45 protein-coding genes and 1 pseudogene (1 of these 46 running past the window's edge) are annotated in these 57,671 nt (G+C 71.8%); 30 read left to right on the forward strand and 16 right to left on the reverse strand.

The window, feature by feature from the left end; genetic code table 11:
- Positions 1-218 precede the first annotated feature (218 nt).
- Positions 219-830 (reverse strand): DUF6801 domain-containing protein, encoded by a 612-nt coding sequence (locus tag ACZ7GX_RS12115; RefSeq protein ID WP_498775704.1) that lies wholly within the window; start codon positions 828-830, stop codon positions 219-221.
- 244 nt (positions 831-1,074) lie between these two features.
- Between ACZ7GX_RS12115 and ACZ7GX_RS12120 the strand changes: the two genes are divergently transcribed.
- Positions 1,075-1,701 (forward strand): hypothetical protein, encoded by a 627-nt coding sequence (locus ACZ7GX_RS12120; protein ID WP_498775706.1) that lies wholly within the window; start codon positions 1,075-1,077, stop codon positions 1,699-1,701.
- Here the strand turns inward: ACZ7GX_RS12120 and ACZ7GX_RS12125 are convergent.
- Positions 1,670-2,965 (reverse strand): PucR-like N-terminal domain-containing protein, encoded by a 1,296-nt coding sequence (locus tag ACZ7GX_RS12125; RefSeq protein ID WP_498775708.1) that lies wholly within the window; start codon positions 2,963-2,965, stop codon positions 1,670-1,672. The genes ACZ7GX_RS12120 and ACZ7GX_RS12125 overlap by 32 nt on opposite strands.
- Positions 2,966-3,098: 133 nt before the next feature.
- Complete coding sequence (locus tag ACZ7GX_RS12130) at positions 3,099-4,655, reverse strand: AMP-binding protein (protein ID WP_498775710.1); 1,557 nt, start codon at positions 4,653-4,655, stop codon at positions 3,099-3,101.
- 226 nt (positions 4,656-4,881) lie between these two features.
- On the opposite strand from ACZ7GX_RS12130, the gene ACZ7GX_RS12135 reads away from it, so the two are divergent.
- Genes ACZ7GX_RS12135 through ACZ7GX_RS12160 form a run of 6 tightly spaced genes read left to right on the forward strand, consistent with a single transcriptional unit; the run spans position 4,882 to position 11,029 of the window.
- Complete coding sequence (locus ACZ7GX_RS12135; protein WP_498775712.1) at positions 4,882-5,976, forward strand: MCE family protein; 1,095 nt, start codon at positions 4,882-4,884, stop codon at positions 5,974-5,976.
- Positions 5,973-6,989 carry an MCE family protein gene (locus ACZ7GX_RS12140; RefSeq protein ID WP_498775714.1) on the forward strand — a complete coding sequence of 339 codons (1,017 nt, stop codon included), beginning with the start codon at positions 5,973-5,975 and terminating at the stop codon, positions 6,987-6,989. Before ACZ7GX_RS12135 ends, ACZ7GX_RS12140 begins: the two co-directional genes overlap by 4 nt.
- Positions 6,986-7,966, forward strand: a complete 981-nt coding sequence (locus ACZ7GX_RS12145) for an MCE family protein (RefSeq protein ID WP_498775716.1) — start codon at positions 6,986-6,988, stop codon at positions 7,964-7,966. The genes ACZ7GX_RS12140 and ACZ7GX_RS12145 overlap by 4 nt, the downstream gene beginning before the upstream one ends.
- Positions 7,966-8,973 (forward strand): MCE family protein, encoded by a 1,008-nt coding sequence (locus ACZ7GX_RS12150; protein ID WP_498775718.1) that lies wholly within the window; start codon positions 7,966-7,968, stop codon positions 8,971-8,973. Before ACZ7GX_RS12145 ends, ACZ7GX_RS12150 begins: the two co-directional genes overlap by 1 nt.
- Positions 8,970-9,935: an MCE family protein gene (locus ACZ7GX_RS12155; protein ID WP_498775720.1), complete on the forward strand. Its 966-nt coding sequence runs from the start codon at positions 8,970-8,972 to the stop codon at positions 9,933-9,935. Before ACZ7GX_RS12150 ends, ACZ7GX_RS12155 begins: the two co-directional genes overlap by 4 nt.
- Positions 9,935-11,029 carry an MCE family protein gene (locus tag ACZ7GX_RS12160; RefSeq protein ID WP_498775722.1) on the forward strand — a complete coding sequence of 365 codons (1,095 nt, stop codon included), beginning with the start codon at positions 9,935-9,937 and terminating at the stop codon, positions 11,027-11,029. The genes ACZ7GX_RS12155 and ACZ7GX_RS12160 overlap by 1 nt, the downstream gene beginning before the upstream one ends.
- Here ACZ7GX_RS12160 and ACZ7GX_RS12165 read toward each other — a convergent pair.
- From ACZ7GX_RS12165 to ACZ7GX_RS12180, 4 genes are all read right to left on the reverse strand, one after another.
- Positions 11,026-12,309: a PIN-like domain-containing protein gene (locus ACZ7GX_RS12165; protein WP_498775724.1), complete on the reverse strand. Its 1,284-nt coding sequence runs from the start codon at positions 12,307-12,309 to the stop codon at positions 11,026-11,028. The two genes, ACZ7GX_RS12160 and ACZ7GX_RS12165, sit on opposite strands and share 4 nt — an antisense overlap.
- Positions 12,310-12,342: 33 nt before the next feature.
- A complete protein-coding gene (locus tag ACZ7GX_RS12170) occupies positions 12,343-12,717 on the reverse strand; it encodes a YchJ family protein (protein WP_498775726.1) in 375 nt (124 codons plus the stop codon).
- Positions 12,718-12,728: 11 nt separating this feature from the next.
- Positions 12,729-12,998, reverse strand: coding sequence for a hypothetical protein (locus ACZ7GX_RS12175; protein ID WP_498775728.1), 270 nt, complete (start codon positions 12,996-12,998; stop codon positions 12,729-12,731).
- Positions 12,999-13,082: 84 nt separating this feature from the next.
- A complete protein-coding gene (locus tag ACZ7GX_RS12180) occupies positions 13,083-14,513 on the reverse strand; it encodes a glycoside hydrolase family 6 protein (protein ID WP_498775730.1) in 1,431 nt (476 codons plus the stop codon).
- Positions 14,514-14,942: 429 nt separating this feature from the next.
- On the opposite strand from ACZ7GX_RS12180, the pseudogene ACZ7GX_RS12185 reads away from it, so the two are divergent.
- The 7 genes and pseudogenes from ACZ7GX_RS12185 to cutA all read left to right on the forward strand — a co-directional run.
- Positions 14,943-16,781, forward strand: a pseudogene (locus tag ACZ7GX_RS12185) (glycoside hydrolase family 3 protein); the annotation flags it as partial.
- A 105-nt stretch (positions 16,782-16,886) separates the two neighbouring features.
- Positions 16,887-17,174, forward strand: a complete 288-nt coding sequence (locus ACZ7GX_RS12190) for a cellulose binding domain-containing protein (RefSeq protein WP_498776122.1) — start codon at positions 16,887-16,889, stop codon at positions 17,172-17,174.
- Between the two features lie 215 nt (positions 17,175-17,389).
- On the forward strand, positions 17,390-20,332 hold the full coding sequence (locus ACZ7GX_RS12195) for a glycoside hydrolase family 9 protein (RefSeq protein ID WP_498775732.1): 2,943 nt from the start codon (positions 17,390-17,392) through the stop codon (positions 20,330-20,332).
- Positions 20,333-20,446: 114 nt separating this feature from the next.
- Positions 20,447-23,383 (forward strand): glycoside hydrolase family 48 protein, encoded by a 2,937-nt coding sequence (locus tag ACZ7GX_RS12200; protein ID WP_498775734.1) that lies wholly within the window; start codon positions 20,447-20,449, stop codon positions 23,381-23,383.
- A 271-nt stretch (positions 23,384-23,654) separates the two neighbouring features.
- A complete protein-coding gene (locus ACZ7GX_RS12205; RefSeq protein ID WP_498775736.1) occupies positions 23,655-26,249 on the forward strand; it encodes a beta-glucosidase family protein in 2,595 nt (864 codons plus the stop codon).
- A 1-nt stretch (position 26,250) separates the two neighbouring features.
- Complete coding sequence (locus tag ACZ7GX_RS12210) at positions 26,251-27,249, forward strand: LacI family DNA-binding transcriptional regulator (RefSeq protein WP_498775738.1); 999 nt, start codon at positions 26,251-26,253, stop codon at positions 27,247-27,249.
- Between the two features lie 81 nt (positions 27,250-27,330).
- Positions 27,331-27,660 (forward strand): divalent-cation tolerance protein CutA, encoded by a 330-nt coding sequence (gene cutA / locus ACZ7GX_RS12215; protein WP_498775740.1) that lies wholly within the window; start codon positions 27,331-27,333, stop codon positions 27,658-27,660.
- Positions 27,661-27,699: 39 nt separating this feature from the next.
- Here cutA and ACZ7GX_RS12220 read toward each other — a convergent pair whose 3' ends face one another.
- Entirely contained in the window at positions 27,700-29,277 is a 1,578-nt protein-coding gene (locus tag ACZ7GX_RS12220; RefSeq protein ID WP_498775742.1) for an alanine/glycine:cation symporter family protein, read from the reverse strand.
- A gap of 292 nt (positions 29,278-29,569) precedes the next feature.
- Between ACZ7GX_RS12220 and ACZ7GX_RS12225 the strand changes: the two genes are divergently transcribed.
- Positions 29,570-29,926 carry an ester cyclase gene (locus ACZ7GX_RS12225; RefSeq protein ID WP_498775744.1) on the forward strand — a complete coding sequence of 119 codons (357 nt, stop codon included), beginning with the start codon at positions 29,570-29,572 and terminating at the stop codon, positions 29,924-29,926.
- Between the two features lie 17 nt (positions 29,927-29,943).
- Here the strand turns inward: ACZ7GX_RS12225 and ACZ7GX_RS12230 are convergent, their stop codons facing one another.
- A complete protein-coding gene (locus ACZ7GX_RS12230) occupies positions 29,944-30,834 on the reverse strand; it encodes an NmrA family NAD(P)-binding protein (RefSeq protein ID WP_498775746.1) in 891 nt (296 codons plus the stop codon).
- Positions 30,835-30,932: 98 nt separating this feature from the next.
- On the opposite strand from ACZ7GX_RS12230, the gene ACZ7GX_RS12235 reads away from it, so the two are divergent.
- The gene (locus ACZ7GX_RS12235; protein ID WP_498775748.1) at positions 30,933-31,475 is read left to right on the forward strand and encodes a TetR/AcrR family transcriptional regulator; all 543 of its coding nucleotides are present in this window, start codon (positions 30,933-30,935) and stop codon (positions 31,473-31,475) included.
- 12 nt (positions 31,476-31,487) lie between these two features.
- Here the strand turns inward: ACZ7GX_RS12235 and ACZ7GX_RS12240 are convergent, their stop codons facing one another.
- Entirely contained in the window at positions 31,488-34,130 is a 2,643-nt protein-coding gene (locus ACZ7GX_RS12240) for an FAD-binding and (Fe-S)-binding domain-containing protein (protein ID WP_498775750.1), read from the reverse strand.
- A gap of 93 nt (positions 34,131-34,223) precedes the next feature.
- Between ACZ7GX_RS12240 and fabG the strand changes: the two genes are divergently transcribed.
- The 9 genes from fabG to ACZ7GX_RS12285 all read left to right on the forward strand — a co-directional run bounded on the left by fabG (position 34,224) and on the right by ACZ7GX_RS12285 (position 44,898).
- Positions 34,224-34,928 (forward strand): 3-oxoacyl-ACP reductase FabG, encoded by a 705-nt coding sequence (gene fabG, locus ACZ7GX_RS12245; RefSeq protein WP_498775752.1) that lies wholly within the window; start codon positions 34,224-34,226, stop codon positions 34,926-34,928.
- Positions 34,929-35,004: 76 nt separating this feature from the next.
- Complete coding sequence (fabI, locus tag ACZ7GX_RS12250) at positions 35,005-35,772, forward strand: enoyl-ACP reductase FabI (RefSeq protein WP_498775754.1); 768 nt, start codon at positions 35,005-35,007, stop codon at positions 35,770-35,772.
- 78 nt (positions 35,773-35,850) lie between these two features.
- Positions 35,851-36,879 (forward strand): ferrochelatase, encoded by a 1,029-nt coding sequence (locus ACZ7GX_RS12255; RefSeq protein ID WP_498775756.1) that lies wholly within the window; start codon positions 35,851-35,853, stop codon positions 36,877-36,879.
- Positions 36,876-37,349 carry a YcxB family protein gene (locus tag ACZ7GX_RS12260; protein WP_498775758.1) on the forward strand — a complete coding sequence of 158 codons (474 nt, stop codon included), beginning with the start codon at positions 36,876-36,878 and terminating at the stop codon, positions 37,347-37,349. Before ACZ7GX_RS12255 ends, ACZ7GX_RS12260 begins: the two co-directional genes overlap by 4 nt.
- 32 nt (positions 37,350-37,381) lie before the next feature.
- Complete coding sequence (locus ACZ7GX_RS12265; protein ID WP_498775760.1) at positions 37,382-38,179, forward strand: Rv1486c family protein; 798 nt, start codon at positions 37,382-37,384, stop codon at positions 38,177-38,179.
- 427 nt (positions 38,180-38,606) lie between these two features.
- The gene (locus ACZ7GX_RS12270; protein ID WP_498775762.1) at positions 38,607-40,433 is read left to right on the forward strand and encodes a glycoside hydrolase family 6 protein; all 1,827 of its coding nucleotides are present in this window, start codon (positions 38,607-38,609) and stop codon (positions 40,431-40,433) included.
- Between the two features lie 113 nt (positions 40,434-40,546).
- Positions 40,547-41,401: a phosphotransferase gene (locus ACZ7GX_RS12275; RefSeq protein WP_498775764.1), complete on the forward strand. Its 855-nt coding sequence runs from the start codon at positions 40,547-40,549 to the stop codon at positions 41,399-41,401.
- Between the two features lie 180 nt (positions 41,402-41,581).
- Complete coding sequence (locus ACZ7GX_RS12280) at positions 41,582-42,967, forward strand: sigma 54-interacting transcriptional regulator (RefSeq protein WP_498775766.1); 1,386 nt, start codon at positions 41,582-41,584, stop codon at positions 42,965-42,967.
- Positions 42,964-44,898 carry a vWA domain-containing protein gene (locus tag ACZ7GX_RS12285; RefSeq protein ID WP_498775768.1) on the forward strand — a complete coding sequence of 645 codons (1,935 nt, stop codon included), beginning with the start codon at positions 42,964-42,966 and terminating at the stop codon, positions 44,896-44,898. Before ACZ7GX_RS12280 ends, ACZ7GX_RS12285 begins: the two co-directional genes overlap by 4 nt.
- Before the next feature lie 46 nt (positions 44,899-44,944).
- Here the strand turns inward: ACZ7GX_RS12285 and ACZ7GX_RS12290 are convergent, their stop codons facing one another.
- From ACZ7GX_RS12290 to ACZ7GX_RS12300, 3 genes are all read right to left on the reverse strand, one after another.
- Positions 44,945-46,261, reverse strand: coding sequence for an FG-GAP-like repeat-containing protein (locus tag ACZ7GX_RS12290; protein ID WP_498775770.1), 1,317 nt, complete (start codon positions 46,259-46,261; stop codon positions 44,945-44,947).
- A gap of 112 nt (positions 46,262-46,373) precedes the next feature.
- Complete coding sequence (ctaD, locus tag ACZ7GX_RS12295) at positions 46,374-48,161, reverse strand: aa3-type cytochrome oxidase subunit I (protein WP_498775772.1); 1,788 nt, start codon at positions 48,159-48,161, stop codon at positions 46,374-46,376.
- Between the two features lie 70 nt (positions 48,162-48,231).
- Complete coding sequence (locus ACZ7GX_RS12300) at positions 48,232-49,020, reverse strand: SPFH domain-containing protein (RefSeq protein ID WP_498776124.1); 789 nt, start codon at positions 49,018-49,020, stop codon at positions 48,232-48,234.
- Between the two features lie 98 nt (positions 49,021-49,118).
- On the opposite strand from ACZ7GX_RS12300, the gene mshC reads away from it, so the two are divergent.
- Complete coding sequence (mshC, locus tag ACZ7GX_RS12305) at positions 49,119-50,357, forward strand: cysteine--1-D-myo-inosityl 2-amino-2-deoxy-alpha-D-glucopyranoside ligase (RefSeq protein WP_498775774.1); 1,239 nt, start codon at positions 49,119-49,121, stop codon at positions 50,355-50,357.
- A 111-nt stretch (positions 50,358-50,468) separates the two neighbouring features.
- Here mshC and ACZ7GX_RS12310 read toward each other — a convergent pair whose 3' ends face one another.
- On the reverse strand, positions 50,469-52,274 hold the full coding sequence (locus tag ACZ7GX_RS12310) for a S8 family peptidase (protein ID WP_498775776.1): 1,806 nt from the start codon (positions 52,272-52,274) through the stop codon (positions 50,469-50,471).
- 193 nt (positions 52,275-52,467) lie between these two features.
- A complete protein-coding gene (locus ACZ7GX_RS12315) occupies positions 52,468-52,989 on the reverse strand; it encodes a GbsR/MarR family transcriptional regulator (RefSeq protein WP_498775778.1) in 522 nt (173 codons plus the stop codon).
- A 94-nt stretch (positions 52,990-53,083) separates the two neighbouring features.
- Here ACZ7GX_RS12315 and ACZ7GX_RS12320 point away from each other — a divergent pair, with 94 nt between their 5' ends.
- The 4 genes from ACZ7GX_RS12320 to ACZ7GX_RS12335 are packed head-to-tail and all read left to right on the forward strand — an operon-like array spanning position 53,084 to position 57,396.
- Complete coding sequence (locus tag ACZ7GX_RS12320; protein ID WP_498775781.1) at positions 53,084-54,001, forward strand: ABC transporter ATP-binding protein; 918 nt, start codon at positions 53,084-53,086, stop codon at positions 53,999-54,001.
- Positions 53,998-55,590 carry an ABC transporter permease gene (locus ACZ7GX_RS12325; RefSeq protein ID WP_498775783.1) on the forward strand — a complete coding sequence of 531 codons (1,593 nt, stop codon included), beginning with the start codon at positions 53,998-54,000 and terminating at the stop codon, positions 55,588-55,590. The genes ACZ7GX_RS12320 and ACZ7GX_RS12325 overlap by 4 nt, the downstream gene beginning before the upstream one ends.
- Positions 55,591-55,642: 52 nt before the next feature.
- On the forward strand, positions 55,643-56,200 hold the full coding sequence (locus tag ACZ7GX_RS12330) for an ArsR/SmtB family transcription factor (RefSeq protein ID WP_498775785.1): 558 nt from the start codon (positions 55,643-55,645) through the stop codon (positions 56,198-56,200).
- Positions 56,197-57,396: an MFS transporter gene (locus tag ACZ7GX_RS12335; protein WP_498775787.1), complete on the forward strand. Its 1,200-nt coding sequence runs from the start codon at positions 56,197-56,199 to the stop codon at positions 57,394-57,396. Before ACZ7GX_RS12330 ends, ACZ7GX_RS12335 begins: the two co-directional genes overlap by 4 nt.
- On the opposite strand, the gene ACZ7GX_RS12340 is transcribed toward ACZ7GX_RS12335, so the two are convergent.
- Positions 57,350-57,671 carry the 3' end of an MFS transporter gene (locus ACZ7GX_RS12340; protein WP_498775789.1) on the reverse strand. It continues 842 nt past the right edge of the window, so the window shows 322 of its 1,164 coding nt (coding positions 843-1,164); its start codon lies beyond the right edge, outside the window; it ends in the stop codon at positions 57,350-57,352. The genes ACZ7GX_RS12335 and ACZ7GX_RS12340 overlap by 47 nt on opposite strands.

Below are 57,671 nucleotides of genomic sequence, written 5' to 3' on the forward strand. Positions count from 1 at the left end.
CGAAGTTATGCACCAATTCGGAAAGAGCCACCACGACCCTGTGACGGACGTGGGGGGGGGGGCGGCCCTCCCCTCCCCCCCCCCCCCCCCCCCCCCCCCCCCCCCCCCCCCCCCCCCCCCTCCTCCCCCCCCCCCCCCCCCCCTCCCGCGCCCCCCCCCCCCCCCCCCCCCCCCCCCCCCCCCGCGGTCGGATCACTGCCCGGTGCCGTCGACGACGGTCAGGCCGCCGACACGGTGAAGGTGTGGAGCAGTGTGTTCTGGTTCGCCTTGAGCGTGCAGGCGGAGGTGAACGTGCCGAGGCCGGTCAAGCTGCCGTCGGCCCGGCGCGGCGTCAACGTGGTGCTGAAGGCGCCGACCCGGACCGTGGTCGTGCCCGCCCTGGTGAAGGTGACCGGCGCCGTGCCGCCCGTGGCGATGGTGTTGAACGAGCCGGACGCCGGGATGTTCGTCTTGGCCACCACGAGGTTGGCCACCACGTCCTGCACCGCGCCCGCGTTGTCCACCGCGGTGCTCGCGACGGCGGTGCCCTCCACGGTCGTCGCGCCGACCAGCCTGAGCCCGAGGGTGGCGCTCGACGGCACCGTGGCGATGGCGGTCACCCTCGTCGGCGGGACGGGCTGGCCGACCACCGCGGAGTCGGCCAGGTCGGCCACGGTGATGCGGACGGTCACGTCCTGCGTGCCGATCAACGGGAACGGGCAGCTGTACGACAGGGTCAGGCTCTTGGTGGCGGCCATGCCGGTGCCCGCGCCGGCGAACGCCACCGATCCGACGACGGCGATGGCGGCCGCGAGCGCGCCGACGACCCTACGGCCAGTGAGTTTCAGCATGTGCGTCTCCTCGTCGAGAGCAGTGCGGAAAACAGGGGTGTGCGATGGGCGACGGAAGGCTACTCGTCAGTAAAGTAGCTTTGTCGCGCAGGCTCGGCAAGTATTTCTTTCACGTTTGCCCGGCTGTGTCAGAGGTGCGATAAAAGCGCTGTAAAGGTTTGTCACGCACATGACAAATCATTGATCGGCGCTTGTGCGGGCCGCGTCCGGGAAAGTAGTTTCGGAGAATGAGCGGAGCCGTGCGGTGAGGGTCGCGGTGGTGCTGGCCGCGGTCGCCGCGCTGCTGGGCGCGGCACTGACCCCGACGTGGGTGGTGCGCCACGCCGAGGTGCGCGCGCCGGTGTCGACGGCCGGTATCAAGGTCTTCTACGAGGTCGAGGGGGTGAGCCGGATCCACAAGCTCCAGTCCGACCTCGCCCTCGGCCCCGGCACCCTCGAAGCCGAGATCGACTTGGTCGACGGCACCATCACCGGCGACCTCTCGCTGCCGCCGAGCTTCGGCTACTTCATCGTGTTCGGCTTCGTGCCCAACACCGCGCGCACCGACCTGATCCCGGTCGCCAAGGTCGTCGGCACGATCAAGGACGGCTACGTCAAGGCGAACGCCAGGGTCGTCGTCAAGCTCGGCGAGGTCGCCGTCAACGAGCAGCCGCTGGACGTCGGGCAGGCGTGCCAGACCGTCGAACCCGCGTCGATCGACCTGGAGGGTCCGTTCGAGCTGGCGAAGATGCGGATGAAGGGCGTCTACACGATCCCGCCTTTCGGTGGCTGCCAGGGCCGCGAGCGGCTCGACCCGCTGCTGACCGGTCTGATCTCGGGACCGGGCAACGCGATCGACCTCACGCTGACCTTGCTCCCGGGGACCCCGTGAACCCCGGCGGACCCGCCGGACCGAGCCTGCGCGGCTGTCCCCCCGCCCCGCCCAGCAATCGCAGCGCCCGCAGCGCGATGCCCATGTCGAACAACGCGTCCGGGTCGTGCAGCTTCGCCCCGAACAGCTCCTCCAGCTGTCGCAACCGGTAGCGGACCGTCTGCGGGTGCACGGCGAGGCTCGACGCGACCTCCGGCGCGCTGCCGCGCGTCTCCACCCACGCGGTCATCGTCTCCCGCATCCGCTGCTGCTGCTTCGGCGTCAGCCCTTCCAGCGGCGCCAGCGTCCGCTTCACCAGCTCCCGCACCAGCTCCTCGTCACCGAGCAGGAGCAACGTCGACAGGTGCTCGGTGGTGTCCACCATCGGCCGGTCCGCGATCACGCCCGACTGGATCAGCGTGATGGTGCGGCGCGCCCAGCGCAGCGACTGCCGCGCCGACGCCAGCGGCACGATCGGCCCGACGGCCGCGCGCCACCCGCCGAGCTTCTGCTCCAACGCGACCAGCTGCCGTTCGGGGTCGGTGAGCAGCAGGCACGGCTCGCTGCCCTCCAGGTCCATCAGGATGTCCTCGTGCAGCACCGGTATCGGCAGCTGGTGCTGGTCGGTGCGCCGTTCCAGCGCCACCACCAGCACCTTCTCCGGCAACGGCCAGTGCGCCGCCTCGGCCAGCTCGGCCAGCGCGTTCGGGTGGTAGCCCGGTTCGCCCAGCAGCAGTTCCAGCAATCGCTTGCGCCGCCGCTGCAACGCGCCCGCGTGCCGGGCCTGCGCCTCGGCGTAGCCCTCCATCGACCGCAGCGACAGCTCGTCGATGTAGGCGAAGATCGCCTCGGCGATCAGGCACATGGTGGCCAGCGGCACGCGTTCGGTCTGCCCGAACTCGGAGATCCGCCGCCACGCCACCCGGGCGCCGATCCGGTACGCCGTCTGCAGCAGGTCGAGGCTGCGCCCGGCGCTGACCTCGAGCTTGCCGAGCAGGCGGAACAGCTTGGCCCGGTCCTCCCGTTGCGCGGTCGGGTCGACCATCCGGTCGATGAACTGGTGTATCGCCTGTTCCACCCCCTCGACCACCACTTGGCCGAACATCCCCTCCAACTTCTGTGAATATTCGGCGATCTGGTTCTGGATTTCCCGGACCATGTCCACGGCCACGTCGCCGGCCCTGGCGCGGAACTTCGGCGCGAGGTCGGCGGGCAGTTGCTCCCACAGGTCCGCGTTCCCGATGAGCGGTAACTCGGAGGCTCGGAGTTCTCCGGTTCTGTTCATGCTGTTCGCCCACCACCAAACGGTCGGGTGTGATTCCGAACACTGTATTTTTGATCAAGAAAAGTTGTCAACCAGGGCGCACTCCCGTGACAAAGTCGCCAGTGTTGTCGTGCGTCGCATGACAAGAACGGCGCTAGCGGAGCTGCCGGCGCAGCACCTTGCCGGTCGCGTTGCGCGGCAGCGACGCCGTCAGCACGACCTCGCGGGGCACCTTGTGCCTGGCCAGCCGGTCGCGCACGAACAGCTTCAGCTCCTCCGGGTCGACCCGCGCGCCGGGCACCGGCACCACGAACGCGCGCAGCCGCTGCCCGAACTCCGCGTCGGGCACGCCGACCACCGCCGACTCCCGCACCTGGTAGTGCGTGGCCAGCAGGTTCTCCACCTCGCCCGGGTACACGTTCTCGCCGCCGGAGACGATCATGTCGTCCTCCCGGCCGTCGACGAACAGCCGACCGCTCCGGTCGAAGTGCCCCAGGTCGCCGGTGCTCACCAGGCCGTCGACGACGTCCTTGCCACCACCGCCGGAGTAGCCGCTGAACCGCAGCCGGCTGCCCACGAACACCCGGCCGACCACGCCCGGCTCGGTGATCCGGCGACCCTGGTCGTCGTAGACGCGCACCTGGCACGTGCGGGGCGGGCGGCCGACCGTGCCGGGCGCCTCGCGCAGGTCCTCGGGCGTGGCCACGGTCGCCACCGCCACCTCGGTCGACCCGTACAGGTCGTGGACGACGTCGCCGAACCGCTTGGTCGCCTCGGCGGCCAGCGGGGCCGGCAGGTCCGCCCCGGAGCTCAGCACCACCCGCAACGCCGACAGGTCGTGCGACTCCAGCTCCAACGGGCTCAGGTCGAGGATCCGCCGGAGCATCGTCGGCACGAGCATCAACGCGGTGGCCCGGTGCCGCGCGACCGACTCCACCGTCCGGCTCGCGTCGAACCTGCGCGCCAGCACCACCGCCGAACCCAGGCCCATCGCCAGGACCAGGTGCGCGAAGCCGATGCCGTGGAACACCGGCGCGGCGATCACCGTCACCTCGCGCGACCGCAGCGGCACGCGGTCGAGGAAGTCGACCGCGGCGAACGGCGAGCGCACCTCCCGGTGCGCGCCCTTGGGCGTCCCGGTGGTGCCGCTGGTGAGCAGCACGACGTCGCCCGGCCGCGCCGGTCGTGGCGGCTCGCGGTCGGGCGCCGACCGGATCAGCTGGTCGAGGTCGCCGGTGGAGAACCTGGCCACCGCGGGCGGCGCCTCCGCCAGCACGGGCTCGAAGTCGGGGTCGTGCACCAGCGCGGCCACCCGTTCCCGGCGCACCACGTCCGCCAGTTGCGGCCCGGCGAACCCGGTGTTGAGCAGCAGCACCCGCGCGCCGATGCGGGCGCACGCCAGCATCGCCTCCACCGGCCCGCGGTGGTTGCGGCACAGCACGGCCACCACGTGCCCCGCGCCGATGCCGGCCGCGTGCAGGGCGCGGGCCAGCGCCGCGGACCGCTCGTGCAGGTCGGCGTAGCCGCACGGGCCGGTCTCGTCGATCACCGCCGTGGCGTCGGGCTGCTCGCGCGCGGCGCGGAGCACCGACCCGAGCAGCGGGCCCCACGCGCGCACCTCGACCAGCGACCGCAGCGCCCGATCGGGCCGGTGCGCTTGGACCATTCCGGCGCGGTGGAGCACCCGGACGCAGTGCGGCAGCTGTGACACGCGGGCACCCCCGATTCTCGACAACGCCGATCATTGTTAGCCGCACCGCGGGCCGGGGCGCCAGGCCCCGATCGGGTTTGTGCATCCAGGTGAGTGTTCCGCGAACCGATTTTGTCATGCGCTTGACAAGGATTTGTGGTTGCTTGTGCGGTGGCACGTCCGTTAGTACCGTACTCGTCGGTAACGTTATTTCGGACTATTCCCATCACCCATTCGGAGAATACCCGTGGCATTGCGCCGTCGCCTGCTGGGGCTGCTGTTCGCCGCCCTCCTGGTCGCGCTGTGCGGTTTGTCCGTCGCGGCGTACCAGAAGGTGTTCACGTCCCGGGTGACCGTGCTGCTGCGCACCGACCACGTCGGCAACCAGCTCCAGGCCGAGTCGGACGTGAAGCTGCTCGGCGTGCTGGTCGGCGAGGTGCGGGCGATCCGCTCGCACGGCGACGGCGCCGAGGTCGAGCTCGGCCTGCGCCCGGACCAGGTCGGCCGCATCCCGGCGAACGTGTCCGCCCGGCTGCTGCCGAAGACGCTGTTCGGCGAGCGGTTCGTCAGCCTGGAGCTCCCGGACGACCCCGCCGGCGCGCTCGACGACGGCGCCGTGATCGAGCAGGACCGCACGTCCGGCGCGATCGAGCTGGAACGGGTGCTCGCGGACCTGCTGCCGACGTTGCAGGCCGTGCGGCCGGACAAGCTGTCCTCCGCGCTGACGTCGATGGCGCGGGCGCTGGACGGGCGCGGCGCGACCCTGGGGCAGGCGATCGTGGACCTCGACGCCTACCTGCGCGAGCTGAACCCGCACCTGCCCGTGCTCAAGGAGGACATCACCGCGTTCGCCGACGTCACCGGCGTGTACGCGGACGCGGGGCCGGACCTGGTGCGGGCGTTGGCGGACGCCACCGCGGTCAGCCGCACGATCGCCGAGCAACGCGCCGACCTCGACGCCGTGTACGCCAGCCTCACCACCGCTTCGGCCGACCTGACCGGCTTCCTCCGCGCCAACGGGGAGACCGTGGTGGCGCTGGCGGACCGGTCACGGCCGACGTTCGAGCTGTTCGCCACCTACTCGCCCGAGTTCGGGTGCGTGCTCGGCGCGGTCAACGCCATCCGGCCGCGGATGGACCAGGTGCTCGGCAAGGGCACCGACCAGCCGGGCGTGCACGCGGAGATCACGGTCGTGCCGCCGGGGGAGGAGTACGTGCCCGGCCGCGACGACCCCGTGCACCGCCGGGGCGGTGGTCCGCACTGCCCGTCCGGTCCGGTCAACGCGGTCGCCCCCGACCAGGTGCCCGACTGGGCGCGTCTGCTCACGGCGGGTGGCCGATGAGGAACATCGCCGCGCCGCTGACCAAGTTCCTGGTGTTCGTCGTGGTCACGGTCGCCGCGACCGGCTTCCTCGCGGCGACCATCGCGGGCAGCCAGGTCGGCTCCGCCGTCGTCTACGCAGCCCGGTTCACCGACGTCACGGCGTTGGCCGAGGGCGACGACGTGCGCATGTCCGGGGTGAAGGTCGGCCAGGTCGAGTCGATGGAGCTGGTGGACGACGAGCTGGTCGACGTGTCGTTCTCGGTCGCCGACGGCCGGTCGCTGTCCGCCGACGTCACCGCCACCATCAAGTACCGCAACCTGGTCGGCCAGCGGTACGTCGCGCTGGAGCAGCCCGCCGGGCGGATGGGGGAGAAGCTGCCGCACGGGGGCCTGATCCCCGTCGAGCGGACGACCCCGGCGCTGGACCTGACCACGTTGTTCAACGGGTTCAAGCCGCTGTTCCAGGCGCTGGACCCGGAGGACGTCAACAAGCTGTCGCACGAGATCGTCCAGGTGCTGCAGGGCGAGGGCGGCACGGTGGAGAGCCTGCTCGCGCACACCGCGTCGCTCACCTCCGCGCTGGCCGCCAAGGACGACGTCATCGGCAAGGTGGTGGAGAACCTGAACGCGGTGCTGGAGACGGTGAACTCGCGGGACGACCGGTTCGGCGAGCTGCTGACCTCGATGCGGCAGCTGGTGTCCGGCTTCGCCGCCGACCGCGAGCCGATCGGCAACGCCATCACCGGCCTGGCCGCGTTGAGCGACAGCACGGCGTCGCTGCTGGAGCAGGGACGCCAACCGCTCAAGGACGACATCGCCGCGCTCGGGCTGCTCGCGGGCAACCTCGGCGACGCGCCCGAGCTGGAGCCGTTCATCCGCAACCTGCCGGTGAAGTTCGAGGCCATCGGCCGCACCGCGTCCTACGGCTCCTGGCTCAACTTCTACCTGTGCTTCGCCTCCTCCGAGGCCCCGCCCGCGCCCGGCGGACCGCCGGTCGGCATCCCCGTCACCGAATCGAGGTGCCACCGATGACGCCCCAGCGGATCGAACGCAGACCGGTGCTGCTGGGAGCCGTAGGCCTCCTGGTCATCGCGATCACCGCCCTGCTCACCTTCTTCCTGGAGGACCTGCCGTTCTTCGGCGGCGGCGTGGAGCACACCGCCGAGTTCACCGAGGCGGCCGGCCTGCGCGTGGACGACGAGGTCCGCGTCGCGGGCCTGAAGGTCGGCGAGGTGACCGACGTCGGGCTGCACGGGGGCCGGGTGCGGGTGACGTTCCGGGTCGCCGGTGTCGAGCTGGGCGACCGCAGCCGGGCCGAGATCCGGATCAAGACCCTGCTCGGGCAGAAGTACCTGGCGCTCGACTCGGAGGGCCGCGACCCGCTCACCGACACCATCCCGGTCGAGCGCACCACCTCGCCCTACGACGTGATCGAGGCGTTCAGCGGGCTGTCGACGACGCTCGGCGAGATCGACACCGACCGGCTCGCGGAGAGCTTCCAGGTGCTCTCGGACACCTTCCGCGACTCGCCGGAGCACGTGAAGCAGGCGTTGGAAGGGTTGTCGGCGCTGTCGAAGACCATCTCCTCGCGCGACGAGCAGCTGGCGTCGCTGATCACGGGCGCGAACCGGGTCAGCGGGGTGTTGGCGGAGCGCAACAACGACTTCGCCGCGCTCATCACGGACGGCAACCTGCTGCTGGAGGAGGTCGGCCGCCGCCGTGACGCGATCGCGGCGCTGCTCGACGGGACCCGCGCGCTGTCGCGGCAGCTGTCCGGCCTGGTCGCCGACAACTCCGAGCAGCTGCGGCCCGCGTTGGAGCAGCTGGATCGGGTCACCGACGTGCTGCGGGCCAACCAGGACGCGCTGGAGCGGGGCCTCGCGCTGGCCGGGCCGTACTACCGGGTGCTGAACAACTCCCTCGGCAACGGCCAGTGGGTGGACACCTACCTGTGCGGGCTCGTGGTCGACCCGGGCGCGCGGCGCGACTGCCCGACGGGAGGCCGCTGATGTTCGCCCGGACGCGGGGCGGTCGCCGCCTGGTCGTGGCGCTGGCGCAGGGGTCCGTGCTGGTCCTCGTGGCGGCGGCGGTCGTGTGGTGGATCTTCCTGAGGCCTTCGCCGACGCGGGTCGCCGCCTACTTCACCGCCGCCGTCGGCGTGTACGAGGGCTCGGACGTGCGGGTGCTCGGCGTGCCGGTCGGCCGGGTGGTCGGCGTGCTGCCCGAGGGCGGGTCGGTGCGGGTCGACCTCGAACTGGACCACGGCGTGGAAGTGCCCGCCGACGCCCGTGCCGTGGTCGTGTCGCCGAACATCGTGGCCGACCGGTACGTGCAGCTCACGCCCGTCTACACCGGGGGCGACAAGATCGCGCCCGGGGCCGTGATCACCAGCGCGCGCACCGCGGGCACGGTCGAGCTGGACGAGCTGTACACGAGCCTGGACACGCTGCTGACCGCGCTCGGCCCGAACGGGGCCAACCGCGAGGGCGCGTTGTCCGACCTGCTGAACACGGGCGCGGCCAACCTGGACGGGACCGGCGCGGCGCTGGGCGAGTCGATCCGGCAGCTCGCGGACGCGGCGAAGACGTTGGCGGGGTCGCGGGACGACCTGTTCGGGACCGTGGACAACCTCCAGTCGTTCACGTCGATGCTCGCGGCGAACGACGAGCAGGTGGGGCGGCTGGCCGACCAGCTGGCCGACGTGTCCGGGTTCTTCGCCGCCGAGCGGGACGACCTGGGCGCGGCGTTGGGCGAGTTGGCCACCGCGCTGGAGCAGGTGCGGGGTTTCGTGCACGACAACCGCGAGCGCGTGAAGTCCAGTGTGGACGACCTGGCCGTGCTGACCGGGACCCTGGTGCGGCAACAGGAGTCGTTGACCGAGATGCTGGAGGTCGCGCCGGTCGCGTTGCACAACGTGGTGAACGCCTACGACCCGGCGACCGGGACGTTGAACGCGCGCGCCAACCTGAACGAGTTCGTGACCGACCTGCTGAGCGTTCCCGGAGGTGCGCGGTGAGGCGGCTGGCGGCGGTGGGGCTCGTCCTGGTGCTGACGGGGTGCTCGGCGATGCCGAGCGCGTACGACCTGCCGCTGCCCGGCGGCGCGGACCTCGGCGACCGGCCGTACCGGGTGACCGTCGAGTTCGACGACGTGCTCGACCTCGTGCCGCACGCCGGCGTGAAGGTGGACGACGTGGCGGTGGGCAAGGTCGAGGACATCGGGTTGTCCGAGGACGGCTCCACGGCGCTGGTGCGGGTCGCGGTGCGCGGTGACGTGCTGCTGCCGTCGAACGCCCTCGCCCGGCTGCGGCAGTCGAGCCTGCTGGGGGAGAAGTACGTGGAGCTGGCCGTGCCCGACGAGCGGTCGGCGTCGCCGCTGGTGGACGGGGCGGTGATCCCGGTGACGCGGACCAACCGCAACCCCGAGGTGGAGGAGGTGTTCGGCGCGTTGTCGATGCTGCTCAACGGCGGCGGCATCGCGCAGATCCGGGACATCTCACGGGAGCTGAGCGCCGCGCTGTCCGGCAACGAGGCCGCGGTGCGGTCCCTGCTGTCCACTGTGGACTCTTTCGTCGGCGCGATGGACTCGCACAAGGGCGAGATCACGCGCGCTCTCGAAGGGATGGACAAGCTCGCGTCCTCCCTGGAGGCGCGCAAGGGCGACATCGGCGAGGTGCTGGACGGGCTGGAGCCGGGTCTGCGGGTGCTGAACGACCAGCGCGGGCAGCTGGTCGGGCTGTTGAACGCGTTGCGCGAGCTGTCCGACGTCGCGGTGGACACGGTGAACCGCAGCCGTGACGACCTGGTGGCCGACCTGCGGGCGCTGGAGCCGACGTTGCGGCGGCTGGCCGAGTCCGGGCAGAACCTGCCGCAGTCGCTGGAGATGCTGCTGACGTTCCCGTTCACCGACGCCGTGCTCGACGGCATCAAGGGCGACTACCTCAACACCTACCTGACCCTGAAGCCCGGAGGGCGTTGATGATCACCCGGCGGATCCGGTTGCAGGTCGCGCTGTTCGCGGTCATCGCGCTGCTCGGCGTCACGTACGTGAGCGCGAAGTACGTCGGGCTCGTGGTGGTGGACGACGGCTACGCGGTCAGGCTGGAGCTGGCCCGCACCGGTGGCCTGTTCACCGGCGGCGAGGTGACGTACCGGGGTGTGCCGGTGGGCCGGGTCGGGCCGATCCGGCTGGGTGACGGGCAGGTCGAGGTCGAGTTGCGCATCGCGGCGGGCGCGCCGCCGATCCCGGTGGACCTGGAGGCGGTGGTCGCGAACCGCTCGGCGGTGGGCGAGCAGTACGTCGACCTGCGGCCGCGCCGGGACAGCGGGCCGTACCTGGGCGACGGTTCGGTGATCGAGCGGTCGCGGACCAGGCTGCCGCTGCCGGTGGAGCAGGTGCTGACCAGCCTGGACGACCTGGCGCGCTCGGTGCCGGTCGAGTCGCTGCGGACCGTCGTGGACGAGCTGGACCAGGCGTTGCGGGGCACCGGGCCGGATCTCCAGGTGCTGCTGGACGCCACGACCGAGTTCATCGGGACGGCCGGCGCGCACCTGCCGCAGACCACGCGGTTGCTCGACGACTCCGTCGCCGTGCTGCGGACCCAGCTGGACCACTCGGCCGCGATCAACTCGTTCGCCGACAGCGCGCTGCTGGTCGCGTCACGGCTGCGTGAGTCGGACGGCGACCTGCGGCGGCTGATCGGGGCCGTGCCGGGCGCGTCGGCGGAGGTGAGCGCCCTGCTGCGGGAGTCGGGGCCCAACCTCGGCATCGTGCTGGCCAACCTCCTGACCACGGCGGACGTCCTCGTCACCCGGCAGGGGGCGTTGGAGGAAGTCCTGGTGACCGTGCCGGACGCGGTGTCGGTGGGCGCGTCGACCGTCGCGTCCGGCCAGGCCCGGTTCGGCCTGGCGCTGACGTTCTTCGAACCCCCACCGTGCACCGCGGGCTACGAGGCCACCCCGCGCAAGAGCGGCCTGGACACGTCGGTCGGCCCGTTCAACACCGACGCCGCCTGCACCCTCCCGCGCGGCTCCGCCACCGGCGTCCGGGGCTCCCAGAACGCACCGCGCTAGTCCGGAACTCCGTCCAGGTCAACCTCGTCGGGCTCGTTCTCGAGGATGGCCACCATCTCGACCGGGATGTGGAACGCGAACGCCGTGACGCCGTTGTAGGCCGGGGTCAGCGCGGGCTCGACACCCTCTGCCACGATGCCGCGGCTCTGCAGCATGCGCGTGATGCGTGCGGTCGGTTTGGTGAAGCCTCGCAGCGACCGTTCGTCGTTGAACCCGCCGATCCGGTAAATCGTCTCGCGATCGATCCACCCCTCCTGTCTGGCCGCCTGACGGATGACCTCGGCTTGTGGTCGTTCCTCGAAGTCGAGCTGCCGGAGCAGCTCGGCCACGCCGGCGGGCGTCCAGGTCGCGCTCTCCTGGCTCTCGCTCACCCGCGCGACGTCGCTCACGGACTCGCTGCGCACCTCGACCTCGATCGCCGCCGCCCGTTTGAGGAGGTCGACGGGCCGCATCATGTAGAGCTGCTTGCCGGACGCGGCGGCGAACTGCTCCACCAGCTCGACGCGCGGACCGAGGAATTCCGACCGGTAACGCCACCACCAGTCCTCCTTCTCGTCACCGGTCACGAAGAGCAGGTCCGCGTCACGCCGCGCCGCCTCCTGGACCGCCTGCGCCCAGACGAGGTAGTCGCCGGCCGCGCCCTCGGGCAGGTTCGACTCGTCCTTGCCCGCGTCGAGGTAGCCGGGTGGCTCCTTCGCGGCGGCACGTCGTTTGCCCTCCTTGACCAGTTCGGTCCACCGGGTGGGCTCGGGCTTCGCGCCCACCTTGCCGCGCAGGAGCGCTTCCAACTGGTCGAGCACCGGCTCGCGTCCCGGCACCCCCGGCGAGTCGGGCGACGCCGGGGTGTGTGATCCGATGACGTCCACCAGGTCCTGGTGCAGCTTGGCGACCTTGCGCACGAGGTCGTCGCGCACCGCGTCGGCCAACGCCGTGGTCTTCGCCCACTGGTGCAACGCGTCGTCAGCGGCCCGCTGCTGCTTGCCCAGCGCGGTGAGCACCTGGTCGGTGGCCACCGCACGGCCTGCCAGCACGGTCAGCCGGTTGCGCCAGAACTCGCGCATCACCTGGTGCGGCACCCACAGCCGGTCACCCACCCCGCGCAGCAGGCCGAGCAGGTCGTCGCGCGTCGACTCGTTGTACCGGTACAGGTTGAGCAGGACGTTCGCGTCGACCACGACCAGCGCGGAGCGGAGGGCGTCGGCCAACTCGTCCTCGGACGGGCGGCGATAACCGGGGAAGGCGTCGTAGATCCCTAAGCTGCCATCAGCCTGCTCGACCATGTCCGGTAGATCGTCCTGGCGGCGGCCGGTGTTTCAGGCGGGGGAGACGTAGAACCAGGCGCCGTCCTCGCGGACGAAGCGGCTGTTCTCGTGCAGCTCGTCGCGGTGGCCCTGCCAGCGGTAATGGGCGCGGAACTCGACCGTGCCCGTCGTCTGGAACGGGGTGCCGCCGGTGTGCGAGAGGATCTCCAGGTGGGTCCAGCGCTGGTCCGGGTCCAGGTCCAGCGACGCCGGCCGGGTCGTCGGGTGCCACGTGGCCAGGAGGTAGTCCTCGTCGCCCACCGCGAACGCGCTGTAGCGGGAGCGCATGAGGGCTTCCGCGGTCGGCGCCTTGCGCCGCCCCTGGTGCAACGGGCCGCAGCACTCCTCGTAGGGCTCACCCCGGCCGCACGGGCAGCGGTCGCTCATCCCGGGGGCGGTCATTCCGGCCGGTCGCAGGCGGTGCGGCCGGAACGGTCGTAGCGCACCCACGCCAGCGCGTTCTCCGCCTCGCGGTCACCGGACGCCGCCTCCGCCGACAGCGACGCGTGCACCTGGTAGCGCAGGTCGGCGGGCACGGCCGGGTTGGTGAGCAGGTTCGCGCGGACCACCGGGCTCGGGTCGTCGGCGAGCGCCGCCAACGCCTCGGCGGGCGCGGACGGGTCGGTCGACAACGCCTCGCGCGCGGCGACGGACATCGGTTCGGTCACGTGCACAAGGATATAAGGAGAGCGGCTCCCCTCCCGTTGACTGCCAGTCGGGGAGGGGAGCCGCTTGAGGGCTGGGCTACGGCGTCAGCCGCACGCCACACCGTTCAAAGTGGGAGAAGTGAACGGTGGGGTACCGCCGCTGAAGCTCGCGTTGTAACCGATGGTCGCGGTACCACCGGTCGCGAGTCCGCCGTTCCAGGCCGCGTTGCCGACGCGGACGATGTCGCCGCCGTCGGTCCACGTCCCGTTCCAGCCCTGGGAAACGGTCACGCCGGGCGCGGAGAACGTCAGGGTCCAGCCGGTGAGGGCCGCGCCCCGGTTCTCGATGACGATCTCGCCGGTGTAACCGCCCGACCACTGGCTCACCACGCGGTGCGTCACCCTGCATCCGTCCCCTGGAGGCGGAGTGGTGGTCGTGGTGGAAGTGGTCGTGGAAGTAGTAGTGGTGGTGCTCGTGGTCGTGGAGGTAGTGGTGGACGTCGTCGTGGTGGTGGACGTCGGGCCGGCGGCGATGGCCAGGTCGTAGGCGCGCTGTGGCACGAACTGGCCCGCCTGTGCGATGCAGCCGTCGGCCTCGCCGGGCAGCTTGACCCAGAGGAACCCGGCGATGCGGGAGTCGCCGGTGCTGGTCGTGCTGGGCGTGCCGATGGCGCGCCCGGCGGGGTCGCACCACTCGGTGCCCAGCGGGCCGTTGCCGTTGCGGCTGGTGTCGATCACGGCGGTGAGCCTGCCGTCGCCGACGGCGTTGAGGATGTTCTTGGTGTAGGCCACCTCGTCGGACGTCCTGCGGTAGTTCGACACGTTCGACGCGATGCCGTCGGCGCTGTTGGAGATGTCGGCGGCGCGCAGCCGGTTGGCGGCCTCCGACGGGGACAGCCACGCCGAGTTGCCGATGTCGTAGTACACCTTGGCCTGCCCGGAACCCGACTTGAGCTTCTTGCCCGCGTAGGCCATCGACGCCCTGGTCTGGTTCTGCTGGTCGGCGCTCTGGCAGTTGCTCATGATCGGCAGTACGTCCGGTTCGAGCACGATCCACGCCGGCCGACCCGCCAGCCCCGCCGCGACCTCGTCCACCCAGGCGCGGTAGGCCTCGTGGGAGGGCGCGCCGCCGCCACTGGCGCCACCGCAGTCGCGGTTCGGGATGTTGTAGACCACCATGATCGGGATCTTCCCGGCCGACGCCGCCGCGCCGACGTAGGAGTTGACCTCCGAACGCACCGTCGAGGTGTTGGTGGTGGTGAACCACCGCGCCGCGGGAACCGAGGCGATCCGGTCCCGGATCACCGCCGCCCGCGAGTCGTTGGGGTTCTGCGCGACCCACCTCGCGGACGAGGTGTTCGGGTCGACGTAGAACGCCGAGTCGGCCGCCTGCGCGGTCGTCGCGCCGCCGCCGAGGACCAGGGCAACGGCGCTGGCCACCAGAGCGCTGGAGAGCGCGCCCGCCGCGGCCAGCCTCGCCTTGTGGCGTGGCCGTCGGACGTCGGTGCCGGATTCGTGGGCGTTGTGTGCTCGCATCGGAAGGTCCTCGCAGCGTCGGTGCTGAACGGGGGCGGACTTCGGCTGGGAGCGCTCCCAGGTGGCAGGACTGTAGCCAGTCGGAAACGGTGAAGAAAAGAGGTCGTGATCCACCGGTGACCCCCGCCGTTTCTCACGGTCCGTGAAGAGAACGCCGGATGAACAGTGCCTGAGACGGGTCAGCCGCCGACGAACGCGCGGTTCGCCACTGAGGGTGAGCATTTCCTGGGTCGACTGCTCCGATCAGGTTACTGAGACCCAGGTCACGGCGGAGTCGAAGTTGATGTCGAAAATTTGTCGAATTACGCCGTGCGGTCGCCGTGGCAATACGCCGAAAAGCTCATCACTGGTGCACGGAACCGGACATTCTTAGTCTGGGAACGCTCCCAGCACTCTCCCGGACCCTGTCCTCGCCCCGGAGGCAACGCAATGACGCGCACTCCCTCCCGACCTGTCGCGGTGGCCGCGACGACGGCCCTCCTGGCGGCCGTCGCCCTCGCCGCCACCGTGCTGGTGCCGCACCTGCGGCCGGTCGCCACCGCGCAGGTGGCGGCCCAGGCCGACCCGCGGGTCGAGCAGCTGCTCGCCCGCATGTCGCTGGACGACAAGGTCGGCCAGATGACCCAGGTCGACCGCGGCGCCCTCGGCTCCGCCGCGGACCTGGCCACCTACCGGATCGGCTCGCTGCTCTCGGGCGGCGGCTCCGCGCCGACGCCGAACACGCCCCAGTCGTGGGCCGACATGTACGACAACTTCCAGCGCACGGCCATGTCCACGCCGCTGGGCATCCCGCTCGTCTACGGCGTGGACGCGGTGCACGGGCACAACAACGTGCGCGGCGCGACGATCTTCCCGCACAACATCGGCCTGGGCGCCACGCGCGACCCCGGGCTGGTCCAGCGCATCGGCGAGGCCACCGCGAAGGAGGTCGCGGGCACCGGCATCGACTGGAACTTCGCGCCCTGCCTGTGCGTCGCGCGCGACGACCGGTGGGGCCGCACCTACGAGTCGTTTGGCGAGGTGCCGGAGATTCCCACCGCGATGACCAGCTACATCGACGGGTTGCAGGGCGCGACCCTCGGCGGCACGCCCGGCTCGGTGCTCGCCACCGCCAAGCACTTCATCGCCGACGGCGGCACGGCCGCGGGCGACGACCAGGGCGACGCCCGGATCACCGAGCAGGAGCTGCGCACGGTGCACCTGCCGCCGTTCAAGGCCGCCGTCGAGCGCGGCGTCGGCTCCGTGATGATCTCCTACAGCAGCTGGAACGGCGTCAAGGCGCACGGTCACCGCTACCTGATCACCGACCTGCTCAAGACCGAGCTCGGCTTCACCGGCTTCGTGGTCTCGGACTGGGCGGGCATCGACCAGATCGACGGCGCGACCGGGTTCACCGGCGCCGAGGTCGCCGCGGCGGTCAACGCGGGCATCGACATGGTCATGGTGCCGACCGACTACCGGCGGTTCATCAGCCTGCTCAAGGCCGAGGTGCAGGCCGGTCGCGTGAGCACGGCCCGCATCGACGACGCCAACCGCCGCATCCTGACCAAGAAGTTCGAGCTCGGCCTGTTCGAGCGCCCGCTCACCGACCGCTCGCTGACCTCGACGGTCGGCTCGGCCGCGCACCGCGACCTGGCCCGCCAGGCCGTGCGGCAGTCGCAGGTGCTGCTGCGCAACGACGGCGTGCTGCCGCTGGCCAAGTCCGGCCGGTACTTCGTCGCGGGCAAGTCGGCCGACGACATCGGCAACCAGAGCGGCGGCTGGACGATCACCTGGCAGGGCGGCAGCGGCAACACCACGCCCGGCACCACGATCCTCCAGGGCATCCGCGACCTGGTCGGCTCCGGCGCGTCGATCACCCACGACCGGTACGGCGCGGGCGTGGACGGCTCGTACGACGCGGCCATCGCGGTGGTGGGGGAGACCCCGTACGCCGAGGGGCAGGGCGACCGGCCGTACGGCCTCGGCCTGGACCGCGAGGACCTGGAGACGATCAACCGGCTCCGCTCGGCGGGCATCCCGGTGGTCGTCGTGCTGGTGTCCGGACGCCCGCTGGACATCGCGAACCAGGTCGGCGACTGGGACGCGCTGCTCGCCTCCTGGCTGCCCGGCACCGAGGGCCGCGGCGTGGCGGACGTGCTGTTCGGCGACTACAACCCGACCGGCAAGCTGCCCATGACCTGGATGAACAGCGGTTCGCAGCAGCCGATCAACGCCGGTGACGGCAAGGCCGCCCTCTACCCGCTCGGGCACGGCCTGAGCTACCGCCCCATCACCACCAGCACCACGCCGACCAGCACCACCACCTCGACGACGACCACCACCACGACCACGACGACCACGACGACCTCCGTGCCCCCGCCCGGCGGCTGCGTGGCCACGGCCCGCCTCGCCGGCTCCTGGCAAGGCGGGTTCCAGGCCGAGGTCACCGTCGCCAACACCGGAACCGCTCGGCTGAACGGCTGGACGGTCACCTGGACGAGGCCCGGCGACCAGACGATCAACTCGCTCTGGAACGGCACGCTGACCCAGTCCGGCACCTCGGTGTCCGTGGACGACGTCGGCTGGAACGGCACGCTCGCACCCGGGGCTTCGGGGTCCTTCGGGTACACCGCGAGCGGCTCGGCGGTCACGCCCGAGCTGACCTGCCGGGCGAGGTAGCGCCGAGCCGTGGTCACGTTCTGGGAGCGCTCCCCCACGCTGGGTCATTCGGTCCAGCGCCGGCCACCGTTCGGCGCAGAGGCGGGACGCCTGCAAGCCGAATTTGTCAAGGCTTTGTGGCTGAACCCTCTTTTCACGGTGTTTCGTTGCCGTTACAGTCCCGGACTGGGAGCGCTCCCAGAAACCTCCACCGCCCTGCCCCTCGGAGGCACCGCATGCGACGACGCATGTCCGGTGCGCTGGCCGGCACGCTAGCCGTGCTGGTCAGCGCCTTGACGCTGACCCCGTTCCAGCCGTCCGCGACGGCCGCGCCCGCGTTCAACTACGGCGAGGCCCTGCAGAAGTCGATCTGGTTCTACGACGCCCAGCGGTCCGGCGACCTGCCCGCGGACAACCGGGTGAACTGGCGCGGCGACTCCGCGCTGCGCGACGGCAGCGACGTCGGCCTCGACCTCTCGGGCGGCTTCTACGACGCGGGCGACCACGTCAAGTTCGGCCTGCCGTTCGCGGCCACGATGTCGATGCTGGCGTGGGGCGCGGTGGAGAACCGCGACGCCTACGAGAGCTCGGGCCAGCTGCGGCACCTGATGGCGAACCTCAAGTGGGGCACGGACTGGATCATCAAGGCCCACCCGTCGCCCAACGTGGTGTACGGGCAGGTCGGCAAGGGCGACGACGACCACAAGTGGTGGGGCGCGGCCGAGGTCATGCAGATGGCGCGCCCGTCGTACAAAGTGGACGCGTCCTGCCCCGGCTCGGACCTGGCGGGCGAGTACGCCGCGGCGATGGCGTCGGCCTCGATGGTGTTCAAGGCGACCGATCCCACCTACGCCGCCACGCTGCTGACCCACGCCAAGCAGCTCTACAGCTTCGCCGACACCTACCGCGGCAAGTACAGCGCCTGCATCACCGACTCGGCGAACTTCTACAACTCCTGGAGCGGCTACCAGGACGAGCTCGTGTGGGGCGCGATCTGGCTGTACCGCGCCACGGGCGACGCGAGCTACCTGGCCAAGGCCAAGGCGGAGTACCCGAAGCTGTCCACGGAGCCGCAGACCACCACGCGGTCCTACCGGTGGACCATCGCGTGGGACGACAAGTCCTACGGCGCCTACGTGCTGCTGGCCAAGCTGACCGGCGAGGCCGAGTACGTCGCCGACGCGAACCGGTGGCTGGACTACTGGACCACCGGCTACAACGGCAACCGGGTGCGCTACTCGCCGGGCGGCCAGGCGCACCTGGACACCTGGGGCTCGCTGCGGTACGCGGCCAACACCGCGTTCGTCGCGCTGGTCTACAGCGACTGGCTGCGCGAGCGCGACGCCGCGAGGGCGACCACCTACCACGACTTCGGCGCGCGGCAGATCAACTACGCGCTGGGCGACAACCCGCGCAACGCCAGCTACGTCGTCGGCTTCGGCGCCACCCCGCCGCGCAACCCGCACCACCGCACCGCGCACGGCGCGTGGGCCGACACCATGCAGGACCCCGTCACCAGCAGGCACGTGCTGTACGGCGCCCTGGTCGGCGGCCCCGGCACGAACAACGACTCCTACAAGGACGACCGCACCGACTTCGTCGCCAACGAGGTCGCGCTGGACTACAACGCCGGGTTCACCGGCGCGCTCGCCCGGCTCTACAAGGAGTACGGCGGCACGCCGCTGGCGAACTTCCCGGTCGCGGAGGCCACCGACGGCCCCGAGCTGACCGTGCAGGCCTCGGTCAACCAGAGCGCGACCGGCTTCACCGAGATCAAGGCGTTCGTGCTCAACAAGACCGCGTGGCCCGCCCGGATGTTCAACGGCTCGCTGCGCTACTACTTCACCCTCGACGGCGCCACCACGCCCGACCAGGTCACCGTCACCACGAACTACAACCAGTGCGGCACGCCGGGCGCGCCCAAGCAGCACAGCGGCTCGGTGTACTACGTGGACGTGCCGTGCCCCGGCGTGTACCCCGGCGGCCAGTCCGCGCACAAGCACGAGGTCCAGTTCCGCATCACCAGCGCCGGCACCTGGGACCCGTCCAACGACTGGTCGTACGAGGGCCTGGGCACAGGCAACACGGTCGCGCTGACCGACCGCGTGGTGCTCGTGCAGGACGGCCAGGTGCAGTGGGGCAAGGAGCCCGGTCCGGCGGTGGTGGACCGCGAGGCGCCCACCGTCCCCACCGGGCTGCGGGCGGTCGCCGGTCCGAACAACACCTTCACCCTGGGCTGGAACGCCTCCACCGACAACGTCGGGGTGGCCGGCTACGACGTGCTGCGGGCGGACGGCACGGTCGTAGGTGCCACGGCCACCCCGACGTTCCCCCTCTCCGGCCTCGCGCCGGGCTCGCACTCCTTCTCGGTGCGGGCCAAGGACGCGGCGGGCAACGCGTCGGCGGCGAGCACGCCGATCGTGATCACCGTGGCGGACAACGGCGACCGCGAGGCGCCGACCGTCCCGGGTGGACTGACCGCCTCCGCGATCACGAGCACCGGCGCGACGATCACGTGGACCGCCTCCAGCGACAACAACGCCGTGGTGGGCTACGACATCGTCCGCCCGGACGGCTCGGTCGCGGCCACCACGACCGGCGTGAGCCACCAGTTGACCGGCCTCACCGCCGACACCGCCTACACCTTCGCCGTCCGAGCCCGGGACGCCGCCGGCAACGTCTCCGCCGCGAGCACCGCGGTGACGTTCCGGACCACGCCGGGCGGCGTGAGCGGCCCGGTCGCCGTGCAGCAGCGCGGCAACGGCTCGGCGAGCGCCAACCAGATCGGCGCGACGCTCGCCGTGGTCAACCGCGGCGCCACGGCGGTCGACCGGTCCACCGTCACCCTCCGGTACTGGTTCACCGGTGACACCGCCAACGCCAACTACCAGGTGTTCTGCGACTGGGCGGTGGTCGGCTGCGCCAACGTGCGCGCCACCGTCGTGAAGCTGCCGAACGCACGGCCGGGCGCGGACTCCTACCTCCAGGTGTCCTTCACCGCGGGCACGCTCGCCGCGGGCGCGAGCACCGGCGACATCCAGTTGCGGGTGGCCAAGTCCGACTGGTCGACCTTCAACCAGGCCGACGACCACAGCTACCGGGTGAGCGCGACCCTCACCGACTTCGACCGGGTGACCGCCTACACCGGCGGAACCCTCGCCTGGGGCACGGAGCCCTAGCACCCAGACTCGGCACGGGACGTTCTGCGCGCCCAGGCGTCCCGTGCCGACTCCACTCCGCCCCGCCCTTTCAAGCTCGCGGGTCAATGGCTGATCCGTGCAGGAGGAGGACGCATGAGGTACCGCACCAGAGCGGGACGGTTGCGCACCGGTCCGCTCGCGCTGATGGCCGCGGCGGCAACTGCCGCGGGTGTTATGCCGTTCGTCGCGCCGGTGGCGAACGCGGCCGTGGCTTGCACGGTCAACTACCAGGTCACGAACCAGTGGCAGGGTGGCTTCGGCGCCAGCGTGTCCATCCGCAACGAGGGCGACCCGGTGAACAACTGGCGCCTCACGTGGACCTTCCCGGATGGGCAGCGCGTCCAGCAGGGCTGGAACGGCACCTTCTCGCAGAGCGGCGCCGCGGTCACCGTGGCGGCGCCGGGTTGGGCGCCGAACCTCGGCACGGGCGCCACCGTCACGCCGGGCTTCAACGGCTCGTGGACCGGCCAGAACCGGCCGCCCACGGACTTCGCCCTCAACGGCACCCGCTGCACCGGGCCGAACGTCAACGCCGACCCGACGGTGTCGCTGACCTCGCCGACGCCCGCGCAGACGTTCCAGTCCGGCCAGGCGGTCCCGCTGGCGGCCACCGCGGCCGACACCGACGGCACCGTGTCCAAGGTCGAGTTCCTGGCCGACGGCGTGGTCGTCGCGACCGACACGAGCTCCCCGTACACGGGTTCGTGGACCGGCGCGACCGTGGGCGAGCACGCGATCGTGGCCCGCGCGACGGACGACAAGGGCGGCATCGGCAACTCCAGCATCGCGAGCATCCGCGTCATCGCGGGTCAGGCGATCCAGGCCAGCCCGGCGTCGCTGACCGTGCGGCAGGGCGGCACCGGCACCTTCGGCGTCTCCCTGGCCACCGCGCCGACCGCGAACGTGACGGTCACCGTGGCGCGCTCGGGCGGCAGCACCGACCTCACGGCCGGTCCCGTGTCGCTGACGTTCACGCCGTCCAACTGGGCGACCAAGCAGAACGTCACGGTCACCTCCGCGGCCAACGGCGGCGAGCTGGGCACGGCCACGTTCACGGCGAGCGCCACCGGCGCGGCCGCGGCGACGGTCGAGGTCCGCGAGACCAGCGCCGACACCTCGCCGTTCGAGCAGGAGTTCCTGGACCTCTACGCCAAGATCAACGACCCGGCGAGCGGCTACTTCCGCACCTTCTCCGATGGCCTGAAGGTGCCGTACCACTCGATCGAGACGCTGATGGTCGAGGCGCCGGACCACGGTCACCAGACCACGTCCGAGGCGTTCAGCTACTACCTGTGGCTCGAGGCCAGCTACGGCAAGATCGTGGGTGACTGGGCGCCGTTCAAGAAGGCCTGGGCCTCGATGGAGAAGTACATCATCCCGGCCAAGGCGGACCAGCCCACCAACGACAAGTACGACGCCTCCAAGCCGGCGACGTACGCGCCGGAGCACCCGCGGATGGACCAGTACCCGTCGGTGCTGGACTCCGGCGTGCCGGTGGGTCGCGACCCGATCGCGGCCGAGCTGAAGTCGGCCTACGGCAACAGCGACATCTACGGCATGCACTGGCTGCTCGACGTCGACAACACCTACGGCTTCGGCCGGTGCGGCGACGAGTCGGACGCGGCGCCCGCGTACATCAACACCTACCAGCGCGGTTCGTCGGAGTCGGTGTGGGAGACCATCCCGCAGCCGTCCTGCGACACCTTCGCGCACGGTGGCCCCAACGGCTTCCTCGACCTGTTCACCAAGGACGCCAGCTACGCCAAGCAGTGGAAGTACACCAACGCCCCGGACGCCGACGCGCGTGCGGTGCAGGTGGCCATGCTGGCGCAGGAGTGGGCGACCGAGCAGGGCAAGGCCAGCGAGGTCGCGCCCGAGCTGGAGAAGGCCGCCAAGATGGGCGACTACCTCCGCTACGCCATGTTCGACAAGTACTTCAAGAAGATCGGCAACTGCACCAGCCCCAGCTGCGCGGCCGGTACCGGCAAGGACAGCGCGCACTACCTGATGTCCTGGTACTACGCGTGGGGTGGCGCGACCGACACGTCCGCCGGTTGGGCGTGGCGCATCGGTGACGGCGCGTCGCACCAGGGCTACCAGAACCCGCTCGCGGCCTACGCGTTGGCGAACGTGCCCGCGCTGAAGCCGAAGTCGGCGACCGGCCAGCAGGACTGGGCCACGTCGATGACCCGCCAGCTGGAGCTGCTGCAGTGGCTCCAGTCGGCCGACGGCGCCATCGCCGGTGGTGTCACCAACAGCTGGGAGGGTTCCTACAGCGCGCCGCCTTCGGGCACGCCGACCTTCTACGGCATGTACTACGACGCCCACCCGGTGTGGCGCGACCCGCCGTCGAACCGCTGGTTCGGCTTCCAGGCGTGGCAGATGGAGCGCACCGCCGCCCTGTACGAGAAGACCGGCAACGCGACGGCCAAGAAGATCCTCGACAAGTGGGTCCCCTGGGCCATCGCGAACACCACCGTCGGCACCGGCGGCCAGTTCCAGATCCCGAACGACCTGACCTGGACGGGCGCTCCGGACAACTGGAACGCCACCAACCCCGGCGCCAACGCGGGCCTGCGCGTCACGGTCGACAACCACAGCCAGGACGTCGGCATCGCCGCGTCCTACGCCAAGACGCTCCTCAACTACGCGGCCAAGTCGGGCAACGCCCAGGCGAAGACCGTCGGTGAGGGCCTCTTGACGGCGATGTTGTCGCACAAGGACGACAAGGGCATCGCGGTGCCGGAGCAGCGCAAGGACTACAACCGCTTCGACGACGTCTACAACACGTCGACGCGTGAGGGTCCTTACGTTCCGTCGGGCTGGTCGGGCGACATGCCCAACGGCGACCAGATCAAGCCCGGTGTGTCCTTCGTGGACATCCGCTCGATGTTCAAGCAGGACAAGGACTGGCCGAAGGTCCAGGCGTACCTGGACGGCGGCCCCGCGCCGACCTTCACCTACCACCGGTTCTGGGCGCAAGCTGAGATCGCCACGGCGTTCCAGCTGCACGTGGAGCTGTTCGGGTAGACCCGCGAAGGTCGCCGACACCCCCCTCACGACGTGGTGAGGGGGGTGTTCGGCGTGTCCCGGGACGTCGCGATCGTCGACCGCGTCCGGACGTGGGCCTCGCCGGCGGAACGACCTTCGAACTTCGGTGTTGACTCCGGCGAGAGAGCTGTGCCACATTTCTGGCACCCCGCCCCGCTGACCTCGGTCGGCGGCGTTGTCGCAGCGATCGAAACGATTCGATTCAGTGAGCTGCACCTTCGAACAATTCGACGAGCGCGAGAGGTGTGCCGTGGACCCGCTGCCGTTCCGCGACCCGGGTCTGCCGGTCGAGGACAGGGTGACCGACCTGCTCGGCCGGCTGACCGACGAGGAGAAGGTGGCGCTGCTGCACCAGCACCAGCCTGCCGTGCCGAGACTGGGGTTGGCGGCGTTCCACACGGGCATGGAGGTGCTGCACGGCGTCGCGTGGAACGGCGTGGCGACCGTGTTCCCGCAAGCGGTCGGGCTGGGTTCCTCGTGGGACACCGAGCTCGTGCGGCGGGTCGGCGAGGCCGTCGGCGTGGAGGCGCGGGGCTTCCACCACCGGGACCCGGTCGCGCACGGGCTGAACGTGTGGGCGCCGGTGGTGAACCCGTTGCGCGACCCGCGCTGGGGCCGCAACGAGGAGGGCTACTCCGAGGACCCGACGCTGACCGCCGCGATGGGCACGGCGTACGCGAGCGGTCTGCGCGGCGACCACCCGCGCTACCTGCGGACAGCGCCGACGTTGAAGCACTTCCTGGGCTACAACAACGAGGACGACCGCTGCGTCACCTCGTCCGACCTCCGGCCGAGGGTGCTGCACGAGTACGAGCTGCCGTGCTTCCGGGGCCCGGTCGAGGCGGGCGCGGCGGTGGCGGTGATGCCGTCGTACAACCTGGTCAACGGCCGTCCCGCGCACCTGAGCCCGTTGATCGAGCAGGAGTTGCGGACGTGGGCGCCGGACGGTCTCGCGGTCGTCAGCGACGCCTACGCGCCCTCGAACGTGGCCGGGTTGCAGGCGTACCTGCCGACGCAGGCCGAGGGGCACGCGGCGTTGCTGAACGCGGGCCTGGACAGCTTCACCGACCAGGACGCCGACCCGACGTTGACGGTCGAGAGCGTCACCACGGCGATCAAGGACGGCCTGCTGGACCGGGCGGTGGTGGAGCGGGCCGTGGGCCGGGTGCTCGCGCTGCGGTTCCGGCTCGGCGAGTTCGACCCCGCGCCCGGGGACCGGGACGACCCGGCGGACGTCAACCCCTACCGGGCCATCACCTCCGACGTGATCGGCACGCACGGCGGGCTGGCGCTGGAAGCCGCGCGGCAGGCGGTCGTGCTGCTGCGCAACGAGTCCGCGCTGCCGTTGGCGCGCGGCACGAAGCTGGCCGTCATCGGCACGCACGCGGACGCGGTGTTCGAGGACTGGTACAGCGGCACCCCGCCGTACCAGGTGACCGTCCGAAGGGGACTGGAGGAGTTCGCCTCCTCCGTCGCCTACGTCGAGGGGGTCGACCGGATCGCGCTGCGCGCGGCGGACGGCCGCTACCTCGGCGTGCGCGGCGGCGTCGTGGGCCTGGGGGAGCGGGCGCTGTTCGACCGCTTCGACTGGGGCGACGGCGTGTGGACGTTGCGGGACGTGGGTTCCCGCCGCTACCTGGGCGTGGCGGAGGACGGCTCGCTGGTCGCCACGGCCGCGACGCCGGGCGGCTGGGACGTGCGCGAGCTGTTCGAGCCCAGGCTCACCGACGGCGGTGTGGTGCTGCGCAACACCGTCGGCGGAGACGACGACCCGGCAACGCTGGACGGCAGCGGTGCTCGACTGGACAGCACCCCCTTCGAGATCGAACGCGTGGTGGACGGGATCGCCGCCGCCGCGGAGGTCGCCGCGCGGGCCGACACCGTCGTGCTGGTGCTGGGCAACGACCCGCACATCAACGGCCGCGAGACCGAGGACCGCACCACGCTGCGCCTGCCGTCGCTCGACCTGGTGCGCGCGGTGCGGGAGGCGAACCCGAACACGGTGCTGGTGCTCGTGAGCAGCTACCCGTACGCGCTGGACGGCGAGGAGGAGCACCTGCCGGGCATCGTGTGGACCGCGCACGGCGGGCAGGAGCAGGGCCGGGCCGTCGCGGAGGCGTTGTTCGGCGCGTTCTCCCCGTCGGGCAGGCTCACCCAGACCTGGTACCGGTCCGACGACGACCTGCCGGACATCTTCGACTACGACATCATCCGGGCCGGCGCCACGTACCTGTACTTCACCGGCGAGCCGCTGTTCCCGTTCGGCCACGGCCTGTCCTACACCGAGTTCGAGTACTCCGACCTCACGTGGGCCGACGGCGTCGCCACGGTCTCGGTCACGAACACCGGTGACGTCGCGGGCGCGGAAGTCGTGCAGCTGTACGCCGCGGCGCTCGACTCGCGGGTGCGGCTGCCGGTGCGCAGGCTCCAGTCGTTCCACCGGGTCCACCTCGAGCCGGGCGGGACGGCGGTGGTCGAGCTGCGGTCGGACCAGCTGTGGCACTGGGACGTCGTCACCGGCCGCCGGGTGGTCGAGGCCGGTCGGTACGAGCTGCTGGCCGGGGCGTCCTCGCGGGACGTCCGGGCCCGGCTGCTGGTCGACGTGCCGGGGGAGGTGCTCGTGCCGCGCACGGGTGCGTTGCCCGCCTTGGACTTCGACGACTGCGACGGCGTGCGACTCGTGGACGACGAGGTCGTGTTCACCCGCGAGGGCGCGTGGATCTCCTTCGAGGACGTGACACCCGGGTCGCGGTCCGCGCCACCGGGCACCCGGATCTCGGTCGACGGCACGTCGCTGGTGCTCACCGCCGACACGGCCGGCGTGCGCGTGCGGGAGGTGCGCTGACGTGGTCACCATCGCCGACGTCGCGCGGCACGCCGGGGTCGCGCCCAGCACCGTGTCCTACGTGCTCACCGGCCGCCGCTCGATCTCCACGGCCACCAAGGCGAGGGTCGAGGCGAGCGTGCGGGCGCTGGGCTACCACCCGCACGCGGGCGCCAGGTCGCTGGCCAGCAACCGCGCCAACGTGCTCGCGCTCGTGCTGCCGATGCGCGAGGGCATGCACATGCCGGTGCTGATGCAGTTCGTCGTCGCGGTCGCCAACGCGGCCCGCCGGCACGACCACGACGTGCTGCTGGTGACCGCGGACCAGGGCGCGGCGGGCCTGCGCCGGGTGGCGGGCAGCGCCCAGGTCGACGGGCTGCTCGTGATGGACGTGGAGATGCACGACGAGCGCGTGCCCGTGCTGCGGGACCTGGACCGGCCGTCGGTGCTGATCGGCTTCCCCGCCGACGCGGCCGGGTTGACGTGCGTGGACCTGGACTTCGCCGAGGCGGGTTCGCGGTGCGTGGACCACCTGGCCGACCTCGGGCACACCTACGTGGCGCTGGTCGGCGCGCCGCGCGCGGTCTACCAGCGCGACACCGGTTTCGCGCACCGGACCATGGCCGGGTTCAGCGCGGCGGCGATGCGGCGCGGCGTCTCCTCGACCACGCTGCCCACGGAGACCGACCACGAGTCGGTGCGGGCGGCCATCACCGGCCTGCTGGAGCGCCACCCCGCGGTGACGGGCCTGGTGGTGCACAACGAGGCCGCGTTGCCGTCGGTGGTCGAGGTGCTGCGGTCGCTGGGCCGCAAGGTGCCCGACGACATCGCCGTGATCGCGATCTGCCCGGACGACCAGGCCGAACGGCTGACACCGGCGCTGACCTCGGTGGCCGTGCCCGCCGAGCAGTTGGGCCACCACGCGGTGGCGCTGCTGATGGCCAAGCTGGACCGGACACCGACCCCGCCGCTGACGTTACTGCCCCCGAGGCTGACCGAACGGGCCAGCACGACCCGCTGACGGCCGCCCGTCCGCGATCGGCTCGGCGACGCCCGGGAAGTCGGGCGTCGCCGACGTGCCGCCGCCGCTACCCTCCGGTGGATGAGCGACAACCACGTCGTGGTCATCACCACCACCGACAGCGAGGACGCGGCCGGCGCGTTGGCGAAGGCGATCGTGGGGGCGCGGCTCGCGGCGTGCGTGCAGATCAGCGGCCCGGTCCGCAGCGTCTACCGGTGGGAGGGCGCGGTCAACGACGACCGCGAGTGGCAGCTCTGGATCAAGACCGCCTACGACCGGGTGGACGAGCTGACCGAGTTCGTGACGGCGCGGCACACCTACGACGTGCCCGAGGTGCTGGCCCTGCCCGTGCTCGGCGGCAACCCCGACTACCTGGCGTGGCTCACCGAGGAGACCCGACCGCCCACGTGACGGGTGGCGGCCCGCGCCCCGCGGACCGCCACCCGGTGTTCACCTGGTCTCGGTCGTCGCCCGAGCGCGTTCTTCGGCGCGTTCCGCGGCCAGCGACGCGCGGAACGCCTTCAGCTCCCGCTTGACCACCGGCGCGAGCAGGTACAGGCCGATGATGTTGAACAGCGCCAGCGTGAACAGCACCGCGTCGGCGAAGTCCAGCACGCTGCCCAGCGTGAGCACCGAGCCGACCACGATGAACGCGCAGAAGATCACCCGGTAGGCGGTCTCGCTGCCCTTGCTCTTGCCGAACAGGTAGACCCACGCCTTCTCGCCGTAGTAGCTCCACGTGATGATCGTGGACACGGCGAACAGGACGACGGCCACCGTCAGCACGTACGGGAACCACGGCAGCACGGTGCCGAAGGACTCCGAGGTGACCGTGACGCCGTCCGGGCGCGGTCCGCCCGCCGCGACCGTGGCCTGGGCGTCCTTCCAGAACTGGGTCTGCGCCACGACGATGGTCAACGCGGTCATCGTGCAGATGACCACGGTGTCGATGAACGGCTCGAGCAACGCCACGTAGCCCTCGGTCACCGGGCGGCGGGTCTTCACCGCGGAGTGCGCGATGGACGCCGAGCCGAGGCCGGCCTCGTTGGAGAACGCGGCCCGCTGGAACCCGACGATCAACGCGCCGACAGCGCCTCCCGCGACGCTGTCGGCGCTGAACGCGCCCGAGACGATCTGGCCGATCGCGTCCGGGATCGTGGTGACGTTCAGCAGGATGACGACGAGGCAGCCCGAGACGTAGAGGATCGCCATCGCGGGCACCAGCTTGCCGGTGACGCGGCCGATGGACTTGATGCCGCCGATGATGACCGCGCCGACGACCAGCGCCAGGACGATGCCGAAGACGAGCGCCGCGCCGTCGCCGCCGAGGAAGCCGTCCGCGCCGCCGGTCACCGAGCGGAGCTGCGCGAACGTCTGGTTGGCCTGGAACATGTTGCCGCCCGCGATCCCGAAGAACAGGATCATGATCGCGGCGCCGGCGGCGAGCACCCGGCCGACACCGCGCCCGGCCGCGTTGGGGAAGCGCTCCGCCAGGCCCTTGCGCAGGTAGTGCATGGGACCGCCGGACACCGAGCCGTCCGCGTGCACGTCCCGGTACTTCACGCCCAGCGTGCACTCGACGAACTTCGTGCACATGCCGAGCAGGCCGCACACGATCATCCAGAACGTCGCGCCCGCGCCGCCGATGGTCACCGCGACGCCGACACCGGCGATGTTGCCCAGGCCGACGGTGCCCGACACGGCCGAGCTGAGCGCCTGGAAGTGGCTGATCTCGCCGGGGTCGTCCGGCTTGCTGTGCTTGCCGCGCACGATCCGCAGCGCGGTGCCGAAACCGCGCAGCTGGATGACGCCGAAGTACGTGGTGAAGATCGCGGCGGCCAGCACCAGCCAGCCGACGATCCACGGGAACGTCACGCCGAAGACCGTGACCTCGGCGAAGATGAAGCCCGAGACGGCCTCCGAGACCGGCGTGAAGGCGTTGTTGATCACCTCCTCGACCGTGGACAGCGTGCCGCCCTCGGCGGCGAGGACGGTAGGCGGCGGTGGCAAGGGTGGACTTGTGGTCATGAGCGGGTAGTTGACCGGATGCGGTGAGTCCGGAGAAAGTGGACTTGAGCATTTCTTTAGGTTCGGTTCACCTCCGTGACCGACCGCGTGCACCGAACGCGGTGATCAGGTCCGCCCTCGGCCGCCCGCTCACCGGGCCGCCCGCTCACCGGGCCGCCCGCTCACCGGGCCGCCGCTCACCGGGCCGCCGCTCACCCCGGCCGAAGCCGACCGCCTGCCCACCCCGCCCGGCCTCCGCCCTCACGTGACGTCCGGGCGGTTTGGCGGGTCGGTCCCGGGTCACCCCTCGGGCATGTCCTCCACCCCAGCCCACGACCTGTACCGGCGGTGGCTCGACGAGCTGTGGAACGGCGGCCCCGACGCCGCCGAGCGGCTGGTCGGCGCGGACTTCGTCGGGCACTGGCCCGACCGCGACGTGACCGGACCCGCCGAGCTCGCCGCCGTCGTCGGCGAGACCCACGCGATGTTCAGCGACCTGTCCTTCACCCTCGACGTCGGCCCCATCGTCGAAGGCGACCTCGTCGCGGCCCGCTGGACCGGCCGGGGCCGGACCGCGGACGGGCGGGCGAGCTTCCTCGGCAACGACATCCTGCGGGTCCGGGACGGCCTGTTCGTCGAGTACTGGGTCGCCACCCGGGCGCGGAGCTGACGACCGCCCGGCGCGGCTCACCGCGGCGGCCGACCGTCCAGGAACGCCGTGATCAGCGCGGCGCCGGTGGCGGCCAGCCAGGCGCGCAGGTCGAGCAGCCCGGGGCGCAGCCTGCGGGTGGCCGCGACGTCGGCTCGGTAGCCGCGCTCGTTCAGCCACTCGTTGGCGTGCGCGAAGTCCTCGCCGATCCGCCTGACGGCCTCGATCGGGACCTGCTCGTAGGGCAGCTCGCGCCCGGTGGCCGCCGAGATCGCGGCGGCGATCCCGACCGGCGTGACCTCGTCCCCGGCCAGGTCCTGCGCGCGGCCGATCCACTCGTGCGGCTCGGCGAACGCCGCCGCGACGAACGCGGCCACGTCGTCCACCGCGATGAGCTGCTGCGGCACGTGCGGCGCGAGGCCGGTGGACACCGTGCCGCCCCGCAGGGCGTAACCGCCGGTGAAGTTCTCCATGAACGACACCGGGCGCAGGACCGTGGCGGGCAGGCCGAGGGCGGCGACGTGCCGTTCGATCCGGTGCTTGCTGACGACGTTGACCGGCAGCACCTCGGTGGCGTGGCGGCCCGCGCCGGCCACCGAGCTGAACACGAAGTGCCCGACACCGGCTTTCCGGGCGGCTTCGGCGACGTTGACGCCCCAGCGGACCTCGTCGTCGGCGCCGAACCCCGGCGGGGTGCCGGGCGAGCCGACCGTCGGCTGCACGCTGAACACCCCGTGCGCGCCGTCCATCGCGGCGACCAGCGAGTCCACGTCCTCCATGTCGGCGCGCACCAGCGGCGCCGGCGACCGCCCGGCCCTCGCCGGGTCGCGGGTCAGCGCGCGGACGCGCCACCCGTCCGCCAGCAGCCGTGCCGTCACCGCACGGCCCTGCGTGCCGGTCGCGCCGACCACCGCGATCGTCCTGTCCACAGTTCTCCTCCGTAACCGGGGTGGGCCCCCGTTTGCTGCCCGGTACGATATGGAGGACCACCCCACTTGGTCCAGTGCCTTTCGGGAGGAGCCGTCCGATGCGGGCCGACGCGCGCCGGAACCGGGAGCGGATCGTCGAGGTCGCCGGGGTCGCGATCGCCGAGCAGGGCGCGGACGCGTCGCTGGAGGAGATCGCCCGTCGGGCGGAGGTCGGGTCGGCCACCCTGCACCGGCACTTCCCGACCCGTCAGGCGCTGCTGGAAGCGGTGTTCACCGACCGGGTCGAGGCGTTGTGCGACCAGGCCCGCGCCCTGGCCGCCGACCTGGCACCCGGACCCGCCCTGGTGGCCTGGCTGCGCGCGGTCGGCGGGCACGCGGCGGCGAACCGGGGCCTGGCCGCGTCACTGCTGCGCGGCGCGGACCCGTCCCTCGGCCGCACGTGCCACGCGATGATCACCGCGGCCGGTGACGGACTGCTGGCGGCGGCCCGCCGTGCGGGCGACGTGCGCGCCGACGTGCCGATCGTGGACCTGCTCAAGCTGGCCAACGCCGTCGCGCTGGCCGCGGAGGGCGAGCCGGGCGAAGCCGACCGCCTGCTCATCCTGGCGCTGACCGGCATCCACCCCGGGCCGCGACCGTGACCACCGAGCGGGTCAGATCCCCAGCCGCCGCCGGAGCAGGGTGGCCGTGTGCACGGGTTCGGCGTCCGACCCGTGCCGGACCTGCGTGCGGCAGCTGAAGCCGTCCGCCACGACCGCGGTGCCCGCGTCGGCGGCCCGCACGGCCGGGAACAGGGTCAGCTCGCCCACCGCCATCGACACGTCGTAATGCCCGCGCTCGAAGCCGAAGTTGCCTGCCAGCCCGCAGCACCCCTCCAGCACCGACGCGCTCACCCCGGTCCTGGCCAGCAGCTCCCGGTCCGCGTCCAGGCCCAGCTCCGCGTACTGGTGGCAGTGCGGCTGCACGACCGCCCGCACGCCGTCGCCCGCCACCGGCTCCAGCAGCGGCGACACGTGCTCGGCGAACGTGCGCACCGACTCCGCCAGCCGCACCACGTCCGGGTCGTCGCCCGCCACCTCCAGCGCGTCGGACCGCAGGAACGCCGTGCAGCTCGGCTCCAGCCCCACCACCGGCACGCCGTCGCGCGTCCACGGCCGCAGCACGCGGGCCGTCCGCCGCACCACCCGCCGCGCCACGCCCACCTGGCCGGTGGAGAACCACGTCAACCCGCAGCACACCGCGCCCCGCGGCACCTCGACCGCCTGACCCGCGTGCCCGAGCACCGCCGCCGCGTCGAACCCGATCCCCGGCTCGAAGTGGTTGGTGAACGTGTCCGGGAACAGCAGCACCCGATCACCACCGCCACCACCGGCGAACCGCGACTGGAACGACCGCACCGGCGTCGGCAGCGGCCGTTCCGGCGCCACGCCGCCGAACCTCCCCAGCCGCGCGGTGAGCCCGTTCACCAGCCGCAACCGCAGCCACAGCGGCAACCAGCCCATCGAGTAGTGCGCCGCGGGCCGCACCCGTCCCCGGTAGTGGTGGTGCAGGAACTCCGCCTTGTAGGTGGCCATGTCCACGTCCACCGGGCAGTCCCGCTTGCACCCCTTGCAGCCCAGGCACAGGTCCAGCGCGTCGCGGACCTCCTCGGACCGCCACCCGCCGCGCACCACCTGGCCGCCGAGCATCTCGAACAACAGCCGCGCCCGCCCGCGCGTGGAGTGCTTCTCCTCCTTCGTCACCCGGTAGCTCGGGCACATCACCCCGCCGGAGGTGTTCAGGCACTTGCCCACGCCGACGCACCGCCGCGTCGCCGCCGCCAGGTCACCGCCGTCGGCGGGCAGCGCGAGCTTCGCCCTGGTCGGGATCACCGGTGGCGCGACCAGCACCCGCAGGTCCTCGTCCAGCTTCGCGGGCGCCACGATCCGGCCCGGGTTCATCCGGTTGTCCGGGTCGAGCGCCGCCTTGAACCGCCCGAACGCCTCGATCGCGGCCGGCGGGTACATCCGGGGCAGCAGCTCCGAACGGGCCTGCCCGTCGCCGTGCTCGCCGGACAACGACCCGCCGTGCGCCACCACCAGGTCCGCCGCGTCCTCCAGGAACGACCGGTGCCCGCGCCGGAAGTCGAAGTCGATCCGCACGTGCAGGCAGCCCTCGCCGTAGTGCCCGTAGGTGACGCCGCGCCTGCCGTGCCCGGCCAGCAACGCGTCGAACTCCCGCAGGTAGGCGCCCAGCCGCTCGGGCGGCACGGCCGCGTCCTCCCACCCCGACCACGCCTCGCCGCCGTCGGCCATCCGCGTCGCCAGCCCCGCGCCGTCCTCCCTCACCCGCCACAGCGCGCGCTGCCGTGCCGGATCGGTCACCACCACCGAGTGCGGCGCGAGCGCGGCGGCCCGGTGCGCGACCGCGTCCTCCGCCGTCTCGACGAACAGCCAGCTCTCGCCGCGCGGCAGCAGCCGCCGGGACTCGCCGGCCGCCCGCGCCAGCTCGGCGTTGAGGCCCTCGATGGTGAGCACGTCCAGCTCGCGCAGCTGCGGGGCCAAATCGGCGGCGTCGTAGGGACCGTCGAAGCCGAGCACGGCCAGCACCCGGCGCGGCGGGGCCTGCACCAGCCGGACCGTCGCGCCGAGCACGGTCGCGCACGTGCCCTCCGAGCCGACCAGCGCCCTGGTCAGGTCCGGCAACGCGTCCAGCCGGTAGCCGGACACCCGGCGGTCCAGCGCGGGGAACCACGCCGGGTCCACCTCGGGCAGGTCGAGCGGCGGGGGAGTGCGGGTGTCGAACCGGCGGCCGTCGGCCAGCAGCACGTCGAGGGCGCGCACGTTGTCGCTGGTCTTGCCCCACGCGACGGAGTGCGCGCCGCACGCGTCGTTGCCGATCATGCCGCCGAGCGTGCAGCGGGAGTGGGTGGACGGGTCGGGCCCGAACACCAGCCCGTGCGGCCGGGCGGCGTCGTTGAGCCGGTCCAGCACCACGCCGGGCTGCACCACCGCGACCCGCTCGACCGGGTCCACCGAGATCACCCGGTCGAGGTACCGGGAGAAGTCGATCACCAGGCCGGCGCCCGCCGAGTTGCCCGCGATCGACGTGCCGGCGCCACGGTTCGTGATCGGCACGCCGTGCTCGACCGCCACCCCGACCGCCGCCACCACCCCGTCCACCGACCGGGGTCGCACGACGACCAGCGGCACGTGGCGGTAGTTGGACGCGTCGACGGAGTACAGCGCGCGGTCGCCGGGGTCGGCGAGCACGTCGCCGTCCACCGCGACCCGGAGGTGTTCGACGAAACCGGTCACCGCCCGATTGTGATCCACCCCCGGCCAATGGTGGCGTACTTAGGGGTAGGGGATAGCCTCGCCCCGCATCAACCAGCAGCGATGGGAGCAAGCGTGTCGAGGTCGGTTCTGGTCACCGGGGGCAACCGGGGCATCGGTCTGGCGATCGCGCGGGCGTTCGCGGCGCAGGGCGACAAGGTCGCGGTGACCCACCGCGGCTCCGGCGCGCCCGAGGGCCTGCTCGGCGTCAAGTGCGACGTGACCAGCTCCACCGAGGTGGACGCGGCGTTCGCCGAGGTCGAGGCCGCGCACGGGCCGGTCGAGGTGGTCGTGGCCAACGCGGGCATCACCGACGACACCCTCCTGCTGCGGATGACCGACGAGCAGTTCACCCGCGTCCTCGACGCCAACCTGACCGGCGCGTTCCGGGTCGCGCAGCGCGCGTCCAAGGGCATGCTGCGCAAGCGCTACGGCCGCATCGTGTTCATCTCGTCCGTGGTCGGCCTCGCGGGCGGCGCGGGCCAGGTCAACTACGCGGCCAGCAAGGCGGGCCTGGTGGGCGTCGCCCGGTCGATCGCCCGCGAGCTCGGCACGCGCAACATCACCGCGAACGTCGTCGCGCCCGGCTTCATCACCACGGACATGACCGACGCGCTGCCGGAGGACCGCAAGAAGCAGATCCTCGCCCAGGTGCCGTCGGGCCGCTACGGCACGACCGACGAGATCGCCGCCGCCGTCACCTTCCTGGCCTCCGACGCCGCCGCCTACATCACCGGCGCGGTGCTGCCGGTCGACGGCGGCCTCGGCATGGGCCACTGAACCGCCGACCCACTGTGCCGCCGACCCACTGGGCGGGCACCACTACCAAGCACAACACCTCGGAGGACGGGTTTCAGTGACGGGACTGCTCGAAGGCAAGCGGCTGCTGATCACCGGTGTGATCACGGACGCGTCGATCGCCTTCCACGTGGCCAAGGTCGCCCAGGAGCAGGGCGCCCAGGTGGTGCTCACCGGCTTCGGCCGGATGAGCCTCGTGGAGCGGATCGCCAAGCGCCTGCCGCAGGCCGCGCCGGTGGTCGAGCTCGACGTGCAGAACCAGGAGCACCTGGACACGTTGGCGGACCGGCTGCGCGAGCACGTGGACGGCCTGGACGGCGTGGTGCACGCGATCGGCTACGCCCCGCCGTCGTGCCTGGGCGCGCCCTTCATGGACGCGCCCTGGGAGGACGTGGCCACGGCCATGCACGTCTCGGCGTACTCCTACAAGTCGCTGGTGACCGCCACCCTGCCGCTGCTGGGCAGCGGCGCGTCGGTGGTCGGCCTCGACTTCGACGCCCGCCAGGTGTGGCCCGCCTACAACTGGATGGGCCCGACGAAGGCGGCGTTCGAGTCGATCAACCGCTACCTGGCCCGCGAGCTCGGCCCGAAGGGCATCCGGATCAACCTGGTCTCGGCGGGCCCCGTGCGCACCATGGCCGCCAAGTCGATCCCCGGCTTCCCGGCCCTGGAGGCCATGTGGGGCGAGAAGGCCCCGCTGGGCTGGAACGTGGACGACCCGGAGCCGGTCGCCAAGTCGGTGTGCGGGCTGCTGTCGGACTGGTTCCCGGCCACCACCGGCTCGATGGTGTTCGTCGACGGCGGCGTGCACTTCCTGGGGCTCTAGCGCACCACCGGGTCGGCGTGCGTTCGATCACGCCGACCCGGTTGTGCGGCCGCCGGGCGGCGGCGCGAGGATGTCGGGGTGAGTTACGACGCGCTGCTCTGGCTGTCCTTCGGCGGACCGGAAGGACCCGACGACGTCCGCCCCTTCCTCGAGAACGTGACCCGGGGCCGGGGCGTGCCGCCCGAGCGGTTGGACGAGGTCGAGCAGCACTACCAGCACTTCGGCGGCGTGTCCCCGATCAACGCGCTCAACCGCGCCGCGATCGAGGCCGTGCGCGGCCTGGTCGACCTGCCGATCTACTTCGGCAACCGCAACTGGCACCCGATGGTCGAGGACACGCTGGCCGAGATGAAGGCCGCCGGCGTCCGCCGCGCCCTCGTCTTCCCGACCAGCGCCTACGGCGGCTACTCGGCGTGCCGGCAGTACGACGAGGACATCCTGCGCGCGCGGGCGGCGGTCGAGGACGCGCCCGAGCTGGTCAAGCTGCGCCAGTTCTTCGACCACCCGCTGTTCGTGGCGTCGTTCGCGGACGCCGTGCGCGCCGCCGCGGCCCAGCTGCCCGGTGACGACTACCGGGTGGTGTTCACCGCGCACTCGGTGCCGGTGTCGGCCGACAAGGCCGCCGGACCGCCCGAGGACGGCGGCCACCTCTACTCCAGGCAGGTCGCCGAGGCGTCACGCCTGGTCGCCGAGGCCGTGGGGGCGGCCGACCACGACGTGGTGTGGCAGTCCCGGTCCGGCCCGCCGCAGGTCCCGTGGCTGGAACCGGACATCGTGGACCACCTGGACACCCTCTACGACAAGGGCGTGCGCAACGTGGTGGTGTGCCCGATCGGGTTCGTCAGCGATCACCTGGAAGTGGTGTGGGACCTCGACACCGAGGCCCGTGAGCGGGCGCAGGAGCTGGGCATGGGCTTCGCCCGCGCCGCCACGCCCAACGACGACCCCCGGTTCGCCGAACTGGTGGCGGAACTCGTCGCCGAGCACGTGGCGGACGCCCCGGCCCGCAAGCTCTCGGAGTTCCCGGCGCTGGGCTGCACGGTCGACGGCGCGTTCTGCGCCAAGCGGTGCTGCGAGCCCGTGAAACGGCCGGGAGCGGGCCGGTGAGCGTGGACTTCAGCTGGTCGCCGCGGCCCGCCGACTGGCGTGACGCGCTGCGCACCTCCGTGCCGCTGTACCGGTGGGCGCCGTGGTTCGCCGCGGTGCTCGCCGTGCTGGGCGTCGTCGTGCTGGTGATGGGCATGACGTGGGCGGGCGTGTTCGGGCTCGTGCTCGCTGTGATCATCATCGCACTCGTCCCGGTGGGCACCGCGGTGAACTTCCACAACCACCCGCTGGCGGCCAAGGCGGTGACCGGCACGGCGGACGCGCACTCGTTGCGGATGTCCGTCGGCGAGGCCGCGCGCAGCGAGCTGAGCTGGGCCGAACTGCCCGGCTGGGTGGAGACGGCGCGGGGGTTCGTGCTGCGGACCGGCACGACCGCCGTGTACGCCGTGCCGCACCGCGCGTTCGCCGACGCCGAGGCGGTCGAGAAGTTCCGCTCCCTGCTGGTGGAACACGTCGGCCCGGCGGCCTGAGCCGGCGCAGGGCCCGCGTACCCTCGGTAGGCGTGTCTTGTGCGAGTGCGACGCTGGTCGTCTGGACGTCAGCCTGGCTGCATGGTGCGGCCGCGGCCGACGACGTCCTCGACGCCTTGGGGTTCTGGGCCGGTCTGCACGAAGTGGTGGCCGACGACGACGGCACCGCGACGGCGCTGGACCTGCCCGGCCCCGACGAGGCCCCGGTCGGCCCCGCGCTGCTGCTGGCGTCGTTGCGCCGCGCGTCCGCGACCACGGCCCGGCTGGTCATCCCCGTGCCCGGTGACGTGCGCGGGCTCGGCGCCAACGGTCCGCTCGGGAAGTCCGCGTTGCGCGCGGGCGAGGCCGCCGTGCTGCCCGAGGTCGGCGTGGGGCTGGTGCCGAAGCTGGTGGCCGACGGTGTCGTGCGGTGGACGGTGTTCGACCTGCCCGGCGCGCCGACCGGCGAGCACGTGCCGATCGGCGAGGCCGAGCACGGGCTGGCGTCGGCGATGCGCGAGGCGGCCACCGCGCTGGTGACGCTGGACGTGGCGCGGCACCGCCCGAACGTGCGGGCCGAGATCGCCGCGCTGTCCGCGGAGCACACGGCGCTGGAGTGGCCCGCCGGGATGCCGCCCCGCGCCCTGCGCGTGCTCCAGCGCGCCTCCGAGGTCGCCGCGATCCTCACCGTGGCGGCGTCGGACGCGCCGGGCGGAGCCGTGTCCGCGACCGCGACGAGGGCGCGGGACGAGGCGCTGCGGCCGTTGTCCGAGGCCGTGCGGCTGGCCCGGCTCGCCGCCGTGGACGAAGCCGTCCGGGTCCTTTCGGATCAGGGTGCCGGCCGCCATTAGGCGGCAGTCGTCGTCGAATATTCGACAGCTATTCGGTGACCATCGAAATGGATGATTGTCCGATCGTGGCACGGTGAATCGAATATTCGACGGCGAACGTACTCCCGAACCTCGCCGACTATCGGCCGAACAGGTGATCCGGGTGACGGCCATTCGCGCTCCGAATCGATTCCGGCCGAACGTGCGCGGCGAATCCTGACGGCGGTCGAAGCGCCATAAGGCCAGCTCAACAGGCCTGCGACAGGGTACGTGCCCGGGTATAGCGACGGATTATGTCCAGGTCAACCCCTCGTCAACACGCGGTGTCGTGCGTTACGGTACGTCTGGGAGCGCTCCCAGGAAGCTGTTTCGGTCTCGCGTCGAATCCCGATTCGGCGAATCACTGGGAGCGCTCCCAGATGGCGGGTTGCTCGCAAGGAGGCGATGCATGAGTCTGCGCACATTCGTACGCTCCCGGAAACTGACCGGGGCATTGGCGGTGACCTCGGTGGCGGCACTGTCCGTTGCCGGGGTGGTGGCTTCGACCGCCACCGCCAACGCCGCACCCGGTTGTCGGGTGGCGTACCAGATCACGAACCAGTGGCAAGGCGGATTCGGCGCCAACGTCACGGTCACCAACCTGGGTGACGCCATTTCCGGCGGTTGGACGCTGGAGTGGGACTTCGCCGCCGGCCAGCGGGTCCAGCAGGGTTGGAACGGCACGTTCTCCCAGTCCGGGACGCGCGTGACGGTCCGCAACCCCTCTTGGGCCGGCAACCTCGGCACCGGCGCGTCGGTGACGCCCGGCTTCAACGGCTCGTGGACCGGGTCCAACCCGGTGCCCACGCAGTTCCGGCTGAACGGCACGGTGTGCACGGGGTCGATCGACACGACGACGACCACCACCACCACCAGCACGACCACGAGCACGACGACCAGCACCACGACCACGACCACCACCACGGGCAACAACCCGGGCGGTCCGAGGGTGGACAACCCGTACGTGGGCGCGGGCGTGTACGTCAACCCGCAGTGGTCGGCTCGCGCCGCCGCCGAGGCGGGTGGCTCGCGGATCGCGAACCAGCCCACCGCGGTGTGGCTGGACCGGACCAGCGCGATCGAGGGCAACGGCTCGCCCACGACCGGCAGCATGGGCCTGGCCGCCCACCTCGACGAGGCCGAGAAGCAGCGCGCCGCGCGTTCGGACGGCGAGCTGGTCTTCCAGTTCGTCGTCTACAACCTGCCCGGTCGCGACTGCGCCGCGCTGGCCTCCGCCGGTGAGCTGGGCCCGACAGAGATCGGTCGCTACAAGACCGAGTACATCGACAAGATCACGAGCATCGTCAGCAACCCGAAGTACTCGAAGCTGCGCATCGTCGCGGTCATCGAGATCGACTCGCTGCCGAACCTCGTCACCAACGTGTCCCCGCGTGCCACGGCCGTGCCGGCCTGCGACACGATGAAGGCGAACGGCAACTACGTCGAGGGCGTCTCGTACGCCGTCGGCAAGCTGGGTGACATCCCGAACGTCTACAACTACCTCGACTCCGGCCACCACGGCTGGATCGGGTGGGGCGACACGGTTCCCGAGTACGACAACTTCTACGCTTCGGCGAAGCAGTTCGCGGCGATCCTGGGCAAGAACGGCGCCACCAAGGAGAAGGTCCACGGCTTCGCCACCAACACGGCGAACTACTCCGCGCTGGAGGAGCCGTACTGGACGGTCGACGACCTGGTCGGCGGTCGCCCGGTGAAGGAGAACGCCAAGTGGGTCGACTGGAACGACTTCAACGGTGAGCTGGGCTTCGCCACGGCGATGCGCGCCGAGCTCGTCAAGCAGGGCTTCGACAGCAGCATCGGCATGCTGATCGACACCTCGCGCAACGGTTGGGGCGGCCCGAACCGGCCCACCGCGAAGTCGACCGCGACCACCGCGGACGCCTACGTGAACGAGTCGCGCATCGACCGCCGCTACCAGAAGGGCAACTGGTGCAACCAGGCCGGCGCCGGTCTGGGCGAGCGGCCCAAGGCCGCGCCGAAGCCGAGCATCGACGCCTACGTCTGGATCAAGCCGCCGGGCGAGTCCGACGGTGCGTCCAGCGAGATCCCGAACGACGAGGGCAAGCGCCTCGACCGGATGTGCGACCCGACCTACGGTGGCAACATCCGCAACGGCAACAACCCGTCGGGTGCTCTCGCCGACGCGCCGCTCTCGGGCCACTGGTTCTCGGCCCAGTTCCAGCAGCTCATGGCCAACGCCTACCCGGCGCTGTGACCACAGGCTGACCGGCACGACAACTGAACAGCTCTGCACACCGTAGGCGGCGCCCACCCCGGGCGTCGCCTACGGGCGTTGATCCGGTTGTGCCCGCCCCTACCGTGGCACGGGTGGACGTCGAGGAGATCACCGAGCGGTTGACCCTGAGGTTCGGCCCTTCGGTGGCCGAGTGGTGCGCGCGCGTGCCGGAGCAGGCGGCCGAGGCCGCCGCCCGCTGGGACCTCACCTTGGGCGAGGTGATGCCGCCGGGTGCTTCGTCGGTCGTGGTGGCGTGCGCGCGGGGGGACGCGCCGCTGGTGCTGAAGCTGAGCCCGGACCCGGTGTTCCTGGCCGAGCAGGCGTCGGTGCTGCGGCACTTCGCCCCGTCCGGCCGCGTGCCGGCGGTACTGGCCGAGGCGGACGGAACGGTGCTGATGGAGGAGGTCCGACCCGGGACCCCGGCCGACGAACTGCCGGCCCCGCCGGCACCGCGGGAGTGGGCCGACCTGGTGGCCGCGCTGCACACCGCGCCGACCGGGGGACGGCGGTGGCTGACCCTGCGCGCCCGCTGTGAGGAGGCCTACACCCGCATCGGCCGCCGCCTGGCCGACCCCGCGGTGGCCGCCCACATCCCGCAGCAGACGTGGACCCGGGCCCTGGACCGCTGCCGGGCACTGCTCGACACCCAGCCGCACGTGCTGCTGCACGGTGATCTCCACCTGGGCAACGTCCTGAGCGGCGGAGACCTCCTGATGGCCATCGACCCGCGGCCGTGCGTGGGCGACCCGTGCTTCGACGTCGTGGACTACGCCCTGGCCGGTGTGGGCCACGAAGGCGTGGCTGAACGCGCGACCGCTGTGGCCGAGGAGGCCGCCCTGGACCCCGACCGGCTGCACGAGTGGTGCCGAGCCCTGGCCCCGATGGCCGCCATCGCCTACCTGGACGACGAGGCGACCCGAACGGTCCTGCTCACCCTGGCCCGCTGAACCGTCCGACTCGGCTGAACCCGCCGATGCTTCGCAAGAGTCCCCGCCCAGGGGACCCCTGTTCTCATTCTCCCAGAAGGGTCCGACAATTCGCGGGGCCGAAGCGTCCACCAGGGGCGAAACCCGAGGTGGAGTGGGTTCACGTCGACCGACGGCCCGCCAGTGCGTAACTTCGGTGGAGTGACCTCTGACCTTCCCACCACCGCAGGCGCCCTCCGCGCGGCCGGTCATCTGCCGCGCGGGGTCAAGGCCGAGATCCGGGAGAACCTCCTGGCCGCCCTCCGCGACGGCCGCGACCCGTGGCCCGGCATCGTCGGCTTCGACCGCACCGTCCTGCCGCAGCTGGAGCGCGCCCTCCTCGCGGGGCACGACGTGGTGCTCCTCGGCGAACGGGGACAGGGCAAGACGCGGCTCCTGCGCACCATCGTCGGCCTGCTCGACGAGTGGACCCCGGTGATCGAGGGCGCCGAGCTGAACGAGCACCCGCTCGACCCCATCACCCCCGAGTCGAAGCGCCGCGCGGAGGAACTCGGCGACGAGCTCCCCGTCACCTGGAAGCACCGGGACGAGAGGTTCGCCGAGAAGCTCGCCACCCCGGACACGAGCGTCGGCGACCTGGTCGGCGACGTCGACCCGGTCAAGGTCGCCCAGGGCCGCAGCCTCGGCGACCCGGAGACCATCCACTACGGCCTGCTGCCCCGCTCCCACCGCGGCGTCATCGCCGTCAACGAGCTGCCCGACCTGGCCGAACGCATCCAGGTCGCGCTGCTGAACGTGATGGAGGAACGCGACATCCAGATCCGCGGCTACACGCTGCGGCTCCCGCTGGACGTCCTGCTCGTCGCCACCGCCAACCCCGAGGACTACACCAACCGCGGCCGGATCATCACGCCGCTCAAGGACCGCTTCGGCGCGGAGATCCGCACCCACTACCCGCTGGAGATCGGCGCCGAGGTCGAGCTGGTCCGCCAGGAGGCCCACCTGGTCGCCGAGGTCGGCGACCACCTGCTGGAGGTCATCGCTCGGTTCGTGCGGCACCTGCGCGAGTCGTCCGCGATCGACCAGCGCTCCGGCGTGTCGGCCAGGTTCGCGGTCGCGGCGGCGGAGACGGTGGCCGCCAGCGCCCTGCGCCGCAGCGCGCTGATCGGCGAGAACCCGCCCATCGCCCGCCCGGTCGACCTGGAGTCGGTCACGGAGGTGCTGCGCGGCAAGCTGGAGTTCGAGGCCGGCGAGGAGGGCCGCGAGCAGGAGGTGCTGGTCCACCTGCTGCGCCGGGCGACCGCGGACGCGGCGCGGTCCACGTTCGCGGGGATCGACCTGCGGCCGCTGGCCGAGCTGGTGTCCGACGGCCACCCCGTGGCCACCGGTGAACGCGTGCACCCCGGCGACATGCTGGCCGCGCTGCCCGAACTGCCCTTGCTGCACGACGTGGCGCAGCGGGTCGGCGCCGGGCCCAAGGACCCGGCGGGACGCATCGCGTCGGCCGTCGAGCTGGCGTTGGAATCGCTCTACCTCACCCGTCAGCTGTCCAAGGACAGCGACGACGACCGGACGGTGTACGGATGAGCGCCTACCGGTACGGCCGGTACGTCGACGGGCCCGACCCGCTCGCCCCGCCGACCGACCTGCGCGCGGCCATGGACGAGCTCGGCCGCGAGGTCATGGAGGGCTCCTCACCCGCCTCGGCGCTGCGCGAGCTGCTGCGCCGGGGCCTGCCCGGCACCCGCGGCCTGGACGACCTGACCGCCCGGCTGTGGCAGAAGCGCGCCGCGCTGACCCGGCGTCACCGGCTCGACGGCACGTTGCAGGAGATCCAGCGGCTGCTGGAGGAGGCGTTGGCCGCCGAACGGGCCGCGCTGTTCCCCGACCCGGACGACGAGGCGCGGTTCCGCGAGGCCCGGCTGGACGCGTTGCCGCAGTCGACCGCGGCGGCCGTGAGCGAGCTGGCCGAGTACGACTGGCGCTCCCCGCAGGCCCGTGAGTCCTACGAGCAGATCCGCAACCTGCTCGGCCGCGAGCTGATGGACCAGCGTTTCCAGGGCATGAAGCAGGCCATGGAGAACGTCCGGCCCGAGGACGTGCAGCGCATCCAGTCCATGCTGGACGACCTCAACGGCCTGCTCGCCGCGCACGCCGCCGGCGAGGACACGGGCGAGCGGTTCGAGCGGTTCATGCGCGAGCACGGCGAGTTCTTCCCGGAGAACCCGGAGTCGGTCGACGAGCTGATCGACGCGCTGGCCGCCCGGTCCGCCGCCGCCCAGCGCATGATGAACTCGATGTCCGAGGAGCAGCGCCAGGAGCTGTCGTCGTTGTCGCAGCAGGCGTTCGGCAACTCGGGCGTCGGCTCGCAACTGTCCCAGCTGGACGCCCTGCTGCAAGGGCTGCGGCCCGGCGAGGACTGGAACGGTTCGGCCCGGTTCCGCGGCGACAACCCGCTGGGGCTGGGCGAGGGCGCCCAGGCGATGGCGGACCTGGCCGAGCTGGACGCGTTGGCCGAGCAGCTCTCGCAGGGCTACCCCGGCGCGCGGCTGGAGGACATCGACCTGGAGGCGCTGGTCCGGCAGCTCGGCGCGGAGGCGGGCGTCGACGCGCGGCGGCTGGCCGAGCTGGAACGCGAGCTGCGGTCGCAGAACCTGCTGGAACGCGCGCCGGACGGCTCGCTGCGGCTGACGCCGAAGGCGTTGCGGCGGTTGGGCGAGACGGCGTTGCGCGGCGTGCTCGACAGCGCCCGCGAGCAGGGTCAGCGGGACAACTCGTCCGCCGGCGCGGCCGGTGAGCTGATCGGGTCGACCCGGCCGTGGCGGTTCGGGGACACCGAGCCGTGGAACGTGCCGCGGACCGTCACCAACGCCGTGCTGCGGTCGGCGGGCGGCCCGGTCGAGCTCGACGTGGTCGACGTCGAGGTGAGCGAGACCGAGCAGCGGTCACGAGCGGCGGTCGCGCTGTGCGTGGACACGTCCTGGTCGATGGTGCAGGACGGCCGGTGGGTGCCGATGAAGCGCACCGCGCTGGCGTTGCACCACCTGGTGCGGACCAGGTTCCGCACCGACGCGCTGGAGCTGATCACGTTCGGCCGGCACGCCGAGACCGTCGACATCGGCCGGCTCACCGCCCTGGAAGGGGTGTGGGAGCAGGGCACGAACCTGCACCACGCGCTGCTGCTGGCGGGGCGGCACGTCCGCAAGCACCCCGACGCGCAGCCGGTGGTCCTGGTGGTCACCGACGGCGAGCCGACCGCGCACCTGGAGGCGACCGGCGACGCCGAGTTCCAGTACCCGCCGCTGCCGCGGACCATCGGCAAGACCCTGGTCGAGGTCGACAACCTGGCCCGGCTCGGCGCGTCGATCACGGTGTTCCGGCTCGGCGACGACCCGAGGCTGACCAGGTTCGTCGACACGGTGGCCCGGCGGTCCGGCGGCCGGGTCGTCGCACCCGGCGAGGACGGCCTGGGCGCGGCCGTGGTCAGCGACTACCTGCGGTCCCGCAAGCGCCGCTGACGGGAGGGTGGCGCGTCCCCGGCCGGGTCCGCGCCACCCCCGGAGGTCACATCACGTGCGGGAACGCGCCCCAACCGTGTCCGAGCTGCTTCGGTGACGAGAGCGCCAGGCCGTTGTTCGGGTAGTAGTGCAGGTCGCCTGCGGCGTCGACGCCGAGCACGTCGGCGTGCCCGTCACCGCTGAAGTCGGACGCGAAGACCTGCTTGAACGCGCCCCAGCCGTGGCCGATCTGCTTGGGCGTGGAGAGGGCCAGGCCGTTGTTCGGGTAGTAGAGGAGGTCGCCTGCGGCGTTGACGCCGAGCACGTCGGCGTGTCCGTCGCCGCTGAAGTCGGCTGCCATGACGTGGCTGAACGAGCCCCAGCCGTGGCCGATCTGCTTGGGCGTGGAGAGTGCGAGGCCGTTGTTGGGGTAGTAGAGCAGGTCGCCGGCGGCGTTGACGCCGAGCACGTCGGCGTGGCCATCGCCGCTGAAGTCGGCTGCCATGACGTGGGAGAACGAGCCCCAGCCGTGCCCGATCTGCTTCGGTGACGAGAGCGCCAGGCCGTTGTTCGGGTAGTAGAGGAGGTCGCCCGCGGCGCTGACGCCGAGCACGTCCGCGTTCCCGTCGCCGCTGAAGTCCGCGGCCGTGACCTGGGAGAACGAGCCCCAGCCGTGGCCGATCTGCTTGGGCGTGGAGAGTGCGAGGCCGTTGTTGGGGTAGTAGAGCAGGTCGCCTGCGGCGTTGACGCCCAGCACGTCGGAGTGGCCGTCGCCGCTGAAGTCCGACACCCGTTCGAGGTCGGGCTCCTCCTGGCAGTTGCGGCTCGTGACGTCACGCCAGGTCCTCGAGGCCCCGGTGTAGGTGACCCCGTCGAACGTCGCCGCCACGCGTTCCGCGCCGGCGAAGCCCCAGGTGGCGCTGCCGTCGCCGTTCGCGTCGAAGCCCTGCTCGTAGTGCAGGTGCGGGTGGCCGTTGGAGGTGGGGCCGCTCTTGCCGACCCGGCCGATCAGCTGACCCCGGGCGACCCGCGCCCCGACCCCGACCGCACGCGAGTCCAGGTGCAGGTAGGTGGTGAAGTGGCCGCCGCCGTGGTTGATCTGGATCATGTGGCCGGCGTTGTCGTGGTAGGTGGACTTGTTCACCGTGCCGGCCGCCGGCGCCAGCAGCGCCGCGCCCAGGGTGCCCACCTGGTTCGGCTCGCGCACCATGTCCAGCGCGGGGCTGTGCGCCCACGTGTCCAGCCGCCACTCCTGCCCGCACTCGAACGGCAACTGGAACGCGGGCGCGGCCTGCGCCGGTGACGCGAACACCACCAGCCCGGCCGCGGCGGCCAGGCAAGCGCTCACGGCGGCACGCAGCCGTGCCGTTCTGCCTCGTGACATCCGAGGTCCTCCCCAACGGTCGTCCGGAAACCCCGTCCCGACTGGGACACATCACCGTAGGGAAGCAACCAGGTGCCCGACTATCAGGCGAACGCCCGACAATGCGGCCGGCTCAGTCCTGCCGGTCCTCCTTGACCTCGTCCTTCGTCCCGCGCTCCCGCTCGGTCGAGGCGAGGGCCTTCTCGGTCGTGGCGTCGGGTTCGACCCGGTGCTTGCCGGGCCGCAGCGAGAAGTGGGACTCGTCGCGCATCCGCTCCACCATGTGCGGGTAGTGCAGCTCGAACGCCGGCCGCTCGGACCGGATCCGCGGCAGCTCGGTGAAGTTGTGCCGCGGCGGCGGGCACGTCGTCGCCCATTCGAGGGAGTTGCCGAAGCCCCACGGGTCGTCGCGCTCGGCCGGGTCGCCGAACCGGTAGCTGCGCAGCACGTTCCACACGAACGGCAGCACGGACGCGCCCAGCAGGAATGCCCCGATCGTGGAGATCGTGTTCATCAGGGTGAAGCCGTCGCCGGGCAGGTAGTCGGCGTACCGGCGGGGCATGCCGATGTTGCCGAGCCAGTGCTGGATCAGGAACGTGCCGTGGAAGCCCAGGAACGTGGTCCAGAAGTGCAGCTTGCCCAGCGGCTCGTTCAGCATCCGCCCGGTCATCTTGGGGAACCAGAAGTACAGGCCCGCGTAGGTGGCGAACACGATCGTGCCGAACAGCACGTAGTGGAAGTGGGCCACCACGAAGTACGTGTCGGTGACGTGGAAGTCCAGCGGCGGCGAGGCCAGGATGATGCCCGTCAGCCCGCCGAGCAGGAACGTGATGAGGAACCCGATGCTGAACAGCATCGGCGTCTCCAGGGTGATCGACCCCTTCCACATGGTGCCGATCCAGTTGAAGAACTTGATGCCCGTCGGCACCGCGATCAGGAACGTCATCAGCGAGAAGAACGGCAGCAGCACCGCTCCGGTGGCGAACATGTGGTGCGCCCACACCGCCACCGACAGCGCCGCGATCGCGAACGTGGCGAAGACCAGTCCCTTGTAGCCGAACAGCGGTTTGCGGCTGAACACCGGGAAGATCTCCGACACGATCCCGAAGAACGGCAGCGCGACGATGTAGACCTCGGGGTGGCCGAAGAACCAGAACAGGTGCTGCCACAGGATCACGCCGCCGTTGGCGGGGTCGAACACGTGCGCGCCGAGGTGCCGGTCGGCGGCCAGGCCCATCAGCGCGGCGGTCAGGATCGGGAACGCCAGCAGGATCAGGATGCTGGTGACGAAGATGTTCCAGGTGAAGATCGGCATCCGGAACATGGTCATGCCGGGCGCGCGCAGGCAGCACACCGTCGTCACCATGTTGACCCCGCCGAGGATCGTGCCGAGGCCGGACACCGCCAGCCCCATGATCCACAGGTCCGGTCCGATGCCGGGGCTGTGGATGGCGCTGCTCAGCGGCGTGTAGGCGGTCCAGCCGAAGTCCGCCGCGCCGCCGGGCGTGAGGAACCCGGCCATCACAGTCAGCCCGCCGAACAGGAACAGCCAGTAGGAGAACGCGTTGAGCCGGGGGAACGCCACGTCCGGCGCGCCGATCTGCAGCGGCAGGATGTAGTTGGCGAAACCGAACAGGATCGGCGTCGCGTACAGCAGCAGCATGATCGTGCCGTGCATGGTGAACAGCTGGTTGTACTGCTCGTTGGACAGGAACTGGAGCCCCGGCCGGGCCAGCTCGCCGCGGATGAGCAGGGCCATCACGCCACCGACCATGAAGAACATGAACGACGTGACCAGGTAGAGGATCCCGATCTGCTTCGGGTCGGTCGTGCGGAGCAGCCCCAGCAGCACCGAGCCCTTGGACCGTCGTCGGGCCGCACCCGGGTGGGTGATCACCGGTTCCGGCTTGAGCGCGGTCATGCCGCCTCCCTCGTCCTGACGACGTGAGCCAGACCACATCGTCCCCCCGTCCGTCGCACGGGGCAAACGCTCAGCCCTGCTTGGGCACCGTGACCTGCTGTTCTATCGCGCCCGACGCCCGTTCGAGGAAGCGGAGCAACTCGACCGGGAACGGCAGCACCAGGGTCGAGTTCTTCTCCGCCGCCACCTCGACGATGGTCTGCAGCAGCCTGAGCTGCAGCGCGGCTGGCGTGGCGGACATGGCCGCGGCGGCCTCGGACAGCTTCTTCGACGCCTGCAGCTCGCCGTCGGCGGTGATGATGCGCGCCCGCCGCTCCCGCTCCGCCTCGGCCTGCCGCGACATGGACCGCTTCATGCTCTCCGGCAGCGCCACGTCCTTGATCTCGACCCGGTCGATCTCGATGCCCCAGGACACCGCCGGGTTGTCGATCATCAGCTCCAGGCCCTGGTTGAGGCGTTCCCGGTTGGACAGCAGGTCGTCGAGCTCGCTCTTGCCGATGATCGAGCGCAACGACGTCTGCGCGACCTGGAGCATGGCGAACCGGTAGTCCTCGACCGTGACGACGGCGCGCACCGCGTCGACCACCTTGAAGTACACGACGGCGTCCACGCGCACGGTGACGTTGTCGCGGGTGATGCCGTCCTGAGCCGGGATGGGCTGGGTGACGATCTGGAGGTTCACCTTCCGCAGCCGGTCGATGCCCGGCACGACCATGGTCAGCCCCGGCCCGCGCAGCGCCGGTCGCACCCTGCCGAAGCGGAACACCAGGCCCTGCTCGTACTGCTTGACGATGCGCGCGCTGCTCGCGAGGCCGACGGCGAACAGGCCCAGCGCGCCGATGACGATGTCCAGGATCATCGCGACCATCTCCCAGGTCCCCTGGTCAGAGGGTACGCCCGCGTCCCGCGGTGCGGACGCTTCGTGGCCCGTCCGACCGGCGAGTTAGGGTCGTTCACATGCAGACCTGGTCATCCACTCCTGTCCCGCGGGTAGCGGGGGAGCCGCGCCCGTTGCGGCTGTTCGACACCGCCACCGGTGAGGTGCGCCCGACCGCCCCCGGCGCCACCGCCAGGCTGTACGTCTGCGGCATCACCCCGTACGACGCCACGCACCTCGGGCACGCGGCCACCTACCTGGCGTTCGACCTGGTCCACCGGGTGTGGCTGGACAACGGCCACGACGTGCACTACGTGCAGAACGTGACCGACATCGACGACCCGCTGCTGGAGCGGGCCGAGCGCGACCAGGACGACTGGGTGGTCCTGGGCATGCGGGAGACCGCGCTGTTCCGCGAGGACATGGTGAGCCTGCGGGTGCTGCCGCCGCGCGACTACGTGGGCGCGGTCGACGCGATCCCCGAGGTGGTCGAGGTCATCGGGAAGCTGCTGGCCGGCGGCGCGGCGTACCGGGTCGACGACCCCGAGCACCCGGACGTCTACTTCGACCACACGGCGACCGGGCGGTTCGGCTACGAGTCGAACTACGACCTGGAGACGATGGCCAAGTACTTCGCCGAGCGCGGCGGCGACCCGGACCGGCCCGGCAAGCGCCACCCGCTGGACGCGCTGCTGTGGCGCGCCGCCCGGGCGGGCGAGCCGTCGTGGCCGTCGGAGCTGGGCCCCGGCCGCCCCGGCTGGCACATCGAGTGCAGCGCCATCGCGCTCAACCGGCTCGGCACGTCGTTCGACGTGCAGGGCGGCGGGTCGGACCTGATCTTCCCGCACCACGAGTTCTCCGCCGCGCACGCCGAGGCGGCGACCGGCGAGCACCCGTTCGCCCGGCACTACGTGCACGCGGGCATGATCGGGCTGGACGGCGAGAAGATGTCCAAGTCGCGCGGCAACCTGGTCTTCGTGTCCAAGCTGCGGGCGCAGAAGGTCGACCCGAACGCGGTGCGGCTGGCGTTGTTCGCGGGCCACTACCGCACCGACCGGACGTGGAGCGACCGCCTGCTGGCCGAGGCCGAGGCGAGGCTCGCGAAGTGGCGGCTCGCGGCGGCCCTGTCGACGGGGCCGAGCGCGGTCGCCACCGTCGCCCGCCTGCGCGACCACCTCGGCGACGACCTCGACACGCCCAAGGCGCTGGCCGCGCTGGACGCGTGGGCGGCCGAGGCCCTCTCGACCGGCGGCTCGGACCACACGGGCCCGACCCTGTTCCGCGCCGCGGCCGACTCGCTGCTCGGCGTGGAGCTCTAAAGCCCCGCGGAAGGGGCTTGACCGGACCCGCCCGCACCTCCTGCCGCGCGTAGTGGCGACACGCGAACGGGGCCGTCCCGAAGTGGGGCGGCCCCGCCGGTCACGTCACGCTCAGACGTCGAGCGTCCAGCTGTTGATGTAGCCCGTGTCCAGGTACGCCTGGTCGCGGACGCGCAGCTTCCAGGTGCCCGCGGCGGCCTCGGAGGAGGCGTTCACGGTGAAGGTGCGGTTGATGTTGTCGGTGCCGCCACCGCTGCGGTTGTGCAGGTTGTACACCGTGCCGTCCGGCGCGACCAGGTCGACGACGAGGTCACCGATGTAGGTGTGCACGATGTCGACCTGCACGCTCGTGGTCGCCGAGGCGTTCGTGGCGCAGGTCAGCGCGATCGGGCTGCTCACGTCGGAGTTGTCGCCGATCGTCACGTCGGTGCCGTTGGTGACCGCGTCGCAGGACCCGCCGGTGGACGTGACCGTCCACGTGAACGTGGTGCTGCCGGTGCGCGACGCCGAGTCGGTCGCCGTCACCGTCACCGAGGACGTGCCGGTGGCCGTCGGCGTGCCGCTGACCAGGCCCGAGGAGCTGATCGACAGGCCGGCCGGCAGGCCGGTGGCCGAGAACGTGTACGGCGCGGTGCCGCCGCTCGCGGACAGCTGCAGGCTGACCGCCGTGCCGACGACGGTCGACTGGTTGCCCGGGTTGGTCACGGCCGGGCCGCCGGGGGTCGACGTGCCGGTGAACAGCAGCTTGTTCGGCGAGCCGGTGCCCGGGCTGGTGACCTTGTCGGAGGTGGCGGCGGCGACGATCGCCGCGTTCACCGTCGGCGGGGTCGCGGTCGGGTTGTCCGCCAGGTACAGCGCGGCGGCGCCGGCGACGTGCGGCGAGGCCATCGACGTTCCGCTGATCGTGTTCGTGGAGGTGTCGTTGGTCATCCACGCCGAGGTGATGTTCTGGCCGGGCGCGAACAGGTCGGTGCAGGTGCCGTAGTTCGAGAACGAGGCGCGCGCGTCGGTGTTGGTGGACGCGTTCACGCTCAGCGCCTCGGCGACCCGCGCCGGGGAGTAGTTGCACGCGTTGGCGTTGGAGTTGCCCGACGCGACCGCGTAGGTGATGCCCGCGGCGATGGAGTTGCGCACCGCGGTGTCCAGGGCGGTGTCGACGCCGCCGCCGAGCGACATGTTGGCGACCGCGGGCTTGACGGCGTTCTGGGTGACCCAGTTGACGCCGTTCACCACGCCCGCCGTGGTGCCGGAGCCGGCGCAGTTGAGCACCTTGACCGCGATCAGCCGCACGCCCTTGGCGACGCCGTGCGCGGTGCCGCCGACGGTGCCGGCGACGTGGGTGCCGTGGCCGTTGCAGTCGGTGTTGTTCGTGTCGACCGTGTTGGTGCCCCAGGTCGCCCGGCCGCCGAAGTCGGAGTGGGTCGTCCGGATGCCCGTGTCGATGATGTACGCCCGCACGTTGCTCGCGGTCGTGGCGTAGTTGTAGGCGCTGTCCAGCGGCAGGTTGCGCTGGTCGATGCGGTCCAGGCCCCACGACGGCGGGTTCGGCTGGACCGCGTCGATCGAGATCGGCAGGTCGGCCTGCACGAACGCGACCCGCGGGTCGGCGGCCAGGCGCCTGGCCTGCGCCGCGGACATGGTGGCGTGGAAGCCGTTGAGCGCGTGCTGCCAGGCCACGCGGACCTGGCCGCCGTACTTGTCGACCAGCGAGGACGCGGTCGAGGCGGAGGCGGATCTCGGCGACGACGCGTCGTTGAGGGCCACGATGTAGGAGCCGGGGACGGCGTCGGCGCGCTCGGCGCCGAGCACGTCGCCCTCGGCCGCCGCCACGCCGACGTTCGCGAAGGCCAGCGCGGCGGCCGACACGGCGGCCAGGCCGAGCACGGCCAGTCTTCTGGTGGTTCGGGCGTCTCCCATGGAGGGTTCTCCCTTTGGGCAGGGCTGCGCGGCCGTGCCGGGCGGGTGCGCCGGTCGGCCGTGCGATGCAGGGGATGGGAACGTCCGCGCGAACGGGTGGAGCGACCTGGTCACATGCATGGTCGGGACAAAACCGGTCGCCCGTTAGCGCCGATAGTCGTAACTACGTCGAATCAGGTTCGATCCAGCACGATCACGAGGGTTCGGAGGGCCGGTCGGGTGAACCCGGCGCGCCCAGTCGCTCGTCCCGGTACGTCCGCCAGTGCTTGAGCATGTTCGGCAGCTCGGCGTGGAAGAACTCGAAGAACATGAGGGTCTCGGTGATCCGCCTGCCCGCGGGCGTGTCGGCGCCGAGCGCGCTGATGCCCTCCTTGAGCGGCCCGGTCATCCGGCGGAGCATCTCGTCGCGGCGGAACAGCGCCTCGTACCAGAGGTCGTCGAGCACGCGGTAGATGTCGCGGCGCGTGCCCGTCTCCCGCTCCCGGCTCACCAGGCCGACCTGGGTGAGGTACCGGACCGCGCCGGAGATGGCGGCGGGGGAGACGCGCAGCAGGTCGGCCAGCTCGGCGGAGGTCATCTCGCCGGAGTCGGCGGCGAGCAGCGCGACGAACACCCTGGCGGGCATCCTCGCCATGCCGGACTCGGTGAACACCGAGGAGAAGCGCTCGATGAAGCGCAGCACGGCCTGGTCGTCCCGCTCGTCCACCTGTGTCACCGCCGGATCATCCCTTCGAGGTCCGCTGACCGGGTGGCAGTTTATACGCTTCCTTAACTTCACGACTTTGTGAAATGACTGTAACTTACCGTCCATGACTGCTGCCATATCCGTGTCGGGCCTGGTCAAGACCTTCGGCCCGACGCGTGCGCTCGACGGTCTCGACCTGACCGTCCGCGAGGGGGAGGTGCACGGCTTCCTCGGCCCCAACGGGTCGGGCAAGTCAACCACCATCCGCGTCCTGCTGGGCCTGCTGCGCGCCGACGCGGGCTCCGCGTCGCTGCTGGGCGGCGACCCGTGGCGCGACACGGCCGAGCTGCACCGCAGGCTCGCCTACGTGCCCGGCGACGTGAGCCTGTGGCCGAACCTGACCGGCGGCGAGGTGATCGACCTGCTGGGCAGGCTGCGCGGCGGGCTGAACGAGAAGCGCCGCGCCGAGCTGCTGGAGCGCTTCGAGCTGGACCCGCGCAAGAAGGGCCGCGCCTACTCCAAGGGCAACCGGCAGAAGGTGGCCCTGGTCGCGGCGCTGGCCTCGGACGTGGAGCTGCTGATCCTGGACGAGCCGACCTCCGGGCTCGACCCGCTGATGGAGGCCGTGTTCCAGGAGGCGGTGAACGAGCTGCGCGGCGAGCGGACCGTGCTGCTGTCCAGCCACATCCTGGCCGAGGTCGAGGCGCTGTGCGACCGGGTCAGCATCATCCGCAACGGCCGCACCGTCGAGACCGGCACGTTGGCCGACCTGCGCCACCTCACCCGCACCAGCGTCTCCGCCGAGGTGGTCGGCGAGCCGTCCGGGCTGGCCGGGCTGACCGGCGTGCACGACCTGGTGGTCGAGGGGAACCGGGTGCGGTTCGAGGTCGACACCGACCACCTGGACGCGGCGCTGCGCGCGTTGGTCGGCAGCGGGGTCCGCACGCTGACCAGCCAGCCGCCCACGCTGGAGGAGCTGTTCCTGCGCCACTACGAGGACGAGCTGCCCGCCGGGCAGGCCGAGGGGGCGATGTCGTCGTGACCGGCCTCGGCTCGCTGGTGCGCCTGGCGCTGCGCCGCGACCGGCTGCTGCTGGCCGTCTGGACCCTCGGCCTGGTCGGCATCACGCTGTCGACCGCGTCGACCGTCGGCGAGCTGTACGGCTCGCCCGAGTCGCGGCAGCAGCTGGGCGCGACGGCGGGCAGCAACCCGGCGTTCCTGGCCATGCTCGGCCCGCTCTACGACGCGTCGACGACCGGCGGCGTGCTGGCCTGGCGGTGGGGCGTGTTCGGCGCGCTGCTCGTCGGCCTGATGTGCCTGTTCCTGGTCACCCGGCACACCAGGGCGGAGGAGGAGTCGGGCCGGCTGGAGCTGATCGGCTCGGCCGTCGTCTCCCGGCACGCGCCGCTGGCCGCCGCCGTGGTGGTGGCGCTGCTGGCGAGCACCGTGATCGGCCTGCTCGTCGCGCTCGGCCTGACCGGTCTCGGCGAGTCGGCGTCCGGGTCGTTCGCGCTCGGCCTCGCGTTCGCGTCCGTCGGCTGGGTGTTCACCGGCGTCGGCGCGGTCAGCGCGCAGCTGTCGGAGAGCGCGCGCACGGCCAACTCGATCTCCGGCGCCGTGCTCGGTGTCGCCTACCTGCTGCGGGCCGTCGGCGACGCGGCGGGCGACGAGGGGCCGACGTGGCTGACCTGGCTGTCGCCGCTGGGGTGGCTGGAGCTGACGAGGGCGTTCGCGGGCGACCGGTACTGGGTGCTGCTGCTGCCGGTGGCGTTGTTCGCGGTGCTGATCGCGGTCGCGTCGACGTTGGTGACCAAGCGCGACCTCGGCGGCGGCCTGCTGCCCACCCGGCTCGGCCCGGCCCGCGCGCCCGGCTCGCTGGGCAGCGCGTTCGGCCTGGCCTGGCGGTTGCAGCGGGGCATGCTGATCGGCTGGACGCTGAGCCTGTTCGTGCTCGGCGCCGTCTACGGGTCGGTCGCGCGCGGCGTCGAGCAGATGCTGGAGGCCAACCCGGCGTTGCAGAAGATCATCGCGCAGCTGGGCGGCGCCGGCGCGATCGTCGACGTCTACCTGGCGTCGATCATCGGCATCATCGCCCTGTTCAGCGCGATCTACGTGGTGCAGTCGACGTTGCGGCTGCGCACCGAGGAGACCGAGTTCCGGGCCGAGCCGGTGCTGGCCACGCCGGTCAGCCGGTTCGCGTGGGTCGGCGGCCACCTGCTGTTCGCGACCGTCGGCACGGCCGTCGTGCTGGCCGCCGCGGGCCTGGGCGCGGGGCTGGTGCACGGCGCGCGCGTCGGGGACGTCGGCGGCCAGGTCGTGCGGTTGGTCGGCGCGGCGTTGACGCACGTCCCGGCGGTCTGGGTGGTCGCGGGCCTCGCGCTGGCGCTGTTCGCGCTGGCGCCGAAGCTGGCGTCGGCGAGCTGGGCGGTGATCGTGGTGTTCCTGGTGCTCGGCCAGCTCGGGCCGCTGCTCCAGCTCGACCAGTGGGCCATGGACCTCTCGCCGTTCACGCACATCCCCAAGGTTCCGGGCGCGGACGTGACCGCGACGCCGCTGCTGTGGTTGACGCTGGTCGCGGCGGCGCTGGTGGCGGTCGGCTTCGTCGGGTTCCGGCGGCGGGACGTCGGCTGAGGATCTGAAAGGACTCTTTCGAAAGAACTCTTTCAGGTATACCGTCGGGGCCATGGATCTCCCAGGGCCCCGACGGGTCACCGATGCCGACGCGCTGAAGGCGATGGCGCACCCGCTGCGCGTGTCGCTGCTGAACCACCTGCTGGCGTTCGGTCCCCGCACGGCGAGCGAGTGCGCCGAGGCGGTCGGGTCGACCGCCTCCAACTGCAGCTGGCACCTGCGGCAGCTGGCGAAGTCCGGTTTCGTCGAACGGGTCGAGGCGGGCGACGGGCGGGAACGGCCGTGGCGGGCCACCTCGGTCGGCTACGACGTCGGCGCGTTCGACGACGACCCGGAGGTGCGCACCCAGCAGGACGCGCTGATCGCGTTGGGCCTCAACGAGGACAACCGGCTGGTCCAGCGCTTCCTGGACCGGCAGCACGAGCTGCCGCGCGAGTGGCTGGAAGCCTCCGCGATGCACGGCTACACGGTCAACGTGACCGCCGAGGAGCTCTCCGGCCTGCTCGGCATGATCGACGACATCCTGCGGCCGTACCTGGTGCCGGTGCGCCGGGACGTGCCCGAGGGGGCGCTGCCCGCGCACGTCGGGATCCGGGCGTTCCCGCGGTGAACGGGCCGCTGGGTGTGCCCGCGTTCCGCCGGCTGTGGGTCGCCGGGTTCGTCTCCGAGATCGGCGACTGGGTGCTGCTGGTCGCGCTCCCGGTCTACGTGTACCAGCGCACCGGCTCGGCGGCGGCGACCGCGACGACGTTCGTGGTGGCGCTGCTGCCGAGCCTGGCGCTGTCGCCGCTGGCCGGCGTGCTGGCCGACCGGTGGGACCGGCGGAAGCTGATGCTGCTGGTGAGCCTCGCGCAGGCGGTCGCCCTGCTGCCGCTGCTGACCGGCGACCTGGTGCTGGTGAACGTGGTCACGGCGGTGCAGGCCGCGTTGGCGGCGTTGTTCGAACCGGCCAAGAACGCGTTGCTGCCTACGCTGGTGCCGCGGGACCAGGTGCCGGCGGCCAACGGGCTGGTGGGCCTGAACGCCAACCTGGCGCGGCTGGTCGGCGCCTCGCTCGGCGGCCTGCTCCTGGGGTACACCGGGCTGGCGGGCGTGGTGCTGGCGGACGTGGCGTCGTTCCTGCTCGCGGCGGCCCTGCTGGCGACCCTCGGCACGGAGGACCCCGTCCGTGCGGCGGGGAAACCCGCGTGGCGGGCCTGGCTGGACGGCCTGCGGGAGATCCGCGGCCCGTTGCGGCCGATGGTCGCCGTGGTCGTGTTGATGGCGACCGGCCAGGGCCTGTTCGTGGTGCTGTTCGTGGTGTTCGTGACCGAACGGCTCGGCGGCGGGGCGGCCGAGGTGGGGTTGCTGCGCGGCGTGCAGGCGGTGGGCGGGTTGCTCGGCGGCCTGCTGGTCGGCGCGCTGGCCCGCCGGCTCGAGCCCGGCAGGCTCCTGGGCGTGTCGCTGGTCGGCTTCGCCGCGGTCGCCGCGCTCGGCTGGAACGGGCCGCACGTGACCACCGCGCTGGTGTTCTACCTGGCCGCGTTCGTGGTGGTGGGCGTGCCGGGCGTGATCGCGGGCGCCGGGATGATGTCGGTGCTCCAGTTGCACGCCTCCGACGAGGTGCGCGGCCGGGTGATGGCGACGTTCGTCAGCCTCTACGACGGCGGTCAGGCGCTCGGCATGGTGCTCGCCGGCGCCCTCACGCCCGTGCTCGGCCTGTCCGCGCTGCTCAACGGCCAGGCCGCGCTCTACCTGGCGGCCGGCGTGCTGGCGCTGCTCACCCTCGGCGCCCGGGTTCCGGCCAGGGGCGTGACCGGCGGCTGAGCAGCAGGACGGGCGGGACGGTCAGCACCAGCCCGGCGGGCACGAGGAACGCGCTCACCGGGTCGAGGGCGTACAGCGGCACGAACGCCACCGGCGACACCGCGCCACCCAGGAACCGCAACGACTGCACCACCGACACCGACCCGCCCCGGTTCGCCTCGTCCGAGGACAGCACCAGCGCGTTCAGCCCGACGACCACCGCCTGGCTGAACGCGCCCGCCGCCGCCCACGACAGCCCGACCGCGACCACCGACGGCAGCACGCCGACGCCGACC

This window comes from Actinosynnema sp. NPDC037264 (assembly GCF_055603705.1).

Coding starts and splice junctions, on each gene's coding strand:
- ACZ7GX_RS12195 (WP_498775732.1), top strand. CDS start 17,390: ATGCGACGACGCATGTCCGGTGCGCTGGCCGGCACGCTAGCCGTGCTG.
- ACZ7GX_RS12270 (WP_498775762.1), top strand. CDS start 38,607: ATGAGTCTGCGCACATTCGTACGCTCCCGGAAACTGACCGGGGCATTG.
- ACZ7GX_RS12235 (WP_498775748.1), top strand. CDS start 30,933: ATGCGGGCCGACGCGCGCCGGAACCGGGAGCGGATCGTCGAGGTCGCC.
- ACZ7GX_RS12285 (WP_498775768.1), top strand. CDS start 42,964: ATGAGCGCCTACCGGTACGGCCGGTACGTCGACGGGCCCGACCCGCTC.
- ACZ7GX_RS12125 (WP_498775708.1), bottom strand. CDS start 2,965: ATGAACAGAACCGGAGAACTCCGAGCCTCCGAGTTACCGCTCATCGGG.
- cutA (WP_498775740.1), top strand. CDS start 27,331: ATGAGCGACAACCACGTCGTGGTCATCACCACCACCGACAGCGAGGAC.
- ACZ7GX_RS12160 (WP_498775722.1), top strand. CDS start 9,935: ATGATCACCCGGCGGATCCGGTTGCAGGTCGCGCTGTTCGCGGTCATC.
- ACZ7GX_RS12220 (WP_498775742.1), bottom strand. CDS start 29,277: ATGACCACAAGTCCACCCTTGCCACCGCCGCCTACCGTCCTCGCCGCC.
- ACZ7GX_RS12200 (WP_498775734.1), top strand. CDS start 20,447: ATGAGGTACCGCACCAGAGCGGGACGGTTGCGCACCGGTCCGCTCGCG.
- ACZ7GX_RS12225 (WP_498775744.1), top strand. CDS start 29,570: ATGTCCTCCACCCCAGCCCACGACCTGTACCGGCGGTGGCTCGACGAG.
- mshC (WP_498775774.1), top strand. CDS start 49,119: ATGCAGACCTGGTCATCCACTCCTGTCCCGCGGGTAGCGGGGGAGCCG.
- ACZ7GX_RS12170 (WP_498775726.1), bottom strand. CDS start 12,717: ATGAGCGACCGCTGCCCGTGCGGCCGGGGTGAGCCCTACGAGGAGTGC.
- ACZ7GX_RS12290 (WP_498775770.1), bottom strand. CDS start 46,261: ATGTCACGAGGCAGAACGGCACGGCTGCGTGCCGCCGTGAGCGCTTGC.
- ACZ7GX_RS12165 (WP_498775724.1), bottom strand. CDS start 12,309: ATGGTCGAGCAGGCTGATGGCAGCTTAGGGATCTACGACGCCTTCCCC.
- ACZ7GX_RS12115 (WP_498775704.1), bottom strand. CDS start 830: ATGCTGAAACTCACTGGCCGTAGGGTCGTCGGCGCGCTCGCGGCCGCC.
- ACZ7GX_RS12320 (WP_498775781.1), top strand. CDS start 53,084: ATGACTGCTGCCATATCCGTGTCGGGCCTGGTCAAGACCTTCGGCCCG.
- ACZ7GX_RS12180 (WP_498775730.1), bottom strand. CDS start 14,513: ATGCGAGCACACAACGCCCACGAATCCGGCACCGACGTCCGACGGCCA.
- ACZ7GX_RS12145 (WP_498775716.1), top strand. CDS start 6,986: ATGACGCCCCAGCGGATCGAACGCAGACCGGTGCTGCTGGGAGCCGTA.
- ACZ7GX_RS12150 (WP_498775718.1), top strand. CDS start 7,966: ATGTTCGCCCGGACGCGGGGCGGTCGCCGCCTGGTCGTGGCGCTGGCG.
- ACZ7GX_RS12300 (WP_498776124.1), bottom strand. CDS start 49,020: ATGATCCTGGACATCGTCATCGGCGCGCTGGGCCTGTTCGCCGTCGGC.
- ctaD (WP_498775772.1), bottom strand. CDS start 48,161: ATGACCGCGCTCAAGCCGGAACCGGTGATCACCCACCCGGGTGCGGCC.
- ACZ7GX_RS12310 (WP_498775776.1), bottom strand. CDS start 52,274: ATGGGAGACGCCCGAACCACCAGAAGACTGGCCGTGCTCGGCCTGGCC.
- ACZ7GX_RS12140 (WP_498775714.1), top strand. CDS start 5,973: ATGAGGAACATCGCCGCGCCGCTGACCAAGTTCCTGGTGTTCGTCGTG.
- ACZ7GX_RS12330 (WP_498775785.1), top strand. CDS start 55,643: ATGGATCTCCCAGGGCCCCGACGGGTCACCGATGCCGACGCGCTGAAG.